At 37.7% G+C, this 57,671-nt stretch carries 52 protein-coding genes and 2 pseudogenes; 12 read left to right on the forward strand and 42 right to left on the reverse strand.

Annotated features, from left to right (window positions below):
* Positions 1 to 43: 43 nt before the first annotated feature.
* The 6 genes from D0469_RS01050 to D0469_RS21825 form a co-directional block, all read right to left on the reverse strand.
* Entirely contained in the window at positions 44 to 1,135 is a 1,092-nt protein-coding gene (locus tag D0469_RS01050; protein WP_117324811.1) for an ABC transporter permease, read from the reverse strand.
* A complete protein-coding gene (locus D0469_RS01055; RefSeq protein ID WP_117324812.1) occupies positions 1,132 to 2,058 on the reverse strand; it encodes an ABC transporter ATP-binding protein in 927 nt (308 codons plus the stop codon). The genes D0469_RS01050 and D0469_RS01055 overlap by 4 nt, the downstream gene beginning before the upstream one ends.
* Positions 2,059 to 2,148: 90 nt before the next feature.
* Positions 2,149 to 2,574, reverse strand: coding sequence for a DUF6526 family protein (locus D0469_RS01060; protein WP_117324813.1), 426 nt, complete (start codon positions 2,572 to 2,574; stop codon positions 2,149 to 2,151).
* 205 nt (positions 2,575 to 2,779) lie between these two features.
* Positions 2,780 to 2,905: a hypothetical protein gene (locus D0469_RS21815; protein ID WP_267897279.1), complete on the reverse strand. Its 126-nt coding sequence runs from the start codon at positions 2,903 to 2,905 to the stop codon at positions 2,780 to 2,782.
* A complete protein-coding gene (locus tag D0469_RS21820) occupies positions 2,863 to 3,096 on the reverse strand; it encodes a hypothetical protein (RefSeq protein WP_267897276.1) in 234 nt (77 codons plus the stop codon). Before D0469_RS21820 ends, D0469_RS21815 begins: the two co-directional genes overlap by 43 nt.
* Positions 3,087 to 3,623, reverse strand: coding sequence for an arylamine N-acetyltransferase (locus D0469_RS21825; RefSeq protein ID WP_267897277.1), 537 nt, complete (start codon positions 3,621 to 3,623; stop codon positions 3,087 to 3,089). The genes D0469_RS21820 and D0469_RS21825 overlap by 10 nt, the downstream gene beginning before the upstream one ends.
* Before the next feature lie 789 nt (positions 3,624 to 4,412).
* Between D0469_RS21825 and D0469_RS01075 the strand changes: the two genes are divergently transcribed.
* Positions 4,413 to 5,576, forward strand: coding sequence for a hypothetical protein (locus tag D0469_RS01075; RefSeq protein ID WP_117324815.1), 1,164 nt, complete (start codon positions 4,413 to 4,415; stop codon positions 5,574 to 5,576).
* 566 nt (positions 5,577 to 6,142) lie between these two features.
* Here D0469_RS01075 and D0469_RS01080 read toward each other — a convergent pair.
* From D0469_RS01080 to D0469_RS01135, 12 genes are all read right to left on the reverse strand, one after another.
* Positions 6,143 to 6,811, reverse strand: coding sequence for a GntR family transcriptional regulator (locus D0469_RS01080; RefSeq protein WP_117324816.1), 669 nt, complete (start codon positions 6,809 to 6,811; stop codon positions 6,143 to 6,145).
* A 403-nt stretch (positions 6,812 to 7,214) separates the two neighbouring features.
* The gene (locus tag D0469_RS01085) at positions 7,215 to 7,970 is read right to left on the reverse strand and encodes a maleate cis-trans isomerase family protein (RefSeq protein WP_117324817.1); all 756 of its coding nucleotides are present in this window, start codon (positions 7,968 to 7,970) and stop codon (positions 7,215 to 7,217) included.
* 25 nt (positions 7,971 to 7,995) lie between these two features.
* Positions 7,996 to 8,910 (reverse strand): hydroxymethylglutaryl-CoA lyase, encoded by a 915-nt coding sequence (locus D0469_RS01090; RefSeq protein ID WP_117324818.1) that lies wholly within the window; start codon positions 8,908 to 8,910, stop codon positions 7,996 to 7,998.
* A 13-nt stretch (positions 8,911 to 8,923) separates the two neighbouring features.
* Positions 8,924 to 9,424: a LeuD/DmdB family oxidoreductase small subunit gene (locus D0469_RS01095; RefSeq protein WP_117324819.1), complete on the reverse strand. Its 501-nt coding sequence runs from the start codon at positions 9,422 to 9,424 to the stop codon at positions 8,924 to 8,926.
* A 12-nt stretch (positions 9,425 to 9,436) separates the two neighbouring features.
* On the reverse strand, positions 9,437 to 10,690 hold the full coding sequence (locus D0469_RS01100; RefSeq protein ID WP_233522908.1) for a 3-isopropylmalate dehydratase large subunit: 1,254 nt from the start codon (positions 10,688 to 10,690) through the stop codon (positions 9,437 to 9,439).
* Positions 10,691 to 10,771: 81 nt separating this feature from the next.
* Positions 10,772 to 11,995, reverse strand: a complete 1,224-nt coding sequence (locus D0469_RS01105; RefSeq protein WP_117324821.1) for a CaiB/BaiF CoA transferase family protein — start codon at positions 11,993 to 11,995, stop codon at positions 10,772 to 10,774.
* A 39-nt stretch (positions 11,996 to 12,034) separates the two neighbouring features.
* Complete coding sequence (locus D0469_RS01110; RefSeq protein ID WP_117324822.1) at positions 12,035 to 13,351, reverse strand: TRAP transporter large permease; 1,317 nt, start codon at positions 13,349 to 13,351, stop codon at positions 12,035 to 12,037.
* Positions 13,348 to 13,911 carry a TRAP transporter small permease gene (locus tag D0469_RS01115; protein ID WP_117324823.1) on the reverse strand — a complete coding sequence of 188 codons (564 nt, stop codon included), beginning with the start codon at positions 13,909 to 13,911 and terminating at the stop codon, positions 13,348 to 13,350. The genes D0469_RS01110 and D0469_RS01115 overlap by 4 nt, the downstream gene beginning before the upstream one ends.
* Before the next feature lie 67 nt (positions 13,912 to 13,978).
* A complete protein-coding gene (gene dctP / locus D0469_RS01120; protein ID WP_117324824.1) occupies positions 13,979 to 14,986 on the reverse strand; it encodes a TRAP transporter substrate-binding protein DctP in 1,008 nt (335 codons plus the stop codon).
* Between the two features lie 20 nt (positions 14,987 to 15,006).
* Positions 15,007 to 15,633, reverse strand: a complete 627-nt coding sequence (locus D0469_RS01125) for an isochorismatase family protein (protein WP_117324825.1) — start codon at positions 15,631 to 15,633, stop codon at positions 15,007 to 15,009.
* 110 nt (positions 15,634 to 15,743) lie between these two features.
* Positions 15,744 to 16,748 carry a TRAP transporter substrate-binding protein DctP gene (dctP, locus tag D0469_RS01130; RefSeq protein ID WP_117324826.1) on the reverse strand — a complete coding sequence of 335 codons (1,005 nt, stop codon included), beginning with the start codon at positions 16,746 to 16,748 and terminating at the stop codon, positions 15,744 to 15,746.
* Between the two features lie 36 nt (positions 16,749 to 16,784).
* A complete protein-coding gene (locus tag D0469_RS01135) occupies positions 16,785 to 17,480 on the reverse strand; it encodes a GntR family transcriptional regulator (protein WP_117324827.1) in 696 nt (231 codons plus the stop codon).
* 810 nt (positions 17,481 to 18,290) lie between these two features.
* Here D0469_RS01135 and D0469_RS01145 point away from each other — a divergent pair.
* Positions 18,291 to 18,877 (forward strand): annotated as a pseudogene (locus D0469_RS01145) (DUF2935 domain-containing protein); the annotation flags it as partial.
* Here the strand turns inward: D0469_RS01145 and D0469_RS20800 are convergent.
* From D0469_RS20800 to D0469_RS01170, 5 genes and pseudogenes are all read right to left on the reverse strand, one after another.
* Positions 18,869 to 19,282, reverse strand: a complete 414-nt coding sequence (locus D0469_RS20800; RefSeq protein ID WP_142919142.1) for a hypothetical protein — start codon at positions 19,280 to 19,282, stop codon at positions 18,869 to 18,871. The pseudogene D0469_RS01145 and the gene D0469_RS20800 overlap by 9 nt on opposite strands.
* A gap of 297 nt (positions 19,283 to 19,579) precedes the next feature.
* Entirely contained in the window at positions 19,580 to 19,732 is a 153-nt protein-coding gene (locus D0469_RS01150; RefSeq protein ID WP_117324828.1) for a YjcZ family sporulation protein, read from the reverse strand.
* Positions 19,733 to 19,782: 50 nt separating this feature from the next.
* A pseudogene (locus tag D0469_RS01155) lies at positions 19,783 to 19,866 on the reverse strand (YjcZ family sporulation protein); the annotation flags it as partial.
* 214 nt (positions 19,867 to 20,080) lie between these two features.
* Positions 20,081 to 20,326, reverse strand: coding sequence for a hypothetical protein (locus D0469_RS01160; RefSeq protein WP_117324830.1), 246 nt, complete (start codon positions 20,324 to 20,326; stop codon positions 20,081 to 20,083).
* Positions 20,327 to 20,858: 532 nt separating this feature from the next.
* Positions 20,859 to 23,531: a putative bifunctional diguanylate cyclase/phosphodiesterase gene (locus D0469_RS01170; RefSeq protein ID WP_117324831.1), complete on the reverse strand. Its 2,673-nt coding sequence runs from the start codon at positions 23,529 to 23,531 to the stop codon at positions 20,859 to 20,861.
* Positions 23,532 to 24,020: 489 nt separating this feature from the next.
* On the opposite strand from D0469_RS01170, the gene D0469_RS01175 reads away from it, so the two are divergent.
* From D0469_RS01175 to D0469_RS01195, 4 genes are all read left to right on the forward strand, one after another.
* Complete coding sequence (locus tag D0469_RS01175) at positions 24,021 to 24,677, forward strand: 2OG-Fe(II) oxygenase (RefSeq protein WP_117324832.1); 657 nt, start codon at positions 24,021 to 24,023, stop codon at positions 24,675 to 24,677.
* Positions 24,678 to 25,719: 1,042 nt separating this feature from the next.
* The gene (locus tag D0469_RS01185) at positions 25,720 to 26,733 is read left to right on the forward strand and encodes a GGDEF domain-containing protein (RefSeq protein ID WP_158553315.1); all 1,014 of its coding nucleotides are present in this window, start codon (positions 25,720 to 25,722) and stop codon (positions 26,731 to 26,733) included.
* Between the two features lie 244 nt (positions 26,734 to 26,977).
* A complete protein-coding gene (locus tag D0469_RS01190; RefSeq protein WP_117324835.1) occupies positions 26,978 to 29,107 on the forward strand; it encodes a sensor domain-containing protein in 2,130 nt (709 codons plus the stop codon).
* Positions 29,108 to 29,592: 485 nt separating this feature from the next.
* The gene (locus D0469_RS01195; RefSeq protein WP_117324836.1) at positions 29,593 to 29,973 is read left to right on the forward strand and encodes a YmaF family protein; all 381 of its coding nucleotides are present in this window, start codon (positions 29,593 to 29,595) and stop codon (positions 29,971 to 29,973) included.
* Positions 29,974 to 30,139: 166 nt separating this feature from the next.
* Here D0469_RS01195 and D0469_RS01200 read toward each other — a convergent pair whose 3' ends face one another.
* The 4 genes from D0469_RS01200 to D0469_RS01215 form a co-directional block, all read right to left on the reverse strand.
* Positions 30,140 to 31,282 (reverse strand): mannitol-1-phosphate 5-dehydrogenase, encoded by a 1,143-nt coding sequence (locus D0469_RS01200; protein WP_117324837.1) that lies wholly within the window; start codon positions 31,280 to 31,282, stop codon positions 30,140 to 30,142.
* A 12-nt stretch (positions 31,283 to 31,294) separates the two neighbouring features.
* Positions 31,295 to 33,394 carry a BglG family transcription antiterminator gene (locus D0469_RS01205; RefSeq protein WP_117324838.1) on the reverse strand — a complete coding sequence of 700 codons (2,100 nt, stop codon included), beginning with the start codon at positions 33,392 to 33,394 and terminating at the stop codon, positions 31,295 to 31,297.
* A 94-nt stretch (positions 33,395 to 33,488) separates the two neighbouring features.
* Positions 33,489 to 35,402: a PTS mannitol transporter subunit IICBA gene (locus D0469_RS01210; RefSeq protein WP_117324839.1), complete on the reverse strand. Its 1,914-nt coding sequence runs from the start codon at positions 35,400 to 35,402 to the stop codon at positions 33,489 to 33,491.
* Positions 35,403 to 35,907: 505 nt separating this feature from the next.
* Positions 35,908 to 36,297 (reverse strand): VOC family protein, encoded by a 390-nt coding sequence (locus D0469_RS01215; RefSeq protein ID WP_117324869.1) that lies wholly within the window; start codon positions 36,295 to 36,297, stop codon positions 35,908 to 35,910.
* 508 nt (positions 36,298 to 36,805) lie between these two features.
* Here D0469_RS01215 and D0469_RS01220 point away from each other — a divergent pair.
* On the forward strand, positions 36,806 to 39,193 hold the full coding sequence (locus D0469_RS01220) for a penicillin acylase family protein (protein ID WP_117324840.1): 2,388 nt from the start codon (positions 36,806 to 36,808) through the stop codon (positions 39,191 to 39,193).
* 438 nt (positions 39,194 to 39,631) lie between these two features.
* Here D0469_RS01220 and D0469_RS01225 read toward each other — a convergent pair whose 3' ends face one another.
* The 3 genes from D0469_RS01225 to D0469_RS01235 form a co-directional block, all read right to left on the reverse strand.
* On the reverse strand, positions 39,632 to 40,666 hold the full coding sequence (locus D0469_RS01225; RefSeq protein ID WP_117324841.1) for a GGDEF domain-containing protein: 1,035 nt from the start codon (positions 40,664 to 40,666) through the stop codon (positions 39,632 to 39,634).
* Positions 40,667 to 40,991: 325 nt separating this feature from the next.
* The gene (locus D0469_RS01230; protein ID WP_117324842.1) at positions 40,992 to 41,186 is read right to left on the reverse strand and encodes a hypothetical protein; all 195 of its coding nucleotides are present in this window, start codon (positions 41,184 to 41,186) and stop codon (positions 40,992 to 40,994) included.
* Positions 41,187 to 41,566: 380 nt separating this feature from the next.
* A complete protein-coding gene (locus D0469_RS01235) occupies positions 41,567 to 42,010 on the reverse strand; it encodes a cell wall hydrolase (RefSeq protein WP_117324843.1) in 444 nt (147 codons plus the stop codon).
* Positions 42,011 to 42,372: 362 nt separating this feature from the next.
* Here D0469_RS01235 and cspC point away from each other — a divergent pair, with 362 nt between their 5' ends.
* Positions 42,373 to 42,573 (forward strand): cold shock protein CspC, encoded by a 201-nt coding sequence (gene cspC / locus D0469_RS01240; protein WP_010331195.1) that lies wholly within the window; start codon positions 42,373 to 42,375, stop codon positions 42,571 to 42,573.
* Positions 42,574 to 42,995: 422 nt separating this feature from the next.
* On the forward strand, positions 42,996 to 43,211 hold the full coding sequence (locus D0469_RS01245) for a DUF6366 family protein (RefSeq protein ID WP_117324844.1): 216 nt from the start codon (positions 42,996 to 42,998) through the stop codon (positions 43,209 to 43,211).
* 166 nt (positions 43,212 to 43,377) lie between these two features.
* Here the strand turns inward: D0469_RS01245 and D0469_RS01250 are convergent, their stop codons facing one another.
* The 7 genes from D0469_RS01250 to D0469_RS01270 form a co-directional block, all read right to left on the reverse strand.
* Positions 43,378 to 43,776 carry a VOC family protein gene (locus tag D0469_RS01250; RefSeq protein WP_117324845.1) on the reverse strand — a complete coding sequence of 133 codons (399 nt, stop codon included), beginning with the start codon at positions 43,774 to 43,776 and terminating at the stop codon, positions 43,378 to 43,380.
* A 302-nt stretch (positions 43,777 to 44,078) separates the two neighbouring features.
* Positions 44,079 to 44,528, reverse strand: a complete 450-nt coding sequence (locus tag D0469_RS01255; RefSeq protein ID WP_117324846.1) for a YfmQ family protein — start codon at positions 44,526 to 44,528, stop codon at positions 44,079 to 44,081.
* Between the two features lie 980 nt (positions 44,529 to 45,508).
* Positions 45,509 to 46,807 carry a glycosyl hydrolase family 18 protein gene (locus D0469_RS01260; protein WP_158553316.1) on the reverse strand — a complete coding sequence of 433 codons (1,299 nt, stop codon included), beginning with the start codon at positions 46,805 to 46,807 and terminating at the stop codon, positions 45,509 to 45,511.
* Between the two features lie 720 nt (positions 46,808 to 47,527).
* Positions 47,528 to 47,743 (reverse strand): hypothetical protein, encoded by a 216-nt coding sequence (locus D0469_RS01265; protein WP_117324848.1) that lies wholly within the window; start codon positions 47,741 to 47,743, stop codon positions 47,528 to 47,530.
* Between the two features lie 123 nt (positions 47,744 to 47,866).
* A complete protein-coding gene (locus D0469_RS20905) occupies positions 47,867 to 48,013 on the reverse strand; it encodes a hypothetical protein (protein ID WP_158553317.1) in 147 nt (48 codons plus the stop codon).
* The gene (locus D0469_RS20910) at positions 48,004 to 48,144 is read right to left on the reverse strand and encodes a hypothetical protein (protein ID WP_158553318.1); all 141 of its coding nucleotides are present in this window, start codon (positions 48,142 to 48,144) and stop codon (positions 48,004 to 48,006) included. The genes D0469_RS20905 and D0469_RS20910 overlap by 10 nt, the downstream gene beginning before the upstream one ends.
* Positions 48,145 to 48,584: 440 nt before the next feature.
* On the reverse strand, positions 48,585 to 49,019 hold the full coding sequence (locus D0469_RS01270) for a S1 domain-containing RNA-binding protein (protein WP_117324849.1): 435 nt from the start codon (positions 49,017 to 49,019) through the stop codon (positions 48,585 to 48,587).
* A 651-nt stretch (positions 49,020 to 49,670) separates the two neighbouring features.
* On the opposite strand from D0469_RS01270, the gene D0469_RS01275 reads away from it, so the two are divergent.
* Positions 49,671 to 49,922 carry a transporter suffix domain-containing protein gene (locus D0469_RS01275; protein WP_117324850.1) on the forward strand — a complete coding sequence of 84 codons (252 nt, stop codon included), beginning with the start codon at positions 49,671 to 49,673 and terminating at the stop codon, positions 49,920 to 49,922.
* 133 nt (positions 49,923 to 50,055) lie between these two features.
* Complete coding sequence (locus D0469_RS22040) at positions 50,056 to 50,271, forward strand: MarR family transcriptional regulator (RefSeq protein WP_407675717.1); 216 nt, start codon at positions 50,056 to 50,058, stop codon at positions 50,269 to 50,271.
* A gap of 220 nt (positions 50,272 to 50,491) precedes the next feature.
* Here the strand turns inward: D0469_RS22040 and D0469_RS01285 are convergent, their stop codons facing one another.
* The 3 genes from D0469_RS01285 to D0469_RS01295 form a co-directional block, all read right to left on the reverse strand.
* Positions 50,492 to 51,226, reverse strand: a complete 735-nt coding sequence (locus tag D0469_RS01285; RefSeq protein ID WP_117324852.1) for a polysaccharide deacetylase family protein — start codon at positions 51,224 to 51,226, stop codon at positions 50,492 to 50,494.
* 722 nt (positions 51,227 to 51,948) lie between these two features.
* The gene (locus D0469_RS01290; RefSeq protein ID WP_117324853.1) at positions 51,949 to 52,923 is read right to left on the reverse strand and encodes a bile acid:sodium symporter family protein; all 975 of its coding nucleotides are present in this window, start codon (positions 52,921 to 52,923) and stop codon (positions 51,949 to 51,951) included.
* 4 nt (positions 52,924 to 52,927) lie between these two features.
* Positions 52,928 to 54,319, reverse strand: coding sequence for an FAD-binding oxidoreductase (locus tag D0469_RS01295; RefSeq protein ID WP_117324854.1), 1,392 nt, complete (start codon positions 54,317 to 54,319; stop codon positions 52,928 to 52,930).
* Positions 54,320 to 54,872: 553 nt separating this feature from the next.
* On the opposite strand from D0469_RS01295, the gene D0469_RS01300 reads away from it, so the two are divergent.
* Positions 54,873 to 55,679: an alpha/beta fold hydrolase gene (locus D0469_RS01300; RefSeq protein WP_117324855.1), complete on the forward strand. Its 807-nt coding sequence runs from the start codon at positions 54,873 to 54,875 to the stop codon at positions 55,677 to 55,679.
* 691 nt (positions 55,680 to 56,370) lie between these two features.
* On the opposite strand, the gene D0469_RS01305 is transcribed toward D0469_RS01300, so the two are convergent.
* Positions 56,371 to 57,144 carry a TerC family protein gene (locus D0469_RS01305; protein WP_117324856.1) on the reverse strand — a complete coding sequence of 258 codons (774 nt, stop codon included), beginning with the start codon at positions 57,142 to 57,144 and terminating at the stop codon, positions 56,371 to 56,373.
* A gap of 176 nt (positions 57,145 to 57,320) precedes the next feature.
* Positions 57,321 to 57,641, reverse strand: coding sequence for a hypothetical protein (locus D0469_RS01310; protein ID WP_117324857.1), 321 nt, complete (start codon positions 57,639 to 57,641; stop codon positions 57,321 to 57,323).
* Positions 57,642 to 57,671: the final 30 nt, after the last annotated feature.

Genomic DNA, 57,671 nt, shown 5'->3' on the forward strand with positions numbered 1-57,671 from the left:
AAAGGACTGAATCATCTATTTGATTCAGTCCTTTTCTTCCACCCTACTCCCACTTAAACACGTAACTTGCCAGTACAAACCCGCCGACTAACCAACAGCCTAATACAAGAGTTTCCGTCCCTAATTCAAGGAAGGATGTTCCAAGATTCATTGTTTCCCTCAGTGCAGAACTGAGATGAGAAATCGGGAGAATCTTCACGATGGGCTGAATGATATCCGGCATATTGCTGATTGGGAAGAACACGCCGCCAAGAAACAGCATCGGAAACGTAACAAATCCGGCAATAGGGCCTGCACTTTCCGGGTTTTTTGCGACTCCGGCAATGACAAACCCAAGTGACATAAATGCAAGCGTGCCAAGTATGATGAAAAAGAGTAAGGAAAGCCAGGAACCAGCGACATCAATGTTAAAGACGAAATGTGCGATGAGCACCACTAGCAGAGCTTGTGTACCATTGAGCAGTAAGCGAGCCGTGATTTGAGCGGCGATAAAAGTTGAGGCTTTCAGTCTCGTACCTTGCATTCTGCGCAAGATTCCTCTTTCTCTCCAGGCAGAGATTTGGCCGGCGACTCCGTTCATGTTGTTGCTCATGATCATCATGGCGACGATTCCTGGTACGAGAAAGTCGACATACCGAATATTCATGGCTTCAATGCCCACTTTTTCAACTGTTACCAAAGGCGTGTAGCCTACAAGATCTTTGCTGTATTGATCGATGATTCCGTTTACAACGGTTAGTCCAAGCTCCGAGGCTGCAAGGTTTTTCTCATTATAATAGACGGAAAGGGAAAATGCTTGCTTCTCATTCCTCACTTTTGCTTCGTATCCTTTTGGGATAACCACGAGAAGCTGGATGTCCCCATTTTTCACAGCTTCTTTTCCTGTTTTAATCTTTTCATATTCTAAGGTTTTGAGTCCTTCATGCTTTTTAAACAATTCTTTTAAGTCCTTCGATGCTGCTGTTTGGTCAGAATCGATTACACCTACAGTTAACGATAGATTGTTGCCTTTTCCGGCGAAGGATCCAAGCGCCAGCATTAAGATGATCGGGAACAGTAAAGTAAAGAATAAGACTTGTTTGTTGCGAGCAAAAATCCGTAATTGCGCTAGCGTTAATTGCCGATATGCCCTCATGATTCCCGGATGCTCCTTCCTGTCATATGAATGAAAACATCCTCTAATGTGGCGAAGCGTGTTTGCAGATCCTCGATTTTGAAGTGGTGTTCCTCAGAAGCCTGGATTAAGGAAGTTAAGGCTGACTGCAGGTCATCCGTATATAGCTGGACAAACGTATCCTTAATGGATACCTCCTTTACTCCCTCCATTTTTAAAAACCACTCCCGTTCAGGCGGATTGCTCAAATGAAATTCTACGGTGCTGGCAGACTGGAGTTTTTTTACTAAATTAGCGGGCGTATCAAGAGCAATCAGTTCGCCTTGATCCATGATTCCGACGCGGTCACAGAGTACATGGGCTTCGTCCATATAGTGCGTGGAGAGAATTATCGTTTTTCCCCTTTCCTTCAGACGTAAGACGATGTCCCAAAGGGTTCTTCTTGCCTGTGGATCGAGGCCGGTCGTTGGTTCATCGAGAAACACAATATCCGGATCATGGATAAGAGCCAGCGCAATCGCGAGACGCTGCTTTTGTCCGCCAGATAACCCTTTAATACGGTCGTTCCGTTTTTCCGTTAGGAGCATATCGCCAATCAATTCATCAATATTCACATGACTTGGATAAAAGCTTCCGTACAACTTCAAGATCTCTTCTACTTTTAATAACTCAAATAAAGAGGTAGACTGAAGCTGGACCCCGATGACCTCTTTGACTTTATTCACTTCTGTTTTCACATCAAAGCCTGCAAGTGTGGCCGTTCCTTCATCTGGCTTTCTTAGACCAACCAGCATTTCAATAGTAGTCGTTTTCCCAGCACCATTAGGGCCAAGCAAACCGAAAATTTCTCCTTTTTCCACCTGAAAGAAAACGCCATTTACAGCATTGAACGAGCCATATCGCTTTCTTAACCCTTTAACATCTACAATTATGCTGTTATGCATCACAAGTCTCCTTTGAAGAGTAAAATACCTTGTATTCTAATAAATTTCTCCGAAAAAAGAAACAGCCATGAGGAAGCTGTTTCTTTTTCATTATACCCGATGGTGATCGGCTTTCCATTCCCGAATTGCTTTTTTAATGTCACCCGGAGACAGATTCTCTGACTTCGCCCGTTCAACTAACTCCAGGTACTCTTCATCTCCTGCAAATCTTAGTGCAATTACTTGCTTCGAGGAAAGCATGGAGTCCAAAGTATTCCCCGTCAAACGATAATAACGGAAATTTTCTTCATTGCGGATGATGCGGTCCTGAAGCAGAAGCGCATACCCTCTAAGCTTCACTGCTATTAATAAAAACATCAGTGCAAACCCTAGCACAATCACACTCAGCAGCCACTGACTGCTAAGATGTTGAAAGAAAAACACAATCGATAAAATTAGCGAAATAAGTCCAAGAAAAACAATCCCGAAATGAAAGATCGGGTCCACTTTTCTATGATTTTCATAATTTTGCCCCAACGCAACAACCTCCTATCATCTATTATTATTATTATATATATAATGAGAATAGTACATTTTTAACTTGATGGTATGAAAAATACAGTTGAGTGTCATGCGCGGCTCATATATTGCTGAACAAAACAAAGCACTCCCCGCCTACGATTCTTTATCCTCAACCCTAAAATAAGTTTTGAGGAGGTCCCGGAACTGCTTCTCATCGATCTCACTCCTTCTCTACCTTGCCATCCTTCCACTCTGTAAACGAAGTATCAGTCAATGTAAAATTACCCAGATCTGTCAATTTCGTCAGGAGCGGCTTCTTATTAAAAGCCGACCCCGGGCTCCCCACAAAAATCTCCTGGACGCCGCCCAACTCCTCAACATTCTCGCTTCCTTCGAATCAAATGCATAGCCAATCCGCCAATAAGTATCCTTATGCTTTAGTTTCATATAGAAAACATAATCGCCGAACTCCGTATCAGCACGCTCAACCCGAAACATTCCGTTCTCCGAAACACCCACATCTCCGTTCAGCGGCACAGGTACAAGCGGGAGATTGCCGCCAAACCCAGTATCAACAAGATAAACCTCACCTTATGCTCAACCAGAACCGCTACATGCGTCATCCCCGTCGCACACCACCCCTCAGACAAGCGGTCATACACCGATCCCCGAACCATCCAAACCTTCAAATCATATTCCTTTAAAAAAAGAACCAAGAGAGGATTCAGCTCATAACAAAGCCCGCCTTCGCTCATGGTTAACAACGTATTTGCCAAAGATTCGGGCGTTAACTCACCCGTCCGCCCTTCGATGATCCTCCTATTTTCAAAAGGAAAACTCTTTGCCGTCTTTTCAAACAAACGGCCTAAATTATCGAACGTCACCGGTTCATCGGGCCCAATGCCAATTCTTTTCTTGAAATAAGGGTTAATGCCGGCCATCGCGCACATTACAACAAAAAAATACCTTACAACCTTCGTTGAACTTTTCCCGCTAGGGGTATCCTGAATAATTGTTTTCGCGTAGCCAGGAATTGAAACCATTGCGTTACATACAGTGGGCATGTTGTTTTTCAGACCTAAATCCTTATGTATTTGTTCTGATCTAAGATCAGAGGTTTCCTCTCTCCGATTTTTTGCTTCTAAAAGCAGGGTTAAGATATACTTCCGAATTTCATTCGTGGTCCCTTTGTTAATGACGATTTTCTGCTTAATTTGCCCTGAAGGCTTATTCTGACTGTAGAAATTTTTTATTTTGGAGGTTTTTTATAGTTCCCAGCAAATTCAATTACTTGATGCAGTTCGTTTGTATAGCTCTCCTGGTTGTCCATCATATAACCAATTTGCCAAAAATACATATCAAGCAGCTTTATGGGAGTATAGGCTGCGCCATCCTTGCTAAATAAGGGTCTAAAACTACTAAACTCAGATATGTTTTCATTATAAAAAGACGCTAATTGCCTCAGCGAAATCTCATTTAAATTAGTAGAAATTACGAAAAGTGAAACTCCATCTTTAACATGTCTGTCATATGCCGGGACATTCCCGTACACCCCGAGCAAGATTTTGGATGCTAAAGTATCAGTAACAGGCTGCCCATTGATTTCACCTACTACTCTTTTATATACATTTTTGGTCTCTTCTATCAGACTTGTTACACATGATTCTGAAATGAATTAACTTATTTACCTTTCTGCATTTTGTAATATTTTTTTATAGACTATTGGTAATTCTATACTGTCCGAAAACTCTTCAGAAATAATTTGATATCAGATGTAAAATAGGAACATAGTAGATATTGTTAACATTTCATTTTACATATATGAAAATCATCCCCCGGAGGTTAATAACTACATGGAAAGCTACAGAATTCTTAAAACAGAACGTTGTATTACCCGTTTTCACGATTTGTACCTAACAACTTCAAAGTTAAAGCATATGGCTCCTCATATTGATTGGATCGTGATAGAGGAGGATATCTTTGACAAAGATGATACTATTACGAGCCAATTATGCTTAAAGGTGCCAAAAGCTCAATATGAAGCATCAAGTTATCTGTATGCTTTGCTTCATGGATACTCCGAAGGCAGGTCCGTTGATTTCTCCATCCTGCATAAGCTGCAGGATCAGCTTGATCACCTGGCACATTTGTGTTCGTTTCCGGTGAAAGACGAGGAGTTCGGTAAGAGACTTGATGTTTTGGTAACTGTTCTAGCTGACATCTATGGCCTTGGCACGCAGCTGCCACAGGGAATTAATCTTCATTTGTTCGAAGAGCAAGATGAACCGTACGAGCATTTTCCTGATATCTGGATTGTGAATGAGGATTTATTCCGGGAGGACATGGAGGTTATTCGGGAGAATCTCTCTTTCATACTTTATGAAACATCCAAGTTTTATCCTCTTGAGACAGAAGAAGATTATCCATTAGAAGCTGGGATAGTGTTTGAAACCTATCAATCTTTCCATTCTTTAAATGGCTGGGGAATGCGGCTGCTGGATACGTTGAAGATTATTCATAAGGTGCAAAGTAAATATAAAATTAACGGTCAGAGAATTAAAAATAAAAAGGTTAATAATAAGAAAGCTGCGGAAGTATGGATAAAGGACCTTGTATCAAGCTATCACCTTTTCGCGGATGCTAATAAAGATTTTGAGGAAAACGCTTCTAAACTTTTCTCTTTTCCGATCATTGGTTTTGCGGATGAACCTGAAGTATTTATCCAGTCAACCTCAGAAGGTATTAAGGTTGGTTATCAAATAATTAGATGGATGGGGCCGCACTATCCTACTCCTGCTTTAGAGGTCAAACATGTTCTTGCTTGGGACTCATTAGAGCGGTTAGCGCTGGAAGATAAAGAATCGAAGCTGCTTGAGATACTTTTAAAAACGATTGATACAAGAAAAAGACAATATAAAACCTGCCAGTTTTGCGGCTGCAAAATCGCCCCGGAACACCGGTTTGATAAAGATACATGCCATACATGCGCTTCCGAACAATTTGGCGTGGTTTATTAGAGTTCTTATTTCAGGAATAACACCAGCCCCCTTGCTGAATAAACTGGGGGCTATTATAGTTAAAATTAGCCCTTTTGCTTTTACAGCGATCATTCCATACACGTACTTAAATGAAAATCAGACATCTTAAGCAGTTTCTTTTCAATCGTATTTTCCTTTTCAAGATAGTTTCAGATCGGACATTCGGTTTGTTCTGTTCCCGGATGCTTTTAAAAGGTACTTCGCTTTTTAAAAACAGTATCACAGAAAAGAAGAGTTGTATTTCCATATTTTTAATTAAATGGTTACGTATTATCCCGTACCGGCTATTTCCTGTTAATGCCTGAAACACTATTCTTCGCATAACCCAGAGTGATGTTTCTTTTCGGAATAAAAAAAAGTTAACCAGTTTGATTCCTTAATAGTTTCGAATCATGTAATTGAATATCTAATCACTGTGACACATCTGCTTGCCAATTCTCTAATAAATGGCCAGAAGTATAGCCATTTGTACAAAATAAAACGTTCCCCAAAAAAAGTTCAAACTTTTTTATCAATAGTGTAGGGTAAAAAAAATATTACTACTTCTACTTAATCTTTCGCTTGTTCATAAAATTTACAAATGCAGAAATATCAGAGTCCATGTGAATTTCCATTAATTTTTTTGCATTTTGGGCATTACCCTTTGAAATTTCATTGAAAATTTCACGATGCTCTGAAAGATAATCGTCATTAATGTCATTTCTATGGTAACTGCCAATAATCGTATTTCGGAAATAGATAATTTTTCCACTTAAACTACCTAGTACACTTATTAATGAGTCATTCCGCGAACAAGATACAATAATATCATGAAACTCAATATTATTCTTTACGATTTCTTTTGAATCCCCTTGCCGAAAAGCCTCCTCACTTCTATTTAAAGCTTCTTCCAGTTGAAATAGTTCATTCTCTTTGATATGTTGAGCTGCTAATTCAGCAGCTAATGATTCAAGCGCTTTACGACATTGATAAACATCGATAACATCTTTTTGTGTGTACTCAACCACAAATGTATAGTTGCCTTTTTGGATAACTAACCCTTCTTGTTCCAGTCTCCCCATGGCTTCTCGAACAGGACCTCTGCTTACAGAAAATTTATTTGCAAGTCTTGATTCAACTAACTTTTCTCCAGGCTGGTATATCCCATGCAACAATTCATTTCTAATTATAGAATATAATTGCATATAAAGTGGTTCAGCTTTTTGAAGTTGCATTATTTATCATTCCGTCCATAGTATTTGTGTAGATTCATAATTCTTACATCAGCTAACACTTTCCACTTTAATAATTTAATAGAAAATTAGTTTCAATTCAAATTTATGGTTTTTCGACCGTGCGATTGCACTTAATATCCAAACAATAAACTATAATGACCATTCTTGTTAGAAGAGTCTTTTGAGTCTTGAACAAAAAAACCCCTCTTGGTATGATCAAGGTATCAAATCAAAACGAATTGATATTTAACCAAGAACCAAGAAGACCTCTAATGACTTACTCAAAATAATAAAATTAAGTCTAGTTACTGCACAAGGAACCCATTGGCAAAAGATTTATGAAAAAAACCTATACTCGATCATTTTTAAGGACTTGAATAGATAGATTTATAACCATTAACTCCTAAAATTGACCTGATAGCAGGCGACCTGCGTTCGGTACAACCGGTTCTAGTTTTAAACTTTTAAGGATATGATAAACTGTTGCTGTAGCCGCTGAAATTACAGGTAGACCCAGACGGTCTTCTACATTTTGAATAGCTGGCAATGATGGCATCTGGACGCAAGCAGACAACACTACCGCATCAGCATTACTAATGTCTAATTTATCAGCAATATTAATTAAATTCATTGGGTCAAGCTTACCAACTTCAAGATTATCTGATACTTCTAAGCTGATAGAGTCTGTTACTTCTATTCCACTGGTATTTAAATATTCAATGACCATATTTGTTAATGGCTTCATGTATGGTGTAATAATCGCTACCTTTTTCGCGCCCAAAAGTTTAATTCCATCTATTAAAGCTCCGGCACTGCTAACAACTGGTACTCTACCAGCAGTTTCGGCTGTGACATTTTCTAAGCGCTCTTGAGATACAGCATGATAGCCAGGTCCCTGGCACATAATAGCAATTAAGCAAGCATAGGCTAGTACATCACACCGTGCATCTGTTAATTCTGCTGCGCAACGATCACTATCGGAATCCATTTTTTTTAATTCTTCCTGGGTCACATGTTTCATCCTCATACGGCTGGAATGGAAAGTGAACTTCTCTTCCTCTGTTTCTTTTTGTCTCCACTGGAGCATTGCTGGTATTTCTGTCTCCATCGTAGTGTTTGAACTAGGTACGATAAGTCCTACACGATAATTTTCACTCATATTATTATCCTCCAATTGTTATTATTTATATATTTGGAATAAAAGCATCTCTTGATACTCTGTACACATGTCCGGATAACTGACGTTCGGTCATTGGTTTTACAAGGTCAACACATTCCAATAGTTTATCAAAATCTATCCCGGTTTCTATATCCATTTCATGTAACATTTTAACCAGATCTTCCGTTGCTATATTTCCTGCTGCGCCCGGTGCGAACGGACACCCTCCTAGTCCACCAATAGAACTATCAAAAACACCTACTCCAGCTTGTAAAGCTGCTAATATATTGGCTTGAGCAAACCCATAAGTATCATGAAAGTGAGCTGCAATTTTTGCTTTTGGCCATCTATCAAATATTCTTGAAAATAAATCATATACTTGTTTAGGATTAGCGTGTCCAATCGTATCACAAAGAACGATTTCATCGACTATTAACTTATCCAGTTGTTCCAGCATTTGCAAAACTGCTTTTTGGTTTACCTTTCCTTCATAAGGGCACCAAAAGGAGGTTGCAATATTAAATCGAACAAACATGCCTGTTTCTTTTGCTCTTAGGATAACGTCCTCTAAACGTGACATAGATTCAGAAGTAGTCATCCTAACATTCTTCTGATTAAATGTATTACTAGCTCCAACAACTAATGATACGGCATTTACATTACTCTGGACTGCTCTTTCATAACCTTTTTCATTCGGAATTAGAGCCATATATTGAATTTCTTTTTTTCTTGTAATACTTTCCAATACTTGCTTTGCATCTTTCATTTGGGGAACATGTATGGGATGAACAAAAGATGCAGCCTCCATGCGTCTAATCCCTGTTTTAGATAAAGCATTGATTAACTCTGCTTTTTGATCTGTTTCTATAAATTTAGCCTCATTTTGAATTCCATCACGAGGACCAACTTCTACAATTTCAACTTTTTTTGGCAGATTCACAATAATAGTCTCCTTAAGATGAAATCCCCATCCGTTTAGCTAGGTATGGCTCAAGACCTCCCAAAGAAACCATCTCAACCAAGTGTGCTGGTAATTTGGCAGTTTTATATTCTTGTCCTTTAGTTATGTTTATAACTTTTCCTTTTAAGAGATCAATTTCTAACATATCGCCCTCATCAATGTAAGAAGTATCCCCCATCTCCACAACAGGTAATCCAATATTAATTGCATTACGAAAAAAGATACGCGCAAAAAAATTCCCTAAGATCGCCCCTACTTGAAGATGCTTTAGTACCAATGGAGCTGTCTCGCGGCTTGAACCTGAGCCAAAATTATCTCCCGCCACTATGATATCTCCAGGTCTAACTTTTTTGGAAAAGTCTGGGTCAATTGCTTCCATCGCGTGCTGTGATTGCTCTTCAATCGACAAACTCATATATTGACCTGGAGAGATAATATCAGTATTTATGTTATGGCCATACTTCCATACACGACCTCGTATCATTTCGGACATCAGATCATCTCCTTACTGTATATATTTTCTTGGATCAGCAATTTTGCCTTCAATGGCCGTGGCAGCCACAGTTGCGGGTGAGCCTATGTATATCTCTCCCAAAGGGCTTCCCATGCGACCTTTAAAATTCCGATTTGAGGAAGACATGACAACTTCACCAGCACCAATTACTCCACTAGTGAACCCGCCGCATGCCCCACATGAAGGCATGTTTACAATACAGCCTGCCTCAGTTAGCACGTCTAGGATGCCCTCTTTATTCGCTTGCATCCAGATCGCTTGTGATGCAGGAACTACTAAACATCGAATGTTCTTTGAAATTTTGCGCCCTTTTAGAATCTCTGCTGCTACACGTAGGTCACTAATACGTCCATTTGTACATGAACCTAAATAAACCTGATCTACGTATGTACCTTCGACAGCCGACACAGGATGCACGTTATCAATTTCGTGTGGACATGCTACCTGTGGTTCCAGCTCCGATGCATTATAGGCAAACTCACGAAGATATCGGGCGTCATGATCACTGTTTATTCTCTCAGTGTTTTCAATGCCCTTTGTTTTTAAAAATCCTTCGATCACATCGTCGGGTTCAATAATCCCAGTTTTTGCTCCGGCTTCGACTGCCATATTAGACAATACCAATCTTTCATCTAAGGACATTCCACGAATAGCGCTGCCTGCGAATTCTAATACTTGATAAGTCGCTCCTGCATGGCCAATATCCCCGATAGTCTTTAATATTATGTCTTTTGAATATATACCACTTGGAATTGTTCCTTCCCAATTTACCTTAATGGTCTCAGGAACTTTAAGCCATGTCTCCCCTGTAAGAAGCACTCCTATCATTTCTGTAGAGCCGATGCCCGTAGCAAATGCACCTAAACCTCCAGCCATGCATGTATGGGAATCCGTTCCAAGAATCAGTCTTCCTGGGCGAACATGGCCGTGTTCTACAATCACTTGATGACATGGCCCTTCAAATTCATAATAATATGGCAGTTCAAACTCTTTGGCCCAGTCTCGCGTATATTTAAGAATATCCGCTTGGTAAACAGTAGCCGGAGGTGTGCAGTGATCTGACACTACAACTACTTTCTCACGGTCAAAAAGCTTACCGCCTAATTTTCTAAAACCTTTATCAATTAAGCGCGGACCTAATAGGTCATGCATCATTGCTATATCCACATTTACCCAGACTATTTCTCCTGGCCTGACTTCCTTCTTTCCAGCAGCCCTCGCCAATGTCTTTTCTGCTATTGTCATCCCCACCACATGATCATCCTCTCCATGACAGAATCAATCAAAGTATTCAGTTAACTGTCGACGAATAACTAGTAAAAAAATTTAATTACTAGAAAGGGCAGTCTTTTGTAACACTCCTTTTTGACATAAATTTTCAATTTCTTTATTTGTCATTTTAAGAGTGTTACTTAAAATTTCTTTTGTATGCTCTCCGAGTTTAGGACCTACCCAATCGATTTCACCAGGTGTTTCACTCAATTTCGGGATAATTCCAGGTACCTTTAAGGTTCCAATGCCTTCAACTTGTACTTCCCGAATCATTCCTCTAGCTTGATAGTGAGGATCATTGACAATGTCTTCAATAGAATAAATGGAGCCTGCCGGCACATTTGCCTGATCTAACGTTTGTAACACTTCATCAATCGAATGTTCTTTTGTCCACTGCTCAATTAATTGATCCAAAAACTCTGCGTGTTCTGAACGGCTTGCATTATTTTCGAAACGGGAGTCATCTGCATACTCAGGATACCCAATAGCCTCCATCAAACGTTTAAAAATGCCATCTCCATTTCCTCCAATAACTACGTATTTACCGTCGCTACATACGTAAGAGTTAGAAGGAGTAATTCCAGGTAAGATACTTCCAGTTCTTTCACGAATAATACCGGCCCTGTCAAACTCTGGAAGCATACTCTCCATTAAGCTGAAAATCGATTCATATAACGCTACATCAACATACTGTCCCTGCCCTGTCCCTTTTACATCTCGATGATAAACAGCCATCATTGAGCCTATAACAGCATATAAGGCGGAAATTGAGTCTCCAATGCTAATACCAACTCTTGTTGGAGGAAGATCTGGGTAACCAGTTAAATAGCGTAATCCCCCCATAGCTTCACCTATAGATCCAAAACCTGCCTTATCCCGGTATGGTCCGTCCTGTCCATAGCCAGTTACCCTAACCATAATAAGCCTAGGATTGATTTTCTTGAGCTGTTCATAACCTAGTCCCCATCTTTCTAGTGTGCCTGGACGAAAATTTTCTATTATAATATCAACCTCCATCGCTAGCTTTTTGACGATATCCTGGCCTTCAGTTTGACGCAGATCGAGAGCAATAGATTTTTTATTGCGTGATTGGACATACCACCAAAGACTGGTTCCATCCTCAACCACCCGCCAATTTCGAAGCGGGTCACCATCTTTTGGATTTTCAACCTTAATAACTTCTGCTCCGAAGTCAGCAAATAGTCTTCCGGCAAATGGACCGGCAATCAACTGGCCCATTTCTAAAACTTTTAACCCCTTTAAAGCATTCTCTGCCATGTTAAATCACCCTTTCTTATGTTAAACAAGTAACATCAGCTAGCTAATAGATCCCGGTAGCCATAAAACAATGGAAGGGAAAATCAAAATCAAAATAACTACTGAAAGTTCTAATAAAACAAACGGAATGGCACTTTTATAAATATCAACCATAGGTACATCCGGTCTGACACCCTTCATTACAAATAAAAGCATTCCTACTGGAGGTGTAATGTTTCCAAGGTCCAAACAAATCAGCATCATGATCCCAAACCATATTAAATTTACGTCTAAACTGGTCAAGATTGGTACAAACAAAGGAAGGGTAATCATCATCACGGAAATTGGTTCTACGAAAAATCCTAATAAAAAGACAATTAGTAAAAATATAATTACCACCATTAATGTGTTAAGACCTATGTTTGATATAAAATCGACCATATCTCTGCTTGCCCCGGAGAAGGAAAGAAGCTGACCAAAACCAACAGATGTAGCAACGATTAATAAAATCATTCCACTAATTTTCAGAGTGCCTGTTATTGATTTTTCTATTACCTTGTAATTTAATTTCTTTTTTAGAGCTACAATTATTAGAGCTGCCAGTGTCCCTACTGCTGCAGCTTCTGTAGGTGTTGCAATTCCTAAAAGAATAAAGCCGATTACGCAGAAGATGATGATAAACAATGGAGCAATGTCAAAAACAAAAGATTTAATCATGTCTTTCCAAATTATTTTTTCTTCTTTTATTTCTTTTGGTGCTAACGATGGATTGATCAAACAAGCAATGATTATATAACCTATAAATAAAGATGCCATTAAAATGCCTGGAATTACTCCGCCTATTAATAAAGGACCTACTGCTATTGAGGCAATTCCACCCATGAGAACTATCATTGCACTTGGAGGTATTATCATAGCCAAACTTCCAGCAGCCATAATTGGACCAATACTCATCGTTGTATGGTAGCCTTTATTTTTCATCTCCGGAGCCAAGATTGAACCTAGCATAGAAGTGTTTGCTATACTGGAACCGCTAAGTGCGGCAAACATCGTACCACTTGCAATAGATAGTACACTCAACCGGCCTGGCAATTTACCTAGTAATTTGTTAATTACATTTAACGTTGTTAAAGCGACTCCTGAGTAAAATAGTAACTCACCCATCAATACAAATAGTGGAATAGGTGTCAAAGAAAAATTAGTAACGGCACTGTACATACTTTTGACTAACTGCGCTAACCCGATTTCAAAACCAATAACTGATGAAATAATGATAATGTTGGTTACTAGAAAAGCAAAAACGACAGGAATCCCTGCAAACATAAGAATTAGAAAAATTCCGAAAAAAAGCGATACAATTAGCCACCATTCCATCATTTAATCCCCCTTTTCACTGGAGTCTCTGTAAGCTTGTTTTGCGGTAATTCTATAACATTTTTTCCTGACATCTCTTCTATTGTACCGATTAAGATTGATATATAGCGTAAAGCCATGACCAGGCTGCCAAGGAAGATTGGAGCAATTACAATAAAATGAGGCATATCAATAATTTTTAATAGTACAATATCTCTTTGAAAATAGTTTATCGTTATATTAAAACTAAACCACGCTAGCAGTGAACATGCGATAGCACCTACCACAGCAGCAATAATTAGCGCGTACATTTGAACTGACTTGTTAAGTTTACTTACAAAAATCTCCAGCTTTACATGACCATCATTTTTTAGGATCCATGATGCTGTAAAAAAAGTAATAAAAACCATCATATACTCGCTTATTTCAACAGACCAGGCAAAAGGATTATTAAATAGAAAACGGCCGAATACACTTAAACATATGATCGCTACCATTGCAATTAATAATATAGAAGCAATAATGATGAAGACTTTTTCAATCCAGCCTATCGTTTTATCTAAATAAATCTTTAAACTTTTCATTTCTTACCCCCCTGAAGTCTTGATTAAGAAGGAATCCGATCATACGATTGGATTCCTTTTGTTAGCTTTACTTTCTAAATAGTTCTGACAATTCCTTAGATTGATCAGGTATTTTTTCCTCAATAAATTTCCATCCAGCTCCATAAGCTACTTTCAAGAATTCCTCACCTAAATCCACTGTCTGGACTCCAGCTTCCTTTAATTTCGGTTCTTCTTTGTCTATAAACTCTTGTGTAACATTGACCATCTCTTTCTCAACTTCCCTTTGTGTATCCATAATGATTTTTTGGATATCTTCTGGGAGCGAATTCCATTTGTCTAAGTTTACGATTGTTACAACATCCATTCGGTAAAAGTTTGGAGCCATTTTATATTTTGCTGTATCTTGAACACCAAGATCACTAATACCTACCGCTGTCCAGCCAAATCCGTCGATTACACCTTTGTCAAGTGATTCAAATATATCTCCGCCAGGCATTGAGATTAATTCTGCACCCAAGGCTTTATACATTGGTGCATAAGTAGGTGTTCCTCGCATTCTCAATCCTTTAAAATCTTCTAGACTTTGGACTTTTTCTTTTGTATATAAGCCAAAACCTACTTCAGCACCACGTCCTAAGAGTTGAACATTAAGTTTTTGGTTATGGATCTTATTTAAATGGTCAATTGCTCCATTTTTTAATTCTTCTTCTGTTGTTAACTCAGAATAGCTTAAAGCCAGCCCTTCAGGTACGGCGGAAGCGTAGTATGCGGCTGGAGTTACACCAATATCTACTACACCGCTGCCAACTGCTTCTCCTAATTCCGCAGAAGGAATGGTTTCAGGTCCGCCTTTATATTCAAACTTAATACGCCCATTAGAATTTTTCTCAATTTTTTCAGCAAAAACAAAGAATGCTTGTGATAGCAGATCATTATTAGGGAGTGCAGTCACTCCACTTAAAATATACGTTTCCTCCTCATTTTTCTTCTCTTCACTTGAACTTTTGCTTGAACCTGAACAGGCTGTTAACAGTATCATAAGAAGTGTTAACCCAATTACTCCTAATCTTTTCTTTAATTTAAAAATTCCCATTCCCTATTTCTCCCTTTTCCTTAAATTTGATTTAAATAATTAACAGCAGCTTGAGTTGTGATCAATTCTGCATATTTGGCTTTCATATCAAACAAGTTGCTCCTATGAGGTTCTATAGCTCTATCACATACAGCGTCTTCAATTACAAAAGGGATAAAACCATTTTGAATCGCGTCCACGACGCTCGCTCTAACACACCCACTTGTAGTCGTTCCTGTAACAAATAAAGTATCGATTCCAGAAGCAGTTAACAGTGATACAATGGGAGTACCTGCAAATGCTGAGGCATATTTTTTAACAATTACGACTTCATTCGGCTGCCGGTTAAGCCTCGGATCAATTTCCATCAATTTAGGGTTGGAATTCAATACTTTTAACCCTGGTGCTTTTTTAATCCATTGCCCTCCTTCTTTTTCATTTTCATAACCTATCGTGCAAAAGAAAATAGGGACACTTTTTTCCCTTGCTTTAGTTAAAATTGTTGCAGTTTTTTCAATTTCTACACTAAAATCACCTGCAAGAGGTGATAGATTTGGATCTGTAAAACCTAGTTGAAAGTCAATAACAAGGATTCCAATTTTGTTACCTATTGGCAACTCTCCTGTGAATCCAGCATGTTCATAAATAGCTTGAACTTCCTCTTTCATTGGATAATCTCTCCTTATTTTTCTTAAAACGTATTTATAAATAGTGAGGCAGATAATACAACAACAATTTTTAATATGAATGTTCATCTATGACTGTCGTGTTCACCTAATTATTTTCGGAAATACTTGATAAGGTCAGCGTTTTGTTCAGGCAGTTTCCTTTCAATAAAATCCCAACCCGCTTCATTAGCAATATCAGGAAACTGTTCTCCTAGGTCGATTCTTTCAATGCCAGCCCCTTTCAGCTTTTCAGCATCCTCTGTTTTAAATTGATCCCTAACAGCAGGCAATTCCTTTTCAACCTCACGTTGGGTATCCATTATAATTTTCTTTATATCTTCAGGTAGAGAATTCCACTTATCAAGATTCATAATAGTCACAACATCCACGTTCAGATAAAAGGGCTCCACATGATATTTAGCAAGATCTTGTAAACCAAGCTTAGTTATACCAGTCTCTATCCATCCAAAGCCATCAATAACTCCTTTATCCAGTGATTCAAATATGTCACCTGAAGGCAAAGTAATAAGATTAGCCCCTACTTTCTCAAATAATGGACCATAAGTAGGAGTACCTCTTAACCGCAAGCCTTTTAAATCATCAACACTGTCTATTTTTTCTTTTAGGAATAAACCAAATTTTGCACTCGTACCTCTTCCTAGCAGTTGGACATTAAGTTTATCGTTATGAATTTTATTTAGATAGTCGATTGAACCTCTCTCAAGTTCTTCTTCTATAGAAAGTTCGGAATAACTTAGTGCCAATCCCTCTGGGACAGTTGCTGCATAATAAGCTGCTGGGGTAACAGCAAAATCTACCACACCAGAACCAAGTGCTTCTCCTTGCTCCATGGGGGCGATAGTTTCTGGGCCTCCTTTATACTCTATTTTGATACGGCCATCTGAATTTTTTTCTATTTTTTCAGCAAAAACATGAAACGCAGATGCTAAATAATCATCGCTATTCACCGGAGTAACACCTGTTAAAACAATTGTTTCTTCTTTCGTCTTAGAATTTGCTTTTTCTTCACCACCTGAGCAGGCGGTAGTAAATAACACTAATACGAAGACTGATAGGATTAAAGAAACTATCCTTACTATTCCATTAGGTGTCATACTAAAATCTCCTTTATCAATGACTTTGTAAGGCGTTTATTCAGTATGCTTTTTAATATTTTGCAGTTCAGCTTCTTTCTCTTTGTGCATTAAAAAATACTCTTTGAAATGATTCATATCATTATAAATGTGTAACTCCATTCTTTTTGCAGCTAAGGATGGTTCCCTTTCCTTAATAGCATCCAGAATTCCTCGGTGTTCGGATAAAAAGTAATGATCGCGATTATATTGATTAAAAATTGTATTTCTATATAGAAATACAAGTGACCTAATATTGCTCATCAATAGTTGTAAACGCTTATTTTTACTGTATGAGACGATTGATTCATGGAAATATGTATTAAGTTTAATAACTTCGGGCAAATTTTTTAGTTTTACTGCTTTTTCGGTCTCCAGTAAGGACTTATAAAGTTCATCCAATTGTTCTTTTGTCATATAATGGGTTGCCCAATAAACTGAAACCGCTTCCAATCCAACACGCACTTGATATAGTTCTAATACGTCTTGAAGCGATGGAACATAAACTTCAATAATCCCTTCTGAATTTGTAATAAGCCCCTCTTGTTCTAGCTTACGAAATGCTTCTCTAACAGGACCACGGCTTACTTTTAATTGACCGGCAATTCTACTATCTACTAATCTTTCTCCTGGTTTAATTTCTTCATGAAGGATGGAGTCACGTAATTTGATATAAATCTGTTCATAAAGCGGAATTTCTCGTTTAACTTGCATTCATTTTAAACCCTCCTTCCCGTTAACAGAATACTGTCAACTGAATACACTAATTCTAAATTATATAAATAATTCAGTCAATAAATAATTTTCTGATATTTATAGACTAAGTACTGTGAATTCAAACTTCTATTATATCTATCGCTGGAAAACCACTTGGTTGTAGTTTTCATAAGGGTTTCATAGGGGATTTTTAAAACCGTTTGGTAAACGAAATTAGATTTTTTTTACTGCAGAAATAAATAAAAAACAGAAAACAGCTTAAAAAAATAATATTAGTTTAACAAGAAAATCACAAAAATTCTTTTTTAAACTAAAATAAAATGTGTTCCCATTATGGGAGCTCATTAACATCTATCGACATTAAAATGATTGATTGTTGCTGTTCTAACAGCTTTATCAAATACAATGGTCCCTCTTACATCCCATAATTACAAGATGCTGTATACTGTTTTCATTTAAATATACTTGTAAAGGTTTCCATTACAGTATTAAAGTTATTAACGATTTTTTCTTTCTAACCCCTTATTCTTCCCTAGTACCTACTATTAATTCCTGTTGAGCATCAATTATCAGTAATGCTTGATTCAATTAATCTCATCCTCTAGCAGTCAGCGATTTTCTAATACCTGTTTGATTATTAGTTTATTCTTTTCTTTTAAATGGTCTAACAATAAACTTGCATTGATAAATCCAACATACTTCAATTGCGCAGTTAATCAAAATGGAAATAAAGCATCTTAGGAGGAAAACACTATGTAAAGTCAGCCTCAAATTCCTGGTCACATAACACAAGGTCAATTTAATCAGATGTTGGTCTCCCCCGAATCTTTTGCTGCAAAACCCGAGTCCATGTCCGAACAGCTATTTATCGAGCGTTCCCTTACTGAAATAAATTTTGGCTCAGAATTATGAAAGAGCTCGCATTATTTCTTGGTGAAGGATTCAACCGGAAGGATATACACCATATACAGTTAGCAGACCGATTTTTTCATTATTTCGAACAGCAGCATTCATACCAATTGCTCCCAAATGATCCCAAATGCTGAATTGGTGAGGAAATTTATTGAGGAAAGCATTGACCTGGTTCATGGTTTCCGTAATTTCAAGCTAAACCTTCTCCTTCTTAAAGTAAACTGCTAAATAAGCTGATTTAAATTCCCCTTACTTGTGGACCAATTACCTGGGAAGCGGAATATTTAATGAGGACACTTAAGAAGTTTAATAAAGGTATCTTGGAGCCCATTCGAGATGCGATTATAAACGAGAATGTATTTTGGCTGCGGATTATGATGGAGCAATCCCGCTTCATCTCTTCATTGCTAGACCAGTCTGAAAGAAATTTAGTAAATAAAGCACAAAAATTCGAGGATGATTTTGAAACACTTTTAAGGAAGAGGGTCAGACCCCCGCTGCATTAAAACATCAGAGGCCTGACTCTTTCTCTCATCAGTGACTATTTCCAAATACCTCTCTTTTCTGCCAACTTTGTATACTTCTCTGTTTCCTCCATAACCGCTTTTGTAAAGTCTTCGGAGTTTAGGTAGGATGGCTGCAGTTTGATTTTTTCCAGTTCTTTGATGAATGATTCGTCTTCTTCCATTTTTGCGATGGCGGCTTCCATTTTTCACGATGTAAATCCGGTGTGCTGGCGGCAAAGGAAAGTCCGGTCCACTATTTACTGTCAGGCCTGTAAAGCCTTCTTCATCTACAGTTGGGACGTCTGGAAACAATGGGCTGCGTTTTGGCGATTGGTCGGCGAGTATTTTGATTTTTATCAGCATTAATGATAAGAGTGTCATCCATCGCCTTCGCAGTATGTAGTTCTGAAACACGTTTCATAAAACGGGGCTAATCATATATAGAGAAGTCGTCAAACGAATAGGACGACTCCTCTTTTAACATGTTGAAGGTGTTTACATGATCGGCAGGTTAATTTCTTAGGATACGGCAGGTGGCTTTGCGAGCAGCAGGTTGTTTTTTAGGAAACGGCAAGTGGCTAAATTATTCTATTGTAATAGATGATAATTTGCCAATAGTACTATCCTACATTTTCTTTTACCTACTTTTTAGTAAGGTAAGTTCATTCGGTTATGACTTTAGTAAGCGTAAACAGCACCAAGGATAACCAAAAGAATGAAAAGAACAAGAATTAACGCAAAAGTTCCTCCATATCCACGTCCATAACCATATCCATGACCATATCCACATCCACGTCCATAACCATATCCACATCCATATCCGTAACTCATTGATTTTCAGCTCCTTTGATTTTAAAAAAATATACACTTTTCCATTCTTTTTAGTAAGCGTAAACAGCACCAATAATAACCAAAAGAATGAAAAGAACAAGAATTAACGCAAAAGTTCCTCCATATCCATATCCACGTTCAGACATTAAATTTCTCCTCCCTTAGTGAAGGTAATATATACTATTTTCATTTTCATTTTTTAGTAACAGGCAAATATAATAATCTTTTAAAAATAAATAATAATCCCAGTTTTCGGTTTAGAAATTAGATAAATAACCTTATACAATAATACTTTTCATATATAAGAGGTGCTTAGAAAGTAAAGAACAACTCTCACACGATACATGGTTAGAAGGAACTGATGCTAGCATATTTATCTATAAAAAATTTAATTAATTCTTTAATTGTTGGTATTCTCTCCAGAATACGAGCTGCCAGTGCATAAATCATGGCTGGAAAATTAAGTTCTGCCGGTGAACCGTAAACAGACTCTTTATTAACCGCAAATAGTAAAGGTTCAATATGAAGAGTAGAAAAAACTGCGTTAAAACGTTTACATGGTTCCATTTCATAAAAATCCTGCATATGAGACATGGGATTCAACCTCATTGTTTAGTCACTTTTGGCGAGGTACTCCTTTTTTCAAGTCTTGAAACGCATGGGTGACAAGGGATTGAATTTATGAAATTCATTCAAATAGCAAACTTTGAGAATAAAAATAAATTAATATGTGATAAAATCGTCTTAAGTAATGGCTTACATTATTAATTGGCAAAATTAAATTTTGTTTAAGGGGTCGTTGAAAAATGACAATGGATACTGTCATCAAAGAACAGACGAGTTTCGATCACATTGGAAATAAAATTAAAACAGAAGATAGAGAATTGATATCATTGCTAGATTGGCAGAACCACTTATCGTTGTTTTGAAGAAAAAAGGGTCAGTCCCCCGGTGACGTAAAGCACCGAGGGACTGACCCCACCAATGTTGTACAAGCATTTTCCTGATATCTTACTTATCCAATCAGGTCGAGATCAGGTAACATTAAGCTTCTATGTTCCTATAAAACTAGCTCAATAATCATTCTTCTGGAGGCATAAATTATTTTGCAAATGCTTTTTATTTCCTATGGCTGTTCTGTAATAATGTGAGCAATTTTCCTAACTTCCACCTTCCTGCATAAAAATTTCTCCATATCCCTTCTACTAACCGGAGGACTGAACAAATAACCTTGAAGCTCATCACATCCCAATTGCACCAATAACTCTCTTTCGTTCTCTGTTTCGACTCCTTCTGCGACAACATTTAGACGAAGGCCATGGGCAATATCAAAAATGGATTTAACTAATAGTTCTTTCTTGTAGTGTTGATCGATATCTTTAATGAATTGTCGATCAATTTTGATTTCATCAATTGGCAATTGCAACAGTTGAGATAACGAGGAATAACCCTTTCCAAAGTCATCGATAGAAATGAGGACCCCTAAACTTTTTAACTTATGTATCACTTCGGCAACATGCTTTGGATTTTTGATAAATACACTCTCTGTGATTTCTAATTTTAAATATTTTGGATCCATACCTGATTCATTCAAAGTCTTTTCTATCAGCGCTATCAAAAAATCGTGTTGAAAATGTTTGGCAGATAAATTTGCCGAGATCGGTACATGAATTAAACCTTCATCTTGCCACTTTTTATTTTGCTTACAAGCTTCGATTAGTGACCATTCATCGATTTGCAAGATCAGTCCTATTTCTTCTGCAATCGGTATGAATGTGCCTGGAGAAACAAATCCTAGCACAGGATCCTGCCAGCGAATCAACGCTTCCATACTGGATACTTTTCCTGACTTAATCTTTGGTTGATAATATAGCTCAAAGTCACCTGTATCAACTGCTTGACGCAATGCATTTTCAATTAATAAGCGCTCCTGGAATCTATTTCTCATGGACTCATTGAAGAATTGAGGCACGGTGCCGCCTTTTTCCTTCGATATATACATCGCAGTATCCGCACATTTCACTAGTGTGTCCAAGTCCTTTCCATCCTGCGGGAACATGCTTATGCCCACACTCGCCGTTATATACAGCCTCTGTCCTTGGATTGGAAAAAATGCTGAAAACTCCTTTAGAATTTCTTCTACTGTATAAGTTACTTCTGCTTGGTTTTCAGCGCTATGGACTACTACAAATTCGTCTCCACCTAGCCTGAATACCTCTCTTTTGTTATTTCGTAATATAGAAAGCTTATTCGCAGTCATCTGCAGGAGTTCGTCTCCTGCATAATGGCCTAATGTGTCATTGATTCGCTTAAATTGATTTAAATCAATAAAAATAATGGCTATATGTTTCGCACCATTTTTTACAATAAGATTATTGACATAATTTTGGAAATGAAGGCGATTGGGTAAACGAGTCAAAACATCATAAAAAGCCAATTGATGCAGTTTATCTTCTGATTCCTTTAATTTTGTTGTTTGATCTGTAAGCTGTCGATTCATTTCATTGCTTTCTTGAAATAAATCTGTTAGCTTTGCAGCCATCTTCATCAAGTTGTGCGTGAGCAGCCGCAGTTCCGATACATTACTTTGTGGCCACTCTACCGTCTCGAATTGGATAAGCTTTTGGGGCAATCCTGTGGTTGCAATCGTTAATTGCTTTAAGCTGTTCATGAATATTCTGCTTACAGCCATTGCGAGAATAACCGTACAAAAAGCGAATAATAGTGAAAATACAAGCAGATCTAAGAAGTCATTATAGATTTGGTTTTGGAATTGAATGATCGGGAATTGAATCATTATTTTCATCGATAATGAATCGATTGTTTTTACATAAATATATTTGCCTTCTGCCCATTTACTAATAGGCATGACATCATTTCGGCCCTTTGGTAAAGCCTCATAAAAATCATTTGAAACTTTATTGACCTCATAATTAAGATGCCAATCGTATTCTTTCTTAACAGAAACACTGCTTGAACTCGATGCAATCACTTTATTGCGAGGATTCAAGATAATGAGGTCATATTCCTGCGATTTATTTCGTTCAGCAAGTTCACCTAAATCCTTTAAAAGGAGATTATCATTTAGGGAAAGATTTTGGAGGTCATCTTCATCCAAAAGCAACATCTCTTTTGCAATGCGATCTGTCTTATTCTCCGCTTGTTTTACTAAATCACGTGCGATAAACTCATGAACATTCAATACATTAGTCGCTACACTTATGAAAAATGGTACTAAAATAGATATTAACGTGACATGTGTTAAAAACTGGTGAATCGATACATTATTTTTGTTTAACTTGATACTTTTCATCAGTTTATAAAAAGGAAAGTATGCTAAGAGCATATCCGCCATTAGGACATTAAAAAAACTATTGATGATATCTTTACATATCTGAAAATACAGAGCATCACCTGACAAGCCGGTCCGATAAAGAAAAAATACGGAAGCCAAGCCGATGGTGAACCAGAAAAGTACATCAACAAAAAACATCTTTGCTTTTCTGCCTCTATAGAAAAAAGCACCAACAAACATGACTTCTAGTACGAGAACAAATTGATAAGCTAAAGAAATATTATCATCAGGAACAAAAAGAAGAGCCACCAGCCCTGATAAAATCGCTAAAGTATGTCCAAATAGACGAAGCAGCAGGAACAGGAAAATACTCGTAAACGTAAAAGTAATTCCATACACCCAAGTAAGCCTAATACCTGAAGTAAAAAGGACTAATCCCACAAGAGCTAGTAAGAGAAAGTTTTCACTATTCAATCGTGGAACAAAATTTTTAAATGCAAACATATTATCATCCTAATCTATCAAAAATCAGCTAATACTAGTATTATTGTAACCAATTAATTCTATGTCTCTTGAGTTCATAAGACCTCAGATTCTTGCTGCATCTGCCACCCATTATTTAGCAAATTAAGATATCAATATAAATAATAGCATAAGGTTATTTATTTCGATAGATTAGGTTGGGTTGGGACAATGGTTATGATATATTTATAAAACTAAATTTAATGTTCCAATTGGTCCTCACCTACACCCGCCTACTGTAAAATTCATCTAAATAATTGTCAGGCCCCAGCCCCTCTAATCTATTTTCTCTACCCATCCACTGTTAATGCAGAGGCCCATAGATTTTTCTTTCATCGTTTCACTCAAAATAACAAACTTTGTGAAAATAAACGAATATATATGTGATAAAATGATGTTTATAAGTAAACGGTTACAATAGCCACGGAAGTTGAATCTCGTAAATTAATTTTTATAAGGGGTCGTTGAAAAATGACAATGGATACTATCATCAAAGAACAGACGATTTTTGATCACATTGGAAATAAAATTAAAACAGAAGATAGAGAAATTGATATCATTGCTAGATTGGCAGAACCACTTATAGTTGTTTTGGGAAATGTGTTAAGTGATGAGGAATGTGACGAGCTGATTAAATTATCAAAAGACCGAATGCAGCGTTCAAAACTAGGGGTTACACGCGAAGTAAACGAAATTAGAACGAGTGATAGTATGTTTTTCCAAGAAAATGAAAGCGAATTCATTACCATAATTGAAAAAAGAATTTCTTCTATCATGAATATACCCATTGAACACGGGGATGGTCTTCAAATCCTTAGATATACTCCAGGTCAGCAGTATAAATCTCATTTTGATTATTTCTCATCCACAAGCAGCGCAGCAAAGAATAATAGAATTAGCACATTGATCATGTACTTGAATGATGTAGAACAAGGAGGAGAAACTTTTTTTCCTAAACTTAATTTTTCAGTATCCCCTAAAAAAGGAATGGGTGTGTACTTCGAGTATTTTTATAATGATCCTAGCTTAAATGAGCTCACCTTACATGGTGGAGCACCTGTAATAGCCGGGGAAAAGTGGATCGCCACACAATGGATGAGACGGCAAAAATTAAGAACTCCATATTAAATCCATTTAGGCTATTTGATAAATAATTAACTTACTAAATGCATAGAAGCAGAAGTGATATCTCAAAATATTGCTTCTGCTTAAAATCCAGTTCATTTTTAATGAATGTTGATCATTTCGTCTATTTACGGCGCTAACTGGTCCATGATTTTTACTAATCCACCTACTGCGGTCATACAAATCCTTTAACAAAGAGTAAAAACCAGGTATCACTTTTACTACTGTCTTATCAAGCAACAAACGATTCCAGTCCTCGATAATTAAAGATCCCCGATAGTCAACTTTATCAAAAGAAGGGTATTCGCTGAAAAAAAATGAATTGGAACACTTTTATCTACTTTTAGTAAACTATAAAGCCTTTCTATTCCTTCCCTGGAGGCGTATCTATTTGTTTGCTCGCTTTCCTCATGAGCCCCTAGCTCAACCCGAATCAGTTTTTCTCTCAATAACTAAACCCGGTGTCCCGATTCCCCTGCCTAAGCAAATGCGGATTTAGGCCGTAAATTCTCATCTCAATCAAAAACATTACAAATGTTTTTAACAAACCACTGAGCAGAGTTCTTTCCATTATTAATAAGGATACAGATCAAATCTGTAATGTCTTCCTCACGGTAAAAACAATTTAATAAACCTATCGTGTTCATCACAATCCCGCTTTCAAAGTAATAAGTGTAGCGGTTATTCTTTTGACAAATTCAGAAATTAACCGCTTTTGTCTGGTCCTTTTCAGGCTTTGCAGGTATTTATTTTTCACAGATGAAACAGCTTCTACAGTGTACACAATCATTGAGATATAGCAGCAGATTGATTATCACAGAGGTTTATTATCGATTTTAGGACAATTATCCCCTTTAAATATAATACTAGTAAACCGATATATTGGAGGAAATAACATTTTCTACCTAATAAATAAATGATTATCTTTATGGAAAGGAATTTGTTGAGATTGATGGTTTTAAAAGATTTTTTCACAAACTTCTCTATATTATGTACAGGAATTTTTCTTATACACCAATATCTTTATAGAGTCAAGGTTTCAACCATGACCGGTACTAAAAAGAGAATCCTTATTGGAGGTTTACAAGGTGGATTTGGAGTGGTTCTGATGCAATTTGGCATACAATTAGGCGGAGGTGTGCTTATTGATCTTAGAAGTATTCCTATGATGACAGCGGCTTATCTTGGAGGATGGGTTTCTTCATTTGTGGCAACAAGCATCATTATCATTACCAGATTAGTATTATATCCCGTTTCACACTCTTCCCTTATAAACATTATTGTACTTATGCTGTCTGCAATAGCCTTTTCCTTTATTTCTCATTCAGGTTTGGAAAAAAAGGAAAAATGGATGTATATGGCGGTTTCATTCGTAGCAATTATTGGTGTTTTTATTCATTTTGTCATACCGGATTTCAATAAAGCATTCATCATTTTCATTCAGTATGCGATAGCGGTAGCTTGCGGTACTTTTGTGACTTATTTGGTAAAATCCCACCTGCGGCGCAGTGATGAAGACTATACAAGATTAAAGGAACGAGCTGAAAAAGACTTCCTTACTGGTTTAAATAATGTTCGATTATTTCATCAAAGCTTAGATACCGCCTTTATTAAGGCCAAACAGCATCGAGAAGAATTATCTCTTCTATATATAGACATTGATCATTTTAAACGGATAAATGATACGTACGGCCACCCTGCCGGCGATAAAGTGCTGAAGAAAATTGGCCATATTCTTTTACTGTCATGCCGATCTGTTGATACCATTTCCCGAAATGGAGGCGAAGAATTTAGTGTAATCATGCCAGCTTGTAATTCATCTGATGCTGCAGCCATTGCAGAAAGAATACGTAAAAATATAGAACAGAGCGTATTTTCAATAAATGAAGGTATCGAATTAAAAGTAACAGTTTCCATCGGTTATGCTACTGATAGCCAAAAAACCAAGATTTCTATTCAGCAGTTCATTAAACAAGCGGATGAAGGTCTATACAAAGCCAAACAATCGGGCAGAAACCAAATTAGGTTTGCCCCAGACCTTGAGGGCCATGCTGTATGATATAAACCTACAAAATCTTTACAAGATATTACAATCTCAGAATCCATAACTGCAATAATGATACGCGTGTAATGGTACGCAGACAATGCACGTTGTTACAATAACTATTCAGTAAATTTAAAAATAACAACACATTTTATAATTTTCTATATCCATCATAAACGATAAAAAGACATTGCATCCATTCCATAGAAAGCTATTCATTTTCTATTTTTTTTCATTCTTTATTTTAGGAGAGTTACCTATGAAAATATTTTCCGAAGAGAACAAGGAACATGCTGCACAAAGTGTACACGATTTTATAAATCAATTACACCTGCATAATGAAAACAATGAAGCTGAGCTTCCCTTTTATCGAACGATGTTCCAAAACCTGATTGAAAAGGCTCCTGTTGGTATATATATACTTGAAGGTGGCTCTTATTCCTATGTTAATGCCTACTATTGTTCATTATTCGGGTATACGAAGGAAGAACTGACTCAAGGAACTGTACCACTTGATAAATTAATCCACCCCGAAGATTATCCTTTAGTAAAACGCAATATAGAAAAAAGACAACGAGGTGAAAACAAGGAAGAACGCTATCGTTTACGGAAAATAGCTAAATGTGGCCGTCTGATTTATACTGAAATCCACACTGCAACTACGGAAATAAACGGGAAAACTGTACTGTTCGGCAGTGTTGTTGATATAACAGCACAAGTGATAACCGAACAGAAATTGGAAGAAAGCAATGAACAATACAAATCTCTGTTTGATAGCAGCCCGGATTCTATTTACTCCTTTGATCACGAAGGAAAATTTACAAACGCAAATCCGGCCAGCGAAATACTCACAGGTTATTCAAATGAGGAAGTAATAGGAATGTCCTTTTTACCCCTTATTTTCCCTGAAGATTTGCCGGAGGCTATTAAGCATTTTGAGGACGCGAAAAAAGGAATCCCAAACAGTGCAGACCTTGCTCTCATTCGAAAAGATGGAAAGAAGATTCATATAAATGCAACACATTTCCCTATGAAGGTAAACGGGGAAATTGTGGGTACATACGGTATGGCTAAAGATATCACGCAAAAAATTCTATATGAACAGCAAATGGAAGAGTTAGCCTTTTATGACCCGCTTACAAAATTGCCAAACCGAAAGTTATTCGAAGATCGTTTAGGGCAAATGATTAATTTCTCAAGAGAAGATAGGCATCCATTTGCCATTCTGTTTCTAGATTTAAACCGATTTAAGTTTATTAATGATTCATTAGGACATCATATAGGAGATGAGTTTCTAAAACTGGTTGCGGAACGGTTACAGCAAACAATCAGAAAAACGGATACTCTTAGCCGATTAGCCGGGGATGAGTTTACCATTCTTATTCCTGAGACTTCCGTGGAGGAAGTCACCAAGCTCGCTGAACGCATTCATCAAGTTCTGTCGGAACCTTTCCAGGCTTCAGGCCACTCCGTTACCGTTTCGGCAAGCATTGGCATTGCTTTTAACAAAGGCATAAATGACAATGTTCATGAACTAATTCGAAATGCGGATACAGCCATGTATTATTCAAAAAAATTCAAAAAGAAACATTATACGATTTATTCAGAAGAACTGGACTTGAAAGCATCATATAAATTAACAATTGAACGGGATTTAATCTTTGCGATTGAAAATAATGAACTGGAATTATACTACCAGCCGATTATGGACTTAAAAAACAAAGATAAGATTATCGCTTTGGAAGCCCTCATTCGTTGGCATCACCCAGAATTAGGACTGGTTTCACCCTGTGATTTTATCCCTGTTGCAGAAGAAAGCGGACAAATAATCCCGATTGGAGCCTGGGTTCTTAAAACCGCATGCAGCCAAAATAAATTATGGCAGGATTCAGGGATTGTCCCCTTCAAAGTAGCAGTAAATATATCTACGAAACAGCTGCAGCAGTACGACTTTGTTGATTCAGTCATCAACATTTTAAAAGAAACAAATTTAGATCCAACTTGGTTGGAGCTTGAGGTAACGGAGAGTATTCTCCTGGATGATGTCGATATAATAAAAACAAGCCTTTCAGAACTAAAGAAAGCCGGAGTTTCCATCTCCATTGATGATTTTGGTACCGGATATACCTCATTGAGCTACCTGCGTCAGTATCCGTTCGATAAAGTGAAAATTGATAAAGCTTTCATTGATGATATCAGCCGTGACTTAAACGGAAAAAGAATTACATCCGCTATTATTTCCTTGGCCCACAGTTTAAATATGGATGTAGTAGCTGAAGGCATCGAAAGTGAAATTGAATTGAAGTATTTAAAGGAAGAAAAATGTGATGGCGGGCAGGGCTATTACTTCAGCCGTCCTTTACCGGTTAATTCTCTCAAACTCGATTGATTCGGAAACACAAACTGTTAAAATAGTAACCTATCTTAAAAATATACATTTCTAATATACTTCCTAACTGAGGCTTTAAATTAGGGTTTGTAATCCTTTCAAATAACAACGGGCCTATCCAATAGTCAAATAACGTGCACTATTGGATAGGCCGTCTTTTTATTTTGCATAGTTACTTACTTAATCTAAATAAACATTTTTCGAATACACAACAGATTATTGCCTAAGTAAAAGTACTTTTGTTTACATAATTATATTATGAGTAATAGTTAATTTATATTATTTCCTTTTGTTTATTTCTGTAGTGCATGCCGCCATATGTTTATAGCCTTTTTTATTTTACGGTTTTTTGCTCTGTCAATTGATAAATGGTAAAAAACTGTTAAGTTAACCGAATTCAGCAATAACTTCCTCTTTATTATTTGTGCCTACTCATTTTTAGATAAGAACTCATACAATGCTAAAAATAAAAAGGAGTGTTTCTAATGGAAATTCATGTTACTGGATTTATGTATCATTCAGATGATTCTAATCCGTTACATTCTCACCACCTGTATATAACTACATGGGATGGGAGACCAGTGTCTACACATGCTCATGGATTTCAGGGAGTTACTTCATATGATGATGGACATAGCCATAGATATGCAGGCACTACTGAACCGGCGCCAAGCGGAGTACCACATACACACACATACTATACTTTTACTTCTATCAGCGGTGGGCATAGACATCAAATTAGAGGGGTTACTGGACCTGCAATCCCATATGAAGGAGGCGGGCATTATCACGAATTTAGTGGTGTTACCACTGTGGATGGGGCTAGCCCTCATAGACATCGATACAGTGGAACAACCAGTTTATAATTAACTTTTCCTGGCTCACCCATTTTAAATAGAGCCTGCCCTCTTCGGTATGATTTTCAAAACTTAGTTTTACTACTTTTAAAATGAATAAAAAACCACCCGCAAAAAAAACGGATGGTTTCCCGGCTGAAATCGGCCCGAGGTTATGAGAATGGTTCAGACTAGTTTACCCTTTTAAAACCCCATAATGCCGATTAATTTCTTTGGCAAGCTCGCTTGATTCAGCAAGTCCGCACACTTCTTGAAGGACATAAGCTACTCCATGTTCTTTGATCATTGCCTGTAGCTTTACTGCTTCTTCATCTTCCTTATAATCGAACAGCATGGCAGCGGCAATGGCCTTTGCAAGGTTAGTGTAGGATAGACCTGCTTTTTGTGCTTGAGATGCCGGGCGCACGAGTCGATCATCCGGACTAAGTTTTCTGATTGGTGAACGGCCGACTCTTGTCACACCATCATGTAAATGGGCATTTTGGAAACGGCTGATGATTTTATCAATATATTTCTGGTGATCTTCTGGATCCAGATTGTATTCATTGATTAAGTAGGCGCCTGTTTCGCCAAGCGTCGCCTTTACCTGTTTGTGAATCTCCTCATCCGCAAGTGTCTGGTCAATGGTTTCCTTGTTTGCAAGATAGCCAAAATAAGCAATTACTGCATGGCCGGTATTCACAGTAAACAGTTTTCTTTCAATGTATGGAGCCAGTTCAGGAACGATCTTCATCCCTTCAATAGGAGGAATATCCTGCGTTGTTTCAACTACCCATTCATGGTAAGGCTCAACAAGGACATCGAGTGAACCTTGGTTATTTTGAATTGGAACGATCCGGTCAACAGCTGAATTCAGGAAGGAAACATTAGCAAGCACCTTCTCTTTTACCGCTTCATCGAGGTGCTCCATGATATAGCCTTTTAACAGATCTGTTGCCGAAATCTGGTTCTCACAGGCAATGACATAAAGCTTTTCACTAGTTTCCTCTACTCTTGCGGACAGCCCTTTTGCAATTAATGGTGCAATCCGCGGCAGAATGTTTGGACCAATGGCCGTTGTCAAAAATGCTGACTCCTTAATCGCCTCGACCACTTCGTTTTCCTGTTTAATGTTGTTAAGCCCTGAAACATTTTCGATCGTTACCGTTTCCTGTTCATCAGTGGCCAGCATAACGCTGTACTTTTTTTCTTCATTTAATTGATTAATAATCTGTTCAGCAATGTCTACAAACACAACATGGTATCCAGACTCGGAGAAAAGTGCTCCGATAAATCCTCTGCCAATGTTCCCTGCTCCGAAATGTACTGCTTTTTTCATCGAATCATTCCTTTATCGATTTATTTTTATATTGGATTGAAGATAGAGTACAAAAATAGTTTCAAGCCTCTTGTATATCAATTCCTCATTTGCTGAAGAAAAAACCAGAATCGCCTCTTCGGACTCAATGATATTGGTACTGATCAAGCTTACTATCTCCTGCTCTCTTTTGCTTAATTCCGCAGGGGCCAGCATGAGCAGCAGGTTCTTCATCAATACTTCATTCCCGTCCATCCCCTTTACAAGACATGGGTCCGGCAGATGGGCGATCTGGAAAATCAATTCCCGTACATTCTTATCCCTCGCATGAAAAAGAGCGATATTGGTGTCGGGAATTCCAAGTCCACCCTTAGTTTCCCGCTCTCTCAGGGAATTTAATACAACTGCCGGATTTGACAAGAGATTTTCCGCCTCTGCCCTCAAGAGCATCTTTTCAAGAATCTGCTCTTGGCTCACAAGCATATCCATTCTGTAGAAACGGAAATTATGAATGATCGCTTCAATACTCTCCTGAACACTCTTAAGGTCTTGCAGCAAATCGGTCAACTCTATGTTTTGTTCAGCCTGTGCGGGCAAAGGATCACCAAGTTCGACTTGCTGATATCGTTTGCCTTTTGTAAGATTTTCGATATTGTTATGCAGAAAGGTTTTAATAGTCGTGATGTTTTCTTCACTTAAGAGCGGATTCACCAGGATATACTCGGCATTCATAAACGGCAGCCGTACGGTTGAAAGGATAAGATCATATGCTTTCATGTCCATTTGCTCAGATATATCCTTGATTGACTTGATGTCGATTGAATCTATCTCCGTTATTTCTTTTTTTATTCTGCTGGCCAGCATCTTTGAGGTTCCAATTCCTGTTGGGCAGATAACCAGTGCTTTGATCGACAAATTTTCTTCCATCAGCACTAACGCAGAGCCGAAATGAAGCACCATAAAAGCTATTTCATCATCAGGAAAATCAACTATATCTTTGAATTCCTCATCTACACTATTTTTAACAGCCATAAACAGGACAGGATACTTGCGTATGATTTCCTCTTTTAATGGATTAAAAGATTCCATTTTTTGTTTGATTCTGAATAAGGAAGGTTCCATGTGGGCAAGCAGCCCCTGAAATAAGGAGAAATCATTCGTTAAATCCATATGGATCTGGCTTGAAACAGACTGGATCACATTTTTTATCTTTTGGGCGAGTACGATGCTGTCATAAGGAATGGCCTCCGAACCCCGAAGCTTTGTACCTTTAAGAATCAGCGCCAAATAAAGGATATCTTGTTCTGAAAAAGCTATATCCAATTTGCTCTCAAGCCTTCTGCATATGTTTAGCATCACATCATATTCAGTGGCAATTTCCATCTCCAGTGTATTTACTTCCATTACGATGCGATATTGAGATTGAGCCCTCTGAAGCGTAATATAAGTATGTAGGACCATTTCCAGAAAGCCGCTGTCTGCCAGGCGTGAAGGGACATTGTGAAAAGAAGCATTGACATGGGAATTTACTTCCCGAAGATAGTCCGGTATAAAATAATGCAGAATCTTTTCTTCCGTAAGGGTTCCTTTTTCCAGCAGGAATAACTTTTCGATTAACTCATCATAAAAATATTGCAGGAAAAAGTGTGCAAGCGCTCGTCGTTTGTTAGCTTCTGTGCCAGTCAGTTCGACTCCAACCCCTCTTTTTCTCGTAAGCTGGAGCTGAAAATGTCTTAACCAATCTGCCAGCTCATCGAGGTAAGCGGCTAATGTCGCTGTACTGATGCCAAGATGGCTTGCCAAACCCTGAATTTTATATAAATCTTCCTCAAGGATTGCCAGCAGCAGCCGCAGTTTTCTTTCCTGCGGCGGCTGGTCAACTGCCTCACTGCTGGTCAAATGCTGGATCAGCCGGAATATCTGCTCATTTTTCCCCTCAATAACAAGCCCTTGATTTATGTTTCGTGTGAGCCGAAGATCAAACTGCTGAATAATCTTTTCCACTGCCTTTAAATCTCTTTGAACGGTCCTTGCACTGACATTTAGTGAAGATGCAATCGACAAAGCGGTATGTTTCCCGGAGGTTTTGATAATCAGTTCTATAATTGCTTTTTCCCTTGTGGTTATGTACATGGGATGATCATCTCATTCCTGAGTGAAATGTCTAAAAAACAATGAATAGAAAAGCGAAGAAATACGCTTTTCTATTCATTGAATTATTTTTTAATTATTTCTTGCCAATGAAATCGAGAATTTCCTTAGCTGTTTTAGCTTCAGTCATTTTTTCAATATTTTCCATATCCGAACATGTTACCGCAATTCCAGACAAAATTTCAAGATGTGTGCCGTCTTTTCCGGCAATGCCGAAAATCAAACGTGCTTTTTGTCCATCAAAATCAACGCCATTTGGAACCTGAAGGACTGTAAAGCCGGATTTAATAACATCCTTCTTCGCTTCTTCCGTACCATGCGGGATCGCAACATCATTTCCCATATAAGTGGAAGTCATATTATCCCGGTCAATCATCGCTTCGATGTAGCTCTCATTTACGTAGCCTGCATTGACCAAGGCTCTTCCGGCAAAGCGGATCGCTTCATCTTTATTGGCAAACTCCATGTTCAGGAAAACATTTTCCGGACGGAGCAAGTCGTCATTATCTGCCGTTTCCTGATCGTGATTATCAGTACCATTCTCTTCTGCATCATCCACAACCTCGTAAAGCTCTGAGCTGGCCGGGAACTGAAGCTCACCGATTAGTTTATCGTACTCCGGACTGGATAGGAAGTTGTCCACAGAAATGTGATAAGCGTTTGGCACCTTATTGCGCGCTCTCGGAGTCAGCTCCTCCTGAGTGATGACAATCTGGGCATCTGCTGGAAGATTGCTTATCGCCATATTGGTAACGGAAATATCCATTCCAGCTTCTTTAACTTTTTTACGCAGAAGGGACGCACCCATTGCACTTGACCCCATTCCAGCGTCGCAGGCAAAGATGATTTTAGTGACATTGTCAGGCATAGCTCCTTGATCTGCTGTGAAGACATTTGATACGGAGCTTTTCTTGCCTTTCATTTCCTGCATTTTTTGAGCAGCTGCTTCAATATCTTCTTCGCCCTTCTTCCCTGTTTTTAAAATGAAGGAAGAGGCAATGAATGAAACCACTGCAGCCACTAGCACCCCGGCATAGTTAGCCATAAATGCACCGGCATTGTGAGGCGTTACGGCTGTGATTGCAAGAATACTTCCCGGTGAAGACGGAGCGAATAAACCGCCATCTAAAAGAACTAATGTAAATACACCGCTCATTCCGCCAAGGATAACAGCAATGATTAGCATTGGACGCATAAGGATGTACGGGAAATAAATTTCATGAATACCGCCGAAGAAGTGAATGATTCCAGCACCTGGGGCTGACTTCTTCGCAGCACCTTTACCAAAGAACATATAGGCGAGCAAGACACCGATGCCCGGTCCAGGGTTCGCTTCAAGAAGGAACAAGATGGACTTCCCTGTTTCTTTTACCTGCTCAACCCCAATTGGCGAAAGGACACCGTGATTGATTGCATTATTCAGGAACAACACTTTTGCCGGTTCAATCAGAATGCTTGTCAATGGAAGCAGTCCAGTTCCAACCAGCCAGTCAACACCCTCTACAAGCCAGCCAGTAAAGGCGTCAATGACTGGGCCGACACCCATGAAAGCAAGGATAGCAAGAATGGCACCAAGGATCCCTGCAGAGAAGTTGTTTACAAGCATTTCGAATCCAGCGCGGACTTTACCTTCAATCATCTGATCAAATTTCTTAATCACCCATCCGCCCAGCGGACCAATAACCATGGCGCCAAGGAACATCGGGATATCTGCACCTGCAATGACACCCATCGTTGCAATAGCACCGACAACAGCACCACGTTGATCATGTACCAGCTTACCCCCTGTATACCCTATTAAAATAGGAAGCAAGTAGGTCACCATAGGACCAACCATTTTGGCAAGGCTTTCATTTGGAATGAAGCCAGTAGGAATAAATAAAGCTGTAATTAAACCCCATGCAATAAAAGCAGATATATTAGGCATAACCATTGAGCTAAGGAAGTTACCAAATTTCTGTACAGCTACTTTTATATTAGATTGAGCCATATACTCTCTCTCCTTATAGTTTCGTTCCTTAACATACTATCCTACAGTACTAATGGTATCAATAAAGTTAAAAACCAACTTTGTCGCACACCATCAGACAAAGTTATTGTTTCTCAGAATATGGCTGCTTATGCTTGACAGAAAGATTTGTTAACTCATTATTTATCTACAAACCAAATATATTAAAACTAAATATCCTATAAGAAATTCTCCAAATGGAGTGCAAAGGAAAGATAAAGCACACCATTATTATATGCATATAAATTTTTAAACAAATATTATTACCCCATCAATACACCTGCCCATTTTCCTCTAAAATTGCCGCCAGGAACTTAAATATCTTAACCTTTTGTTAATTTGGCTTCCTATTGCTTCTTTCCATTCCTATGATTCCTACAAAAAGTCAATATCATAATTACGTTTGGTTTTTTTAATCCTTTTTGTTCCTGACATGCCTGGCACACTAAGAAAAGCTGCCAGTAATGGCAGCTTTATGGAAACCTACTTATAGATCTTTTTGATTAACATTTAGTTCAATCAAATTACCATCCGGGTCGGCACAGAAAATTTGTGCGAATCCGCTTTTTCCGAATGGTTTTTCCAGAATTTCAACTTTATTTTGTTTTAACCATTTAATAGTGTCATAGTAGTTCTCGACTCTAAGGGCAAAGTGACCTTCTCTGCTGGATAAGCTTTTATCCCGACGAATCGTCTGTGAGGAGGGATCGACAATCAAGTGAAGTTGATGTCCCTCTATTTCATACCAAGCACCTGGAAAATCAAACTCCGGACGCTGTGTTTCTTTTAAACATAAAATTTTACCATAGAAATCTTTTGCTTTTTCCAAATCTGTCACAGTAAGACTTACATGATGGAGGCATTTATAGTTAATCAATATCTTCACTTCTTTCATGTCAACAAATTTATGGATTAAACATCTACTCCTAATATTTGTTATTTCACTATACAGAATTCACCCTTTCCCCCTCATTTAAACGTTTCAAATTACCTATTTATTCAAGCTGACATCGTCTTTTGATATGAGTATTTCTATCTAAAAAATTTCTGCCTGCTATATGCTGGATCCTGTTTTTTCGAATAATTGGGCAATGAGACTTAGTAAATAAAGTAAATTTGAACGATGTAAATATTCTGAATATTTTGTATTATATGGTTGGATTTACCAAAAAATGTTTAGGAGGTGGCTCCTTTAATAGCGTATGTGTAACCTAAATAAAGCATCTTAGATTCTACTACAATGAATTAAAAATTAAAATTGCCTTTTAAAAACGGCAGCCTTTACGATTTCTCTCTCATGATAGTAATTTGCAAGCGAAGAATCTTAAGAATGCAATAAAGAAAGATTCAGGAAAAAATATGTTTATTCCAAGGAGTGATGGTCATTGAAAAAACTTGCTTTGATGACACTTGCCAGCTTGCTTTTGGTGTCAACTCCCATTCTGAATGCTGGTGAAGCTGCACAAAATTCAAAACAGTATAAAGTTTCCGGACTGGAAAAACCAGCGGAAATACTCGTGGACCGCTGGGGAATCCCTCATATCTATGCCGGCTCTAAAGACGATGCTTTTTTCGTTCAGGGTTTTAATGCTGCACGGGACCGTCTATGGCAAATCGATTTATGGAGAATGCGCGGTCTCGGGAAGCTGTCTGAGGTGATGGGACCTGAATATGTGGAACAGGATAAAGCAACAAGACTATTTTTATATCGTGGAGATATGGAAAAGGAATGGAAATCCTATGGACCAAATGCAAAAGAAATAGTGAACTCTTTTGTAAGCGGTATCAATGCGTATGTTGAAATGACAAATAAGAATCCGGATCTTTTGCCTCCAGAGTTCAAGATGCTTGGCTATAAGCCATCAAAATGGGAGCCGGAGGATGTGGTTAAGATTCGCAGCCATGGACTGACGCGAAACGTAAACAGTGAGGTCGCACGGGCGCTGACCCTAAGAGACCACGGCGCTGAAGCAGAAAAATTACGTCAAGGGTTACAGCCTAAATGGGAAACAAGCGTTCCAAAAGGCTTAGATCTTAATGTTATTCCGGAGGATGTCCTGAAAACTTATGCTTTGGCCACACAAGGCGTTTCTTTTGATAAATATTCCGGGAAGCTCCAAACTGAAAATCTGACTGACCGCATTCATGACGCATCCAGCCTGGGAAGCAACAACTGGGTTATTGCTCCTAAGAAGTCAAAAACGGGACGGCCAATTCTGGCCAACGATCCGCATAGAACCCTTGCGGTACCGTCCCTTCGTTATATGGCCCATTTATCCGCTCCAGGAATGAATGTTATTGGCGGCGGTGAACCGGTATTGCCTGGGATTTCCATTGGGCATAATGGAACGGCTGCGTTCGGATTAACGATATTCGCCATCGACCAGGAAGACCTGTACGTTTATGAAACCAATCCAAATAACCCTTCGCAATACAAGTACAACGGCGGATGGGAGAATATGAACCAAGTTTCTGAAACAATTGCGGTCAAAGGCAAGAGCGATGAAAAAAAGGATCTGGAGTTTACTCGCCATGGACCTGTCATTTATAAGGACGAAAAGAATAATCGGGCATTTGCTTTAAGAGCAGCCTGGCTCGAACCGGGGATGGCCCCTTATTTAGGAAGCCTTGCCTATATGGGTGCTGAGAATTGGAATGACTTCAGCAAAGCAATGAATAACTGGGGTTCCCCTTCTGAGAACCAAGTATTTGCCGATACAAAAGGAAATATCGGCTGGAAACCTGGAGGATTGACTCCTGTTCGTAACAACTGGGATGGTCTGCTTCCTGTACCGGGTGACGGCAGCTATGAGTGGGACGGATTCCTAAACCAAGAGAATATGCCTTCCGAATTTAATCCAAAGAAGGGCTGGCTTGGCTCTGCCAATCAAATGAACCTGCCTGCCAACTATAAGTATAAGCTTGGCTTTGAATGGAGCGCACCTTACCGTTATCAGAGAATTGAGGAAGTTTTAAATAAGATGAAGAAAGTTGGAATTGAGGACTCCCTCCGCCTGCAGACGGATTACTCATCCATTCCTGGAAGAAAGATTACAGCTCTTCTCGATGGCATCAAAACAAAGGATAAAAAACTAAAAGAAGGCTTGAAACTGCTTCAGAAGTGGGATGGAAATCTATCCGCAGATTCAGCGGCTGGTGCTTTGTTTGAGGTATGGTATCAGAATCATCTTCGAAAAGCAGTGGTACAGCAGATTCTGCCAAAAGACGCAGCAGACGATATTGGTTCCGGCGATCCGGTTGTTATCCTGAATATCTTGGAAAAGCCGGATAAACGCTTTGGTACTGCCCCGAAAAAAGTTCGTGACCAAATCCTGTTATCCAGCTTAAAAAATGCAATTGCACAGGTAGAGGGGCTTCTTGGCTCACGCATGAAAGACTGGAAATGGGGAGATTTGCATCATGTCTATCTGGAACACCAGCTGTCCCCGCTTGTAGATGAAAAAACAAGAAAAATTCTTAATGTCGGGCCTGTACCGCGTGGCGGCAGCGGCGATACCGTTGGTGCGACCAGCTATTCAAGATCAAACTTCCGCCAAACCAGCGGAGCAACCTACAGAATGGTATTGGACGTTGGTAAATGGGACAATTCGATTGCCGTAAATAGTCCTGGCCAATCTGGCGACCCAGAAAGCAAGCATTATGATGACTTATTTAAAAAGTGGGCAAACGATGAAGCAATCCCGCTATTGTATAGCCGGGAAAAAATTGAGCAGGCAACAGAAGAACGGATTATTTTACTGCCCGGCCAGTGAAAATACTAAATGAGCCGCATGCCGAAGGTTATTAATTAGGTATTTGATGACTTTGTTTAGTTAGCTTTCTCACTACGGTTTATTTCCTTAATGACCTCCGAATATGTGTTGTTCAAGCATTTGGACGCACAAACACGGAGGTTTTTTTCCTCCTCTCCTTTCCACGTATAAAAAATGACTATGTTATTTTGCCTCTATATAATAGATACTTTTTTTCGATAGTTTTCCTCTTATACCTGCAGCCATTAATTATGTTCCTCGGCGCCAAATTTATGATCTCACGTACAGTAAGAGGCAGCCTGGGGAACTGTCTCTTTTTGCAGTTCTGTTTGTCTGCTTGTTATGCTGACTAGATCTTTACATTTTCGAACAAATATCGCTAATTTTACCTACTTATCTCTACACAAAAAAGGATGCAAAATTCTACTTACAATTTTTTTATTCAAAACTGAACATGACCCTATTCTTCCCGCTAACCTTTGCTGAGTATAAAGCATGGTCTGCACGCTTTAACATGGTTTTTGCCTCATCGCCTTTTTTAATACTTGATATTCCAAAGCTTGCCGTTACTGTGTCGACTTCGCTAAAAGAATAGTTATTTACAGCGATCCGAAGTCTGTCAGCTAACTGAATAGCCCCTTCCGCAGATTGGTTAGTCGATACTATGATGAATTCGTCGCCACCCCAACGTCCGAAGAAGTCGGTATCATAAATGTTTCTCTTTACTATGGAAGCAACCTCTTTGAGAACACTGTCACCTACTTCATGGCCGTATAAGTCATTAATCTGCTTGTAATTGTCAATATCAAAATAAATGATCGAGAAGGTACTATCCTGCTCGTTGGATCTGTTGATTTCATTTTGGATCCAAATATCGAGCATTCTTCGATTGCCAACATCAGTCAAAAGGTCTTGAAACGCCATTTTTTTAAGCAAAAATGATTCCATGTACACGGAAAGAATCTTTAGAAAATAATAAAGTACAATAATGTATATCAGGTTGGAGATGTAAAAATGAAATAATGGATATAGTGATGCATACTCGTATTCTTTGAAGCCGATAACCAGCGTAATGATGTAGATAATTAGAGAATATATCAATGCGGCATTTCCAGGCATTGTTATAAAAATACCAATAAAGAATAATGGGAACCATACTACATAGAAATTAAAAGAATGATTGCCTAATTGTTCTGTTAATGAATAAATCCTTTCCAAATGCATGATGGTAAGAAAGCCAATCATAATTTTTTCAGCAATGTTCATCCAAAGATTCCGATAATATAAAAACCACACGATGATTAAGACTATAGCAATCGCAAGTGAAGTGATAGAACTAATGGAGCTATCAAAAGGAGAAAATAATCCAACCGATGTAACTGCGATAGATATGAAAGGGATTGTTATAAGATAAAGCTTACGTTTCAATGCTGCAAAACTAATTTCAGCTGAATCTCTATCTATTGAAAGCATAAATACCTCCTAATAACTTAGCTCGGGGTTTGAGCTAACAAGTGGGTGAAAAGTAATTATTTGTTTTCATAAAATAATAATATTTACCCTATATAATGTCGGCATATATTTAAATAAGTTTATGAGTTACTCTATCTTTTATTATGAAAAAAATGAACAAATTCTTAAATGTAGTGTCTCGTTCATGATATATGGTGCGGGGCCAGTCGGTCTTTATGATAATTACCCCACATTTACCCAACAATAACTTGGTGCTCTGATTGAAAACAAACTAAAAATATTTGGAGTGTAAATGATAAAAACCTATATATAGAATGAAGGAATTTCAACGAAAACTGTTGGAAATTACATGCTGAAGGAAATTTATAAAATGGTTTGATTCCTGTAAAAGATAAGGGAGATGGCCTGAAGAAACTACTAACTGGTTTGGCAGCAGCAGCAATGGCCTGGGGAATTTGGTTTTTGCGGCTTCAGCCTCGATGTTTTCTTCCAAGTTTTCACTGTATTGTTCTTTAGTCATTCCGTTAACACCAATAGCTTTTACGCGAAGGAATCCCAGCAGCTATATGATACGACCAAGGCTCGGCCGCACACCTGCCCTGTTTAGCTCAACAAAAAAAACCGGCGAAAAATTGCCGGTTCTTTTAGCAAAGCACCCTTTAAGTACCATATTACACAATCTCGCTTCCCTGGATAAATACTTTTAATAAATGTTTGATATATAAAAAAAGGGAGCAACTGATGAACCAGGAATCTCACCTTTTATTCCACGAGATAAAATACACCAAAAACAACGATTGAAAAAGCAGGCTGTTATTACCTAGTTTGTTGATTGGTGACCCCGTTAAGATCAGTTGGAGCTGTTCCGAGGAATTGGTACAAGATACTCAAAGAGTATGCTTAACTTCCGATATAAACACTCTCACAAGTTCCAGCTTTTGGTTCATAATAACAATGATTTTTATATTGACCTGAGAAAGGTTGACCGTACCATGTTGGCGGACACGGACCATATGGATTAAAATACCAAAGGGCAAATTTCGCTGGGTGTTGTCTCCAATAATCCAAAGTCTTTTGTGCTAATCTTTTTTCAACAGTTCTCGCTCTATTATAAAATACATTCCCTTTTTGGACAGCTTCGAAAGAATAATTTCCTCCTTGTACTTGAAAAATAACATGTGAAATTGTTCTTAAATTTTTAAAGTCTAAACAATTTGCTTTAAGACGATTAACAATTACATTTCCAACATATAACATTCCTTGTTTTCCTTCACCTTCGGCTTCTGCTCTCATCATCCTTGCCATTAAGGCAACGTCTGTACTTCGGTATGATACTCTTGGCATTTTCCCACCCCAAATATATAGTATGAAAAAAACCTAAATTGATTACAATATTTATAAAAAAGAATGCTTAGTTCTTAAAGTTTCAGTTTTTAAGTAAAATGGCAACTATGTCGTTTTTTTTATGCCTTTATTCAACTATACTCTCCGTTAGCTACCAAAATGGCAGCCGTACTAGTGTAAAGCACCCGTAAATTTAGTTAAAGCCTAATGAATTGCAATATTTTCCGTATCCTGTTATGATATATAAGAATTATTTTTGTTCGGTGTAAAGGGATAGCATGAGTATCGACTTTTCGTCTTGGGAATCACTTTGGGCAAGAATAGTAATACATTGAGTGGTAACACACTAGGAGGCAACAAAAATGGAACAAGGTACAGTTAAATGGTTTAATGCAGAAAAAGGTTTTGGCTTTATCGAACGTGAAAATGGAGACGATGTATTCGTACACTTCTCTGCAATCCAAAGTGAAGGCTTCAAATCTTTAGACGAAGGGCAAAAAGTTACATTTGACGTTGAGCAAGGTGCTCGTGGGGCTCAAGCTGCTAACGTTCAAAAAGCTTAATCTTTAATTATACAAACAGGCTCTATATAGAGAGCCTGTTTTTTTATGCTCTCTCTTTAATAACCAATAAAAAACTCTACTCAATGTTCGAGCAGGTGGTACAAGTAATATAAAAAGGTTTAAAGATTTATAGGTAGATATGGCGGGATATCTATGTGGTCTTCGTTTACCATGTAATAATCTAGCAGGCTAGAAATGGCCACTTTGCTTAAGTAAAGCACCCATTCGTTTAAGTATTTTACTTTACAAAATCAAAACTAATTAAGCTCTTTAATGTTAACTGTTTTCTAAAAGATGGTTGGAAATAAATATGAAAATTTGTTAATTACCATAATGTGTTAAAAAGTTATAAATCATAAGGGAAGATATCTAAAGAGTATTAAGGAACATTTGTTAGAATTACAGAAAATGGGGGTGTTATAATGAGCGAAGACAAAGAAACACCTGGAAGAAGAAGAGAAAGACTAAGGCGAGAAGAATTAAAAAGAAACCCAACTGGAAATATGAATGATGCGTTTAATAGGGCTGAAACTGGAAACCTTGCTGATTTAGTAGGCAGTTTAGGTTGGAAGGGTACTGGAATACTTATCCTTATTATCATAATAGGTTTTATTGTCGCATCAATATACTTGAAATAATGTGACCTCTTTTTGATTCGCATTCTATTAACCTTTATGAATTATGGTCAAAATATTATCAATCTATACGACAAACAGCCGTAATATAAGGAGGTATCACTCCTAATGAATGATACCTTGTTTGCTTTTAAATGAGCTTTTATTTCATGAAAGCCACTTAAGACTTTCACAAAGGAAGATTTAGTTGCCACGATACTCCAAACCGGTCATTAAGCCAACCAAACCTTTGACTAAAACCATAATCACCAATTGGCATAAGTGCTTGCCCATCCTCGATAAGTTTCTGATAAAGGTTGTTAATTTCTTCTTCAGTATCACAAGTAACAAATATTGAGAAAGAAGGAGTAAAGGAAAACTGATGCTTCACATTACTGTCAATGCACATAAATTCTTGCCCTTTTAAGGTAAAAGTAGCCTGCATTACAGTTCCTTCGTCGCCAGATTCATTCGTTCCATACCGGACAATACTTGTAATTTCTGAATCGTCAATGATTGATATGTAATGATTCATCGCTTCTTCTGCTTTACCATCTTGAAACATTAAGAATGGTGTAACTTTTTCCATTAAAAATCAACTCCTTTAGTCACTTAATTAAGCTTCATTAATTAATATAATGAATTTACGTAAGGTAACTTTAATTTAATGATGACATTTCATAAAAAATAAATCAATTCGGTCATACTTCTTCTTCAACCTACCCCTTTAGTAGATCAAGAAAAAAAGCCTTTACTCCAATTGAAGTAAGGCACCCGTTTGTTCTATAGAGACAATAATTGAGATTTATCCATTACTATATTTACATTACAAACAATAACCGATTTATGGCAATATGGGTTATTATATTGTATATCAAGCCATTTCTTTTGTTACATTTTACTAAATCCCTTAGTTGATATAGTAAAATTTTGTAGATAATCAGAACTAAGACTGTAAGAAACAACTTTCTTCTTGCACTGCTTGACTACATCAACGTGGTCATCGAAACTATAAACAAAGATATTTACATCTTTTTTGCTTCCTTTTACGTTGATGACAAATGGAATAACATCAGTCTCCGGATGGAGAAATAATTTTTCATTACCTGGAAATATATAGTGTTTTTTCAAAAACGTTGCTTCATTAAAATAGTCAGTAAACCTAATTTTCTCTTCCTCTTCTATGTGCTTTCCGTTAAATGTTACAATAACATCTTCTGAATTAAGTTTTGGATGAATTGCAAATTTACTTAAAATCCATGCCACAACTGCACTTGGAGGACTCAATAAAAATTTAATAATACCTCCAATCACTATCGAAATAACAACAGTCCATGTCATATCATTTCAACCCCTTAAGTAATAATATCTGGTTACTACTTTATCTGTAAGTACTCGTTTTAAGCATAGTTTTTTAGTGAAGATTATCACAAATACATTTAACAAACCATTCAATTCTCAAGAATTTTAACCAACCACTTAGTTTACAGAAACTCCATCTTCTCCCATCCAGACTTTACTGTCCGCTTTGAAATCAACAAATCCTGCCTCCGGTCGAACTTACCCTGCTCTGAAGATACTAATTTATTATAATGAAAAATTAATCTTTTGTTAAGAAATAATACTTAACTTAAAACAAGATTGAAAAAACAGTGAAAAAAAATCTAGTCTATGACCAATACCTCAATTGGTTGAATGATATCAGAGCTAAAACGATTTTTTTCATTGTTCTGCAACTGATTAATAATGCCATATAACTAATATTGATCACCATATTCTATGGTTCCGCATTATTGGTCTATTACCTTCGGCTTCACCTATAACTTCATGTTAGTCAGGATTAGTGCGCTTACATTACGGTTCTTGAATAAGAAATCATGGAATAAGCATACGAATTTGAAACTCAAATTGCATAAGCATAATTTTTATTAATACTCCAAGATTAACCCAAAGGTTTCAGTTATTAGACTTTAACCTGATAGAGCAATAACAACTATTGCTAAAATAATCCAAGAATATAGCTTTCCCTATTAATTTCTGTACAATTTCTTTTTTAATCATACCAATTAACACCTTTTCATTTGTGTGAAAAATGGAAATTCCTTATTGAACTAAACTCCGTTAGTGAAACAAGAAAAAGCTGCTCGAAAGCAGCTTCGGATCGTCATAAGCAGTATTGTCGACCTTTAATACAGAAAATCAACAAGCTATTTCTGCTGCTGTTTTCGGTTAGTGATTATCGATAATCATCGAGCAGGTTCGATCTTGCTTTAAAAAATGCCCCGTATCATCATTACAGGGCAGTATAAACAGATTTTGCTTTATAGTTTAGAATCTATGGTATTCCAGTAAGTGTCATCGAAGTTATGACCCAATCTCCAAATCCCAATTCCTTTTAATCCTTCCCGCTTTATAATATCCAACTTATAGGCAATACTTTGAGCGTTTTCAAACCAAACTTGATGAACAACACCCTTTTCGTCTTTATAAGAGAAGTGGGGGGTTTTGGAAACACTATCAAATCGAATCGTAGCTTTGTATTTTTTAGCTATTTCCATGATTTCTTCAAAACTATGGGATTTTGTTTGCCCTTTTAGGCTCCAATCATACCCGTAAGAACCTACTCCTAATAAGATTTTATTCGCAGGAACCACGCTTTTGGTATATTTAATGACATTGTTTACCCATGAAATGGAAGCTACGGAACCAGGATTGCTGGATTTATAGTGTTCATCATAGGTCATAACGAGCATATAATCGACATATTTACCAATAGTTTTATAATCATATGCGTATACCCATGTGTGCCTTGGATTGTCGCTAGTCTTTGGTTGCAGAGATACAGATAGAACAAACCCCTTTGGTTTCAAAGCTCCTGAAAGTTCTTTGATAAGAGTGGAATATCCATTTCGATCAGCATCATCAACGTTTTCAAGGTCAATGTTTACCCCTTTGTATCCGTTATTTTGCAAGATAGATAGAATATTATTTACCATGCGATTTCGATTGGTTTTACTACTTAAAATCTGGTGAGCCACTTTAGAATTAAATTCATTTCCTACCATAAGGGTTGGCTTAATATGATTTTCATTCGCCAATGCAAGTTGTTCAGCAGGAACCGTCCCATGAATGTTGCCATTTCCGTCTACCACATGAGTAGCTGTTGCGATCGAAGTAAGACTATCGTGCTGTTTTTTCATAATGTTATACGAACTTACATCATTTAAATTATATTTAACTGTAAACCCTAGAACTTCTTTATCTACTGATTTATAAGCTATAGGATTGGGGGGGCTGATTTTTTCCGTTGCTTTTGGAGCTGTCGTTTTGACAGGAGTTTTGGATGTCACAACTGGTACTTTTAGTTTTTGTCCAATTTTTACTGTATCCGTCTTCAACTTATTTATCTTTTTTACATTCGCTACGCTAGTTTTATAAGATGCTGCAATTCGGTATAAAGTATCCCCACGCTTTACCGTATACAAGGACGTTTTAGAAGCGGTTGTAATCGTTGTTTTTGAAGCAGCAAGAGACAAAGATGGAGTAAAAGAAACCGTTAGTAACCCTGTTGCTACGATACTTGCAATCATTGTATTCTTTATGTTTTTTCGCCATTTCATTTTTGAATAGCCTCCTGTTGTCATTTTTTTAGTCTATAAAAATGTTCAGTATAGACTTAATCATAATATGTATATCGACAATAGGCCGTTTTTAGTAAAGTACGAACCGCTAGTTCTAATGGATTATTTTTTTCTGACTAAATAGTAACATGCACAGCCGAAAGATTGTTTTGAGAGATGATAACTTATACTTGGTTACCCACTCTTTCCTATTCTTATTATGGGCTTATGCAATAGACAACTGTGGATTCCTTTTCTTCAAATCCTATATGCTAAATATCCATTGGTTTTTAACCGATAACAAAGTCTCCTGTAATCGAATGTTTTGCCCTTCTTGCCCTGCGGATTGATGAATGACAAATCAATCTGCTTCTTATGTTTTTGAACTCCTTCAGCAACCGTTGAAAGAGCATTACAAAAATCATGCTTCTGTAAAGAGTACAAATTCGTGTGCTAATTCCATAACTAAAAAAAAAGACAGATAACTGTCGTCATTTAAACTTTTCTTATTCAAATATAAGCACCCATAAGTATAAGTACATTTATTCACAAACAGTATATTCCCTTTCATGTATGGCAGGAATGTTGCTATTTTATTTAAATAAGAAATATGTGTGCTAAGTGATGTCAGGGCGTTCCCAAAAAGAGTGTTAGGGCATGTAAAATCGTAAGGCATAGGTTGTAAAGCTATCATTAACCCGATAGTACAATAAGAAAAAGCTACCTAAATGGCAGCCCAAAAAATAGTTCTATGTCCTCCCGAAGATTAAGTCCTTCTAGGTTGTATTTTTTTATTTCTTTCCCTTTTTTCAGTTCCTGATTTGTCTGTGGAAAACCATTTGCAACCAATTCCGCTTTCAAAACGAGCCCTATTTCACATGCATCTTTATCCACATCCACGCTTTCCATTTGGTGCAGTTTTATGGTGTTTCTCATACTAAATCCTAAATTACATTAAATGATTCTCCCAGGTTTTCCTAAAGAGCCACTCTATGGCAGCCCAGATCTTAAACCCTTTAGTTAATTTCAATAATTCACAATCTTGCTGGTCTGAACTAATTAGACGACATCTGTCCCCTGTTCAAATATGGCTTTTTGGATATTTCGTTCTTTTTCCTTCGTACCCGCACCGCCAAGTGATGCACAGCTTCTCCAAAATTTATCCTTTGCCTGCTGCCATGGCATTTCCTTTGCAATTAAACCCATGTATTGTTCCACTTCTTCATCTGAAAGCCTTCTTCTTGTATCAATATCCCGAACATCCCCGATGTTCCAAATACTCTCCGGTCAAGCAGGATGTACAATCGAAAAACCATCATCCAGAAGGAAAATTCCATACTCGCGATTTTCCTTAATAACCTTCATAATATCCCTCCTCATTAAAATATGTGATGCATTATATATTCTTTTATTTGGCGTCGAAATCCTTTATTTTAGTGAAGGAAAATAGAGCGAGTTAATAAACAATCAAGTTAACGTAGCTTTTTAGAGGAAGAGTGAAAGTTGAGTATAATTCGTGTGAATATCTATCGGAGGTAAAGGCGGAAATTTAGCGGGTTATTTAAAAATATAAAAATCATCGTTATCCATGGAGATTAAACAAAATAACCCCGGTTCAATACCGAGTCTACTTTTTAGCAGCTTAGGTGCTTTTTTAAACTGTCCGTAAAATGGGGCACAGTTCAGCCTAGCCTGGGGTTTTCTTTTCTATAAAAAAGGCAAGCCATTTTATAGGCTCGCCTTTATCTATATGATGAAGAGATGAAAACGCTGCAAGTTAACCGCGTCTTCCTCCTCTTCCACCTCGTTTTCCTTCAGTGTTACGTTTTAGAGAAGATAAGCTTTCTTCACTGCTCTTTAAGAATTGGGACATTTTATCTTCAAATGTTTCTCTTGGTTTAAAGTTACCTCTAGAACGATCATTCCCTCTTCCTTGAGGTGTGCGGGGACGCTGCTTAAATGTAGATTGTCCTTCAGGTTTATCTATGGTTTGCTTGATGGACAAGGCAACCTTTCCTTCTTTCTCACTCATCACTTTTACTTCAACCATATCGCCTATTTTCAGATGGTCATTGACATCTTTTACATAACTATCAGCAACTTCACTGATATGCACAAGACCTGTTGTTCCTCCAGGTAATTCTACGAATGCTCCAAAATTAGTGATACCAGTTACTTTACCCTGTACCTTACTTCCTATTTCAATTGACATTAAAGTAATGTTCCTCCTTGATATGTTAATAACAGTTTATTATAACAAGGGAATAGTTAAATATCAAATTTGAAACTTTAAAGTATGATCATTATTTTTTTATATTAATTAACTTAAACTTTTACCGTAAGTTCTATGGGATGTTTATTAGGTATAATCCTCAATAGAAATGATCGTCTTTCTTACCGGACCAATTTCTAATAATGCCATAGTTAATACTGTGGTTTAAGAGTATGAGTCCATAGACACCAATATGTCTATGATAAGGATAAAGAAAACATTGAAAATGCAAAGGGGTGTTAAGTAGAATTTAATGTGAAAAATTAACTTCTTTATAAAAAAGTTTAATCATTTTTATATGTTTAATAGCCCCCCTTACCGAATTTAAAACATAATCATAAAGTCGTTTAGAATTAGGTTTCTTCTATTTCGACATTAAGTTATCTGAATATACTTCACAATGGTTGTTCTGAACATTAAATAAAGCGACCTCTTGCAAAGAAAATGGCAGTTCAACAATGTATTGGACCAAAAAGTATTTTCTCTTAGTTAAGAAACTAGGAATTTATTCATTTATTTGTCTTTTAAAAATTTCTGCTGTAAAATATATTTTAGTTAACTTAACTTAAATTCGATTCAGGGTGACTTTCATTGAAAAGTAAAGTTTTATATAAGCTAGGTTGGTTATTTATTATTATTTCGTGTTTATGTTGGCTTCTTATTGCTATTATCCCTTTTTTACCATTTTCTACTGGTGTAAAGGCAGTTAGTGTTACAGCTTCTATTGTGTTAGCTGAAGTTTTTTTCTGGATAGGGGCTTTATTGGTTGGTAAAGAAGTGGTAACAAAGTATAAATCATATATGAATCCAAAGAATTGGCGAATGAAAAAGGAAGATCAATAAATGGGACAACAAATTGTAGCTGTATCTCACCTGTAATTAGAAATGATTGAGGAAATATGGCTGCAATTTCATCAAGTGGAGAAACATTTTATGCCGTTTCAGTTAATAAACAACAAGAAATCTCCTGACTTATATCATTCGTAATCCGCAAAAGTCTCCGTCGTTTTTTGCGGACCAAATGGGGATTTCGAAAAGTGCAATTAGCCAGCTAATTAATAAGTTAGAAAGTCAGCAGTTTATGAAAAGAGTTCAATTAACAGAAGATAAACGTTCAAATGTTTTAGATTTAGCTGAGAACGGCATCAATAAGCGTATGACCAGTTTTACAAACAATTTAAATGATAAATGAAAATCAAAAATATAGTTACAGAGCCTTTTATATAAGGACATATCCCCTGTTTAAACTGTACCGGCATAAAACTAATTCTATATATAAATTACAAATTCTCTCTTAAACTGAACTCCCGTTAGGAAAGGGAGCTGCCGCAGAAACTCCCTATTCTAAACAAACGCACCCGTTTTTCCCTTGGATCCAGAAGAAAATGGGCTTACCCAGTTAGTAGATGCCTTCATTCTCCATCCACTATCTTTGCAAAGTCATCAAGAGTTGTTGAATACTTGATATAGAGTCGTGGTAAAAGATATAGTTCATCTTTTATGCCCTTCACAGAAAATGGTTCAGGAGTTGTCGTAAGTCCAAACATGTAGTACTTCTTCGTTTCTTTTACCACCTTGTTATTAACATTTCCGTATGGATACGCAAGAGCAATAACTGGTTTGTCCGTTATTTTTTGAATTTTATCTCTGGAATCTTTCAGTTCATATTGATATATTTTTATTTTCGTTAAATCAGGATGTGTAGCCGAATGAGACTGGATGGAGAATACACCCGAATCAGCCATCATTTTTAAATCCGATTTTGATAGTCGGTTGGAACGGCCGATAAAGTCAGAAATTACAAAAATGGTACCAGTTGGTTGGAAACGTTCGTTTTTCAGTTTCTGAAAGATTGCAAATGCATTCAGATTGTTTTTGTATCCATCATCAAATGTAATGAAAATGGGCTTATTTACTTTAGAAATGTCTTGCCACCGATCAAAAGTTAATAGAGTGTAGCCATGATCTCGTAAATAAATCATTTGTTCCTCAAAATTTTTAGGGGTTACATATAACTCCTTGGATCCCTGTCCTTTGAACTCGTCGATTGAATGATAAATTAAAATAGGTACTTTTCGTTGAGCAAAAACTTGTGATGGAAAAATTAAGATAAGAAGACATAAGAAAAACATTGCAGCCTTTTTCATAAAACTCCTCGCTTTATATCGTTTTTATATCGTTCAATTTATTGTTCCTCATTTTTTGTTTACTATGATTTCTCCTGCATTTCATTCCATCTTCCATCTGACTCATTTGTTTAAAACTAATAAGAAAAACCGGCTGGGAATGGCAACCGTTTCTTAAAGTAAACGCACCGTTAATGAAACAAGCATCAAGGTAATTGCCATACCGAAAGACTGGTTCTAGTGTCATTTTTGCCTGTAAATATTTTCAAACTCAGGTTCATACGCGTATTTAAGTAGTTGTTCAAGTTTGTCTTGCTCCATACTTCTTTGGTATTGTCTTTTTATGGTGTTACAGAAGTTTTTTTTATGGTAGTTTAAGCGGTTTCAGAATTGCTTTAATGGCCAGTTATGATTTTTTCCTGCATTTTATATGTACGGGAGATGGTAAATCAATATGTGATTACCGCCAAGCGGTTTTTCTAGCGATCAAATATGGACTTGGCTTCTTTTTCTTTTGTCCCGGGATGTAAGATAGATAACTTCGGACACAAAACGAGACAGACTAATTATTATTCTCTAACAGGCGATCTCCCTTGATAAGGTAACCAAACTATACTAACAGTAGAAAAAACACCTCCAAGTTGCTTTTTAGGTATTCCATACCCGTTTTTCAACTTAAAGGTGTTTTTTATAGTCTCGCTTTATGGGGTCAGTCCCGTGTCTATAGGATCATTTTTACTATATTAAAGCCTGGCCTCCACCGGATGGACTGATGAGTCCTCTTTACTGTTTCCAGCAGGTTTCTTTGACCAGTAAGTTGCGAGGATTGGTCCGGAAATGTTGTGCCATGCAGCACCCAGGACACTTGGGAGGGCTGCCAGCGGCCCGAAGTGTGCAGTTGCCAGTGCAACTCCTAACCCGGAGTTTTGCATGCCAACTTCAATCGAAATCGCTCTTCTATTCACTTCATTTTGCCCAAGCGCTTTTGCTGTTAAATAGCCAAATAGAAGCCCAAATCCGTTGTGAAGCATCACGGCAGTAAAAATAAGGAACCCGGACGTGGCAATGCTGGCAGCATTGCCTGAAACTACTGCACCTACAATAGTAATAATAGCTGCAACCGAAATAAGCGGTAAAACGGTTAAGCTTTTTTCAACTGCCGCAGGGAAAAATTTCTTAATAGCCAACCCTAAAATAATCGGAAGAATGATGACCTGAATAATGGACTTAAACATGGCAACCGCATCAACCGGCATCCATTGTCCTGCCAGCAAAAGCAGAAGCAATGGTGTCATGATCGGTGCCAATAGTGTTGATACAGAAGTCATGGCTATCGACAACGGAACATTCCCTTTTGCCAGATACACCATAACGTTAGAGGCTGTTCCTCCTGGTACACAGCCGAGCAAAACCAGCCCAGCAGCTAATTCGGCTGGCAAATTTAAGAGTTTGGCAATGAGAAAAGCGACAGTTGGCATGATGATAAACTGGGCGCAAACTCCAATTAGCACCGGCAGAGGCTTGGTAAAGATTATTTTAAAATCAACTGCCTTCAAAGTCAGCCCCATTCCAAACATGACTACACCAAGCAATATCGTAATATATCCCCCCAGTCCCAAAAATGGCTCTGGAACCAAAAAGGCAATGACAGATATTAAGATAACCCACACAGCAAAATATTTTCCCGCTATCGTACTGATTGCTTCTAAAGCTTTCATTTCATCACACTCTTTCTTTCGGCTTTAATATTTTACCTGGATTTAATAGATTGTATGGATCAAGGGCTTCTTTGATTTTCTCCATTACGAAAAGTGATTCTCCATGTTCTTTATGCTGATATTTTAGTTTGCCGACCCCAACTCCATGCTCTCCAGTACATGTTCCACCACGCTCAAGGGCATATAGGACAATTTGTTCATTTAGCTCTTTGGCCCTCGCAATCTCTTCCTGATTGTTGTTATCAATCATCAAAAGTACGTGATAGTTTCCATCTCCTACATGGCCGACGATACCACCTGTAAGACCAAGGGAATCAACCGCTTCCCTTGCATGGCGAATTGCACCTGACAGCTCTGAAATCGGTAGGCACACATCAGTCACCATCAGTTTCTTACCAGGAGTGCCGTGAATATAAGCATAGGCAAGATTGTGGCGGGCTTCCCATAACTGGTTCCTCGCCGCATTATCTGTTTCGAATTTAATATCAAGACAATCATGGTCTTCTACTATTTCTCTTGTGAACTCTACATCCTGCTTTAATCCTGCTTCATTCCCATGAAACTCCAAAAATAGTGTTGGACCTTCGTTATAGCTTGTGTCACTAAAAAGGTTAACCTGCTTCATTGATGGTTCATCGACAAGCTCCACCCTTGCAATTGGAATACCAGCCTGCAAAATGGATACAACGGCATCTACTGCATTGTTCAACTCCGGAAATGATGCTCTCGCTGCCATAACATGCTCCGGAATTCCATAAACTTTTAACGTTAATTCAGTAAAGCAGCCAAGCGTTCCCTCTGAACCAACGAAAAGACCGTTCAGATGGTAACCAGACGACGATTTAGCGGCCAAATTACCGGTATGTATAATCGAACCATCTGCGAGAACCACTTCTAGATCACGGACTTGGTCACGCATCACACCATATTTAACTGATGTTGTTCCACTGGCATTGGTTGCCGCCATTCCACCCAAAGTAGCATCAGCTCCCGGGTCCACCGAGAAAAACAAGCCGTACTTTTTAAGTTCTTTATTCAGTTGTGAACGCGTTACGCCAGGCTGAACTTTTACGAGGAAATCGTTTTCACGCACTTCCAGGATTTTATTCATTTGTGAAAAATCAATCGTTATGCCATGATCATATGGTATGACATGCCCCTCGAGGCTGGAACCCAACCCAAAAGGGACCACCGGAATTTTGTACATGTTTGCCAATTTTACAACTTCACTTACTTGCTGTGCCGTTTCTGGAAAAACAACAATATCGGGAAGGCTTACAGCATGGTATGATTCATCCCTGCCATGTAATTCTCTTACTGTCTGGTTTACTGTTACCTGACTTTCGGATAGAACTTCCTTTAAGGCGTTGACCAGATTTACACTAGCTGCTTTCATCCAATTCTCCTACTTTCTGCGTTGTCATATCAAAAGAATTGGTCGGACCGATACTAATATTGGTCCAACCAGTCCTCCATAATTATACTAAATTATCAGAACAATACAATTATTTGTTTAATTAATTTTCTCTCTTTATTATGAATGGAACTTTTCGTACTATTTTGCTATTGAAATAATAATAGGAATACCTTATAAATTTAAAAGTCTATAATATAAAAAAGCAAAACTCGCAAATGCTTTTCTACAGAACATTGAGCGGGCTTGGCGAATTTTGCTAAAGCCTAGCGAAGTGTTTGACACAAAAACCCTTGTTTAATATAATAGATGCATAAACTTAATTTCTCCTAAAGGGGAGTAGCTTTTACAGCAAGGTCGTCATTACGGAGCAGCAGGCTCCCGGCTTTGTTGGCAACTTAAGTTGTTAGCAAGACCTTTATCAATTGGTAGAGGTCTTTTTGTTTTTTTGATAAGACCCTTAGACTTCTGCCGCGATTGGGCAGAAGTCTTTTTTATAGGCTGCCCCGATTAAAAGAGACCAAGGAGGGTAACCATGCTTTATTTTAAAACCTTTGAACTAAGTCCCCATCAAGACTGGGTTGTGTTTATCCATGGGGCAGGAGGAAGCTCATCCATATGGTATAAACAGATTAAAGAATACAAGAAATTCTATAATATCCTTTTGCTAGATTTAAGGGGGCATGGGAAGTCCAAGGACCATATAAAATCACCGCACCCATATACTTTTAATGAAGTAAGTCATGATGTTATTGAGGTATTGGATCATTTAAAAATTAATGCCGCCCATTTCATAGGAATATCTTTAGGGACCATAGTTATCCGAAACATAGTTGAATTGGTGCCTGGGAGGGTGAAATCCATGATTTTAGGGGGAGCGGTCCTTCGTTTGAATTCCCGGGTGAAGACGCTGATGTTCCTTGGGAATATCAGTAAAAAAATAATCCCTTACATGTGGCTGTATAAACTGTTTGCCTGGTGTCTAATGCCTAGAAAAAAGCATGAAATATCTCGCCTTTTATTCGTGGAACAGGCAAAAAAGCTCTGTCAAAAAGAGTTTATCAGATGGTTCAAGCTGACAAAAGATACAGCCCCTCTTCTGCTGGAGTTTGAAAGGAACCCAGTTGACGTTCCAACCATCTATATTATGGGTAATGAGGATTATATGTTTCTTTTGCCGGTGGAGGAGTCAGTGAAAAGAAGTAAAAATGCATCCCTGGCAATCATTGATGACAGCGGCCATGTTTGTAATGTTGATCAGCCTCAAGCATTTAATAGAATTTCACTGGAATTCCTGCAGTGCCAAAAATCGCATCCTATGCTGGCGTCACAATCTCAATAAAAACAACGGTGAAAGGAAAGATTATATTGAATCTCTTCATGAAGGATATGTCAAGCTATATTGAAAAAGAAATTGAACAATTACAAAAAATCCTTGCTCCATTAATGAAGTAGGTTTCTAAATTTCCATTTTTCACTATGCCGCTCATAGGGATTTCCCTAATCAGCCTTTCTACCTTTTATTTAAACGGACAGGCAACAAGGGAATCTTTCAAGTGACTTTCCCCGTAAGCACCAGCTAGCATAAAAGGATGTTAAGATTTATATTGTCAAAGTATCAGTACTCCAACAAAAATCGAAACTACAAATACAAGAATTAAAATAGTTTTGACCATCCGCCACAGAGATAATTCTTAATTATTGCAGGATACAACATCTAAAACTTGACCAGTGCGAGTAAGGTAAATTTTGTTTTGCTCTTTTGTGTATTTAGTTCAATAATGTCAATAAAAAGGTGCGTTAATCCTGCTTGGATCAACGCACCCGAAAGCTACTCACAGCCACAAAAATCAACTATTCACCACAAAAAATGAAAATATTTCTTAAATGAACTTCAATACTCATTCGAAGGTCGATAGATTAATCTTTCGTATTGCTTTTCTTGGTGTGGCAAAAGTACACCTGTGTATTGGCAGCCTGCTACATTGTTATATGTCATTAATTATTCTCATCTTCCTCTGTTTATTCTTTGGTTAGGATTTATTTTTCGCCAATGACCTACTAGCAGGCGCAAACCAGCCGATTAAAGCAATAGCGACTAATACTCCATAGAAGATCAGAGTCCAAATGGTACTGTGGGGAAAATGATGATCTAAGATACCAATATCCTCATGGGCAAGAGTAATGACAGCAAGTTTGACACCGACCCAGGCGACAATTGCATATGCAGTCGTTTCCAATGCTGGACGTTTCTCGAGAAGTTGCACAAACCAGGTTGCTGCAAACTTAATCAACACAAGGCCAGCAATACCTCCAAGAACAACTACAATAAACTGTCCACCATCCATGCCGCCGAAATTATCGAGCGGTGAATCCGGAAGACCAAGGGCAAGAGCAACCGCAGCTAGAATCGAATCAATTGCAAAAGCGAGGTCAGCTAAAGCAATTTTCCCTACTGTGGCCCAGTAACTTTTCCCAGCGGATTCCTCTTTCACATCCTTATGAATATTCTCATTTTCTTTCCCGAACCGGGCCTGAATGACATGTTTTAAGCCTAAGTATAGAAGATAAGCTGCTCCTATCGCCTGTATCTGCCAGACGTTTGCGATAAAAGAAATTGCAAATAGTGCAGCAAATCGGAAAGCGAAGGCCATAATGATTCCGTAATTTATCGCTCTTTTTTTCTGTTCTTCGGGTAAATGCTTGGCTATAACTGCTAGTACAAGGGCATTGTCAGCCGATAACAATCCTTCTAATCCAATTAGAATGAGCAATGCCCAGGCATATTCAAGCCAAATTGATTCCATCCACCTCTCTCCTTTCTAAACACAAATGTTATGTAAAAATTTTCGCTACCAATAGAATTGCCCTCTAAGGCACAGGAAATCCCAGAGAAACGGCTTTATTAATTAGACAGCTTCTCCACTGTATTCTATTTGTCATAATAAGTATATGATTATTGACTATTCCTATACTACGCAGTTTATTGATCTTCAGAATACTTACGGAATACTTTAATATGCTGCTTCTTCATGTTAAAAGTAAACTCTATGTCCCAACTAGATTTTTTAACTTTAATAGCATCTTCTTTAAAGTAAAATACAAACACCGTATCTAATTCATGATCAACAATTAAATAATTGTGATCATTGTCCCAAAATGAGAATTCGGCATTAGTGTACAATTTCCAGCCATTGTTTAACTGGTGTTGTTTCATGTGGGGAAGCTGATTTAATTTTTCCACTTGTTTTCTCCATAATTCTCTTTGTGATTGAGATTTGTTGCTTGATTCTTCTTCAGGCATAGTCTTCACATCCTTTCATTTTTATGATTT

The organism is Peribacillus saganii (assembly GCF_003429095.1).
Classification (GTDB): domain Bacteria; phylum Bacillota; class Bacilli; order Bacillales; family DSM-1321; genus Peribacillus; species Peribacillus saganii.

Coding starts and splice junctions, on each gene's coding strand:
- D0469_RS01050 (WP_117324811.1), bottom strand. CDS start 1,135: ATGAGGGCATATCGGCAATTAACGCTAGCGCAATTACGGATTTTTGCT.
- D0469_RS01055 (WP_117324812.1), bottom strand. CDS start 2,058: ATGCATAACAGCATAATTGTAGATGTTAAAGGGTTAAGAAAGCGATAT.
- D0469_RS21825 (WP_267897277.1), bottom strand. CDS start 3,623: ATGCCCACTGTATGTAACGCAATGGTTTCAATTCCTGGCTACGCGAAA.
- D0469_RS01075 (WP_117324815.1), top strand. CDS start 4,413: ATGGAAAGCTACAGAATTCTTAAAACAGAACGTTGTATTACCCGTTTT.
- D0469_RS01080 (WP_117324816.1), bottom strand. CDS start 6,811: ATGCAACTTCAAAAAGCTGAACCACTTTATATGCAATTATATTCTATA.
- D0469_RS01085 (WP_117324817.1), bottom strand. CDS start 7,970: ATGAGTGAAAATTATCGTGTAGGACTTATCGTACCTAGTTCAAACACT.
- D0469_RS01095 (WP_117324819.1), bottom strand. CDS start 9,424: ATGTCCGAAATGATACGAGGTCGTGTATGGAAGTATGGCCATAACATA.
- D0469_RS01100 (WP_233522908.1), bottom strand. CDS start 10,690: ATGACAATAGCAGAAAAGACATTGGCGAGGGCTGCTGGAAAGAAGGAA.
- D0469_RS01105 (WP_117324821.1), bottom strand. CDS start 11,995: ATGGCAGAGAATGCTTTAAAGGGGTTAAAAGTTTTAGAAATGGGCCAG.
- D0469_RS01110 (WP_117324822.1), bottom strand. CDS start 13,351: ATGATGGAATGGTGGCTAATTGTATCGCTTTTTTTCGGAATTTTTCTA.
- D0469_RS01115 (WP_117324823.1), bottom strand. CDS start 13,911: ATGAAAAGTTTAAAGATTTATTTAGATAAAACGATAGGCTGGATTGAA.
- dctP (WP_117324824.1), bottom strand. CDS start 14,986: ATGGGAATTTTTAAATTAAAGAAAAGATTAGGAGTAATTGGGTTAACA.
- D0469_RS01125 (WP_117324825.1), bottom strand. CDS start 15,633: ATGAAAGAGGAAGTTCAAGCTATTTATGAACATGCTGGATTCACAGGA.
- dctP (WP_117324826.1), bottom strand. CDS start 16,748: ATGACACCTAATGGAATAGTAAGGATAGTTTCTTTAATCCTATCAGTC.
- D0469_RS01135 (WP_117324827.1), bottom strand. CDS start 17,480: ATGCAAGTTAAACGAGAAATTCCGCTTTATGAACAGATTTATATCAAA.
- D0469_RS20800 (WP_142919142.1), bottom strand. CDS start 19,282: ATGACACTCTTATCATTAATGCTGATAAAAATCAAAATACTCGCCGAC.
- D0469_RS01150 (WP_117324828.1), bottom strand. CDS start 19,732: ATGAGTTACGGATATGGATGTGGATATGGTTATGGACGTGGATGTGGA.
- D0469_RS01160 (WP_117324830.1), bottom strand. CDS start 20,326: ATGTCTCATATGCAGGATTTTTATGAAATGGAACCATGTAAACGTTTT.
- D0469_RS01170 (WP_117324831.1), bottom strand. CDS start 23,531: ATGTTTGCATTTAAAAATTTTGTTCCACGATTGAATAGTGAAAACTTT.
- D0469_RS01175 (WP_117324832.1), top strand. CDS start 24,021: ATGACAATGGATACTATCATCAAAGAACAGACGATTTTTGATCACATT.
- D0469_RS01185 (WP_158553315.1), top strand. CDS start 25,720: ATGACCGGTACTAAAAAGAGAATCCTTATTGGAGGTTTACAAGGTGGA.
- D0469_RS01190 (WP_117324835.1), top strand. CDS start 26,978: ATGAAAATATTTTCCGAAGAGAACAAGGAACATGCTGCACAAAGTGTA.
- D0469_RS01195 (WP_117324836.1), top strand. CDS start 29,593: ATGGAAATTCATGTTACTGGATTTATGTATCATTCAGATGATTCTAAT.
- D0469_RS01200 (WP_117324837.1), bottom strand. CDS start 31,282: ATGAAAAAAGCAGTACATTTCGGAGCAGGGAACATTGGCAGAGGATTT.
- D0469_RS01205 (WP_117324838.1), bottom strand. CDS start 33,394: ATGTACATAACCACAAGGGAAAAAGCAATTATAGAACTGATTATCAAA.
- D0469_RS01210 (WP_117324839.1), bottom strand. CDS start 35,402: ATGGCTCAATCTAATATAAAAGTAGCTGTACAGAAATTTGGTAACTTC.
- D0469_RS01225 (WP_117324841.1), bottom strand. CDS start 40,666: ATGCTTTCAATAGATAGAGATTCAGCTGAAATTAGTTTTGCAGCATTG.
- D0469_RS01230 (WP_117324842.1), bottom strand. CDS start 41,186: ATGACTAAAGAACAATACAGTGAAAACTTGGAAGAAAACATCGAGGCT.
- D0469_RS01235 (WP_117324843.1), bottom strand. CDS start 42,010: ATGCCAAGAGTATCATACCGAAGTACAGACGTTGCCTTAATGGCAAGG.
- cspC (WP_010331195.1), top strand. CDS start 42,373: ATGGAACAAGGTACAGTTAAATGGTTTAATGCAGAAAAAGGTTTTGGC.
- D0469_RS01245 (WP_117324844.1), top strand. CDS start 42,996: ATGAGCGAAGACAAAGAAACACCTGGAAGAAGAAGAGAAAGACTAAGG.
- D0469_RS01250 (WP_117324845.1), bottom strand. CDS start 43,776: ATGGAAAAAGTTACACCATTCTTAATGTTTCAAGATGGTAAAGCAGAA.
- D0469_RS01255 (WP_117324846.1), bottom strand. CDS start 44,528: ATGACATGGACTGTTGTTATTTCGATAGTGATTGGAGGTATTATTAAA.
- D0469_RS01260 (WP_158553316.1), bottom strand. CDS start 46,807: ATGAAATGGCGAAAAAACATAAAGAATACAATGATTGCAAGTATCGTA.
- D0469_RS01265 (WP_117324848.1), bottom strand. CDS start 47,743: ATGAGAAACACCATAAAACTGCACCAAATGGAAAGCGTGGATGTGGAT.
- D0469_RS20905 (WP_158553317.1), bottom strand. CDS start 48,013: ATGGGTTTAATTGCAAAGGAAATGCCATGGCAGCAGGCAAAGGATAAA.
- D0469_RS20910 (WP_158553318.1), bottom strand. CDS start 48,144: ATGGAATTTTCCTTCTGGATGATGGTTTTTCGATTGTACATCCTGCTT.
- D0469_RS01270 (WP_117324849.1), bottom strand. CDS start 49,019: ATGTCAATTGAAATAGGAAGTAAGGTACAGGGTAAAGTAACTGGTATC.
- D0469_RS01285 (WP_117324852.1), bottom strand. CDS start 51,226: ATGAAAAAGGCTGCAATGTTTTTCTTATGTCTTCTTATCTTAATTTTT.
- D0469_RS01290 (WP_117324853.1), bottom strand. CDS start 52,923: ATGAAAGCTTTAGAAGCAATCAGTACGATAGCGGGAAAATATTTTGCT.
- D0469_RS01295 (WP_117324854.1), bottom strand. CDS start 54,319: ATGAAAGCAGCTAGTGTAAATCTGGTCAACGCCTTAAAGGAAGTTCTA.
- D0469_RS01300 (WP_117324855.1), top strand. CDS start 54,873: ATGCTTTATTTTAAAACCTTTGAACTAAGTCCCCATCAAGACTGGGTT.
- D0469_RS01305 (WP_117324856.1), bottom strand. CDS start 57,144: ATGGAATCAATTTGGCTTGAATATGCCTGGGCATTGCTCATTCTAATT.
- D0469_RS01310 (WP_117324857.1), bottom strand. CDS start 57,641: ATGCCTGAAGAAGAATCAAGCAACAAATCTCAATCACAAAGAGAATTA.